This is a genomic window from Methylobacterium sp. SyP6R, from assembly GCF_019216885.1.
Taxonomy (GTDB): domain Bacteria; phylum Pseudomonadota; class Alphaproteobacteria; order Rhizobiales; family Beijerinckiaceae; genus Methylobacterium.
In genome coordinates, this window is sequence record NZ_JAAQRC020000001.1 from 3,470,001 (window position 1) to 3,520,000 (window position 50,000).

Consider the following 50,000-nt stretch of genomic DNA (forward strand, 5'->3'; position numbering starts at 1 on the left):
GTTCCACCAGCGTGTCCGGATGATGAGAAAGAGAAACGAAGACGGCGCGTCCCGCCAAATGAACCCTGACTGGGTTCTGATTCCAATGACGCCGTACGAGGAGAGGACCGGTTACCCGATCGTCCTGACAAACAGCATCCTTAGAAAGGAGGTGATCCAGCCGCAGGTTCCCCTACGGCTACCTTGTTACGACTTCACCCCAGTCGCTGACCCTACCGTGGTCGCCTGCCCCCTTGCGGTTGGCGCAGCGCCGTCGGGTAAGACCAACTCCCATGGTGTGACGGGCGGTGTGTACAAGGCCCGGGAACGTATTCACCGTGGCGTGCTGATCCACGATTACTAGCGATTCCGCCTTCATGCACCCGAGTTGCAGAGTGCAATCCGAACTGAGACGGCTTTTGGGGATTCGCTCCAGGTCGCCCCTTCGCTGCCCATTGTCACCGCCATTGTAGCACGTGTGTAGCCCATCCCGTAAGGGCCATGAGGACTTGACGTCATCCACACCTTCCTCGCGGCTTATCACCGGCAGTCTCCCCAGAGTGCCCAACTCAATGATGGCAACTAGGGACGTGGGTTGCGCTCGTTGCGGGACTTAACCCAACATCTCACGACACGAGCTGACGACAGCCATGCAGCACCTGTGTGCACGCCTCCGAAGAGGACTGTGGATCTCTCCACATCGCATGCCATGTCAAGGGATGGTAAGGTTCTGCGCGTTGCGTCGAATTAAACCACATGCTCCACCGCTTGTGCGGGCCCCCGTCAATTCCTTTGAGTTTTAATCTTGCGACCGTACTCCCCAGGCGGAATGCTTAATGCGTTAGCGGCGCCACTGACCTGCATGCAGACCAACGGCTAGCATTCATCGTTTACAGCGTGGACTACCAGGGTATCTAATCCTGTTTGCTCCCCACGCTTTCGCGCCTCAGCGTCAGAACCGGACCAGACAGCCGCCTTCGCCACTGGTGTTCTTGCGAATATCTACGAATTTCACCTCTACACTCGCAGTTCCGCTGTCCTCTTCCGGTCTCAAGCCAACCAGTATCGAAGGCCATTCCGTGGTTGAGCCACGGGCTTTCACCCTCGACTAAATCAGCCGCCTACGCGCCCTTTACGCCCAGTGATTCCGAGCAACGCTAGCCCCCTTCGTATTACCGCGGCTGCTGGCACGAAGTTAGCCGGGGCTTATTCCTCCGGTACCGTCATTATCGTCCCGGAGAAAAGAGCTTTACAACCCTAAGGCCGTCATCACTCACGCGGCATGGCTGGATCAGGGTTGCCCCCATTGTCCAATATTCCCCACTGCTGCCTCCCGTAGGAGTCTGGGCCGTGTCTCAGTCCCAGTGTGGCTGATCATCCTCTCAGACCAGCTACTGATCGTCGCCTTGGTGAGCCGTAACCTCACCAACAAGCTAATCAGACGCGGGCCGATCCTTCGGCAGTAAACCTTTCCCCAAAAGGGCGTATCCGGTATTAGCTCAAGTTTCCCTGAGTTATTCCGAACCGAAGGGCACGTTCCCACGCGTTACTCACCCGTCTGCCGCTGACCCCGAAGGGCCCGCTCGACTTGCATGTGTTAAGCCTGCCGCCAGCGTTCGCTCTGAGCCAGGATCAAACTCTCAAGTTGAAGAGCTGATCAAAGCTGATCACAATAGTAACGGAGGCTCACGACCGACCGGCGTTTCCACCGGATCGTGTGAGCACCGAAACGTTAAGACCAGCATCATCCTACTCACGACCGGTTCCGAAGGAACCGGCCCGCAGGGACGACGCCGTCCACGCTTCTCTTTCTCGTATGAACTTGTCAAAGAGCGGGTCGGGCCGGGAGCCAGACCTTGTACCCCGGAGAACAGAAAGCCGAGTCGGGTTTCCCTGGCCCTTGCTTCACCGTCTCTGGGGAAGTCCCTCGCGGCGGCCAGTTCGTCGGCGCCCCGCCGGTGAGCGGCTGTCTAAGGGTAGCCGGCTCGCCTGTCAACACAGCCCTATCCGAGGATCGCGGCCGCGGCCACGGGGCGGGCGGGAGGTTGCCCAAACTGGCGGTTACCTCGAAGAAACCTGGATGCCCGCTTTCGACAGGGGGGGCATCGGCCATCCCGCGAGCGACCGACGCCCCGGTCGTCCTCCGCGCGGCCCGTCCGGGACGCATGGCCCGTCGCGCCGCGTCCGCTTATGACGGGCGGTGCGATACCGGGGCGGCCGGGGAGGGAACACGCATGAGGACAATGGTGCTGGCGGCTCTGCTGCTCGGCCTCGGCCCGGCTCTCGCGGCAGAGGACGTGGCGCTGCCGACCGTCGATTACGCCAACACGCGCTATTCGACGCTCGACCAGATCACGCCGGAGACCGTCGGCCGGCTCAAGGTGGCTTGGACCTTCTCGACCGGTGTGCTGCGCGGGCACGAGGGAGCGCCGCTCGTGGTCGGCCACGTCATGTATGTGCACACGCCGTTCCCGAACACCGTCTATGCCCTCGACCTCGATCAGGACGGCAAGATCCTGTGGCGCTACGCGCCGCGGCAGGATTCCGCGGTAGTCGCGGTGATGTGCTGCGACACGGTCCATCGCGGGCTCGCCTACAAGGATGGCCGGGTCTTCCTGCAACTCGCCGATACGAGCGTCGTCGCGCTCGATGCCGAGACGGGGCGGGTGCTGTGGTCGGCGCGGAACGGCGATCCGGCGAGGGGCGAGACCAACACCGCGGCGGTGCTGCCGGTGCGAGATAAGCTGATCGTCGGCCTGTCGGGCGGCGAGTACGGGGCGCGCTGCCACGTCACCGCCTACGACCAGGCGACGGGGCGGCGCCTGTGGCGCGCCTTCGCCACCGGGCCGGATGCCGAGATGCTCGTCGATCCCGACAAGACCACGGAGCTCGGCCGGCCGATCGGACAGGATTCCTCGCTGAAGAGCTGGGACGGCGAGCAGTGGAAGACCGGCGGCGGGTGCGCCTGGGGCTGGTTCTCCTACGATCCGGAGCTGAATCTCGTCTATTACGGCACCGGCAATCCCTCGACCTGGAATCCGGTCCAGCGCCCGGGCGACAACCGCTGGGCCATGGCGATCGTCGCCCGCGACGCCGATACCGGCATGGCCCGCTGGGTCTACCAGATGACGCCCCACGACCAGTGGGATTATGACGGCGTCAACGAGATGATCCTGACCGAGCAGGAGATCGACGGCCGCAGGCGCCGTCTGCTCACCCATTTCGACCGCAACGGCTTCGGCTACACCCTCGACCGGGCGACGGGCGAGTTGCTGGTGGCGGAAAAATTCGATCCGAGCGTGAATTGGGCCAAGCGGATCGAGCTCGATCGCGCCTCCCCGGCCTATGGCCGCCCTGTGGTGGACGAGCGTTACGCGCCGGGCACGACCGGAGAGGACGAGACCGTGTCCGGCATCTGCCCCGGGGCCCTCGGCGCCAAGAACCAGCAGCCTGCCGCCTACTCGCCCGTGACCGGCCTGTTCTACGTGCCGACCAACCACATGTGCATGGATTACGAGCCGTTCCACGTGACCTATACGCCGGGTCAGCCCTATGTCGGCGCGACGCTGACGCTGCATCCGCCGCCGGGCACCGACCGGACCGGCGCCTTCATCGCGTGGGACAATCGTTCGGGCCGGATCACATGGTCGATCCCGGAGCCGTTCTCGGTCTGGTCGGGGGCACTCGCCACCGCGGGCGGGGTGGTGTTCTACGGCACCCTCGAAGGCTACCTGAAGGCGGTCGATGCCGTGACGGGGAAGGAACTCTATCGTTTCAAGACGCCGTCCGGGATCGTCGGCAACGTCACGACCTATATGCATGGTGGGCGCCAATACGTGGCGGTTCTGTCCGGCATCGGCGGCTGGGCCGGAATCGGACTCGCGGCCGGGCTGACCGATCCGGCCGAAGGCTCGGGTGCGGTCGGCGGCTATGCGGCTTTGTCGCATTACACCGCCGCGGGCGGGCAGCTCACGGTGTTCGCCCTGCCGGAGCGATGATACCATTTCCAGACGGAATCGTCCGGACTTCGCATGACAAGGTCCCGGCTTGGCCGCTTCCCTTCCCGAATCGCCATCACGGAGGCTCTTCGATGCGGGTGCCGATCGTGCTCCTGTGGTTGCTCGCGGCGCCGGTCGCATGGGCGCAGACCCCGCCGGCAGCGAATGATCCGGCGATGGCCGCCTGCCTCCTCGACCTCGTCGCCCGGGCGAAGGAGCAGGGGGTGACGCCGGCCCTGGCCGAAGCGCAATTGTCCGGGCTCACCCCCGATCCGGAGGTGCTGGCGGCGACGCACAAGCAGGCGGAGTTCGAGAAGCCGGTCTGGGCCTATCTCGATTCCGCGGTGAGCGACGAGGCGGTGGCCGACGGCCGGGTGAAGCTCGCCGCGGAGGGGAGCCTGCCGGCGATCGAGGCGGCCCATGGCGTCGACCGGCACGTGCTCGTGGCGATCTGGGGCATCGAATCGGGCTATGGCAGCGTCCTGACCGATCCCCGCAAGGTGCGGCCGGTCCTGCGCTCCCTCGCCACCCTGGCCTGCTCCAGGGACGAGCGGGTCGCGCTCTGGACCGAGGAACTGGTTGCGGCCCTGCGCATCCTCGATCTCGGTCGCACGACGCCGGAGCACCTGACCGGCTCCTGGGCCGGCGCGATGGGCCACACCCAGTTCATGCCGACGACCTATCTGCGCCACGCCGTGGATTTCGACGGCGACGGCCGCGCCGACATCTGGACCTCGGCGCCGGACGCCCTCGCCTCGACGGCGCATGACCTGCGCAGCTTAGGCTGGCGCCCCGGCGAGGGCTGGGGCGGCGAGGTCGTGCTGCCGGCGGGCTTCGATTATCGCCTCGCCGACGAGACGACCGTTCGGACGCTGGCGGAATGGCGCGGCTTCGGCCTCACGCCCGCCGGCCGGACGATCGGGGCCGACACCGACACGGCCCGCCTGGTGCTGCCCGCTGGCGCCCGCGGGCCGGCCTTCCTGCTGCGCCCGAACTTCCAGGCGCTTCTCGGCTACAACGCCGCTTTCTCCTACGCTCTGGCTGTGGCGCATCTCGCCGATCGGCTGCGCGGGGAGCCGGGCTCCGTGCAGGGATTCGTGCAGGCTTGGCCGCGGGGCGACCGGCCGCTCGGAGCCGACGAGCGGCGGGAAGTCCAGGCCGCCCTCGAGGCGCAGGGACATCCGGTCGGCGGCGTCGACGGGCGCATCGGTCCGCGAAGCCGCGCGGCGATCCGGGCGTATCAGGCGAGCGTCGGGCTGGTACCGGACGGTTACGCCGATTCCGCACTGCTCGACCGCTTGCGAGCCGGTGATTGATCCCCCGCGGGCGCCCGATCCGGGGTGCCGTCCACAGCCTGACGGGGAAGGACCCGGTGGCGTTCGGGATGGATGCCGATTTCTGCCTCTCGGCCTCTGACAAGTGCGTCATCCTCTCGGACGACATGGTCGACGACCGCACCGGCTTCACCCCCTATGCCGGCCGGATCGTGACCGGCCGCCCTGATTCGGTCCTGCGCCGCGGAAGGGTCGTCGCCGAGGGCGGCGCGTGACGGTGGAAGCCGGTAGCGCCGCACCGATCCGGCGGGGCCTCCGGACGCGCGAGGGGGACGGCGCTGGTCCGGGGCATGGAGGCCGCCGGGTCGTCGGGACGCCGTGGAGGTGCCCGCCGGCGCATCGGGCGGGGCCGGCGCCGGTGATCCCCGGCGCCCGAGGGTGCCGACGACCGCCTCGCGGCCGACCGGGTGCGGTCAGGCGAGCCGCAGCAGCAGCGCCAGCGCCGTCACGATCAGCACCGCGAAGGTCGCCAGGATGCCGCCGCCCCGGCAGGCGAATTGCCGAGGCGAATTCGCCGGCGCCGTCATGCCGAACGGATGCAGCACCCGGCCGACCAGGAGCGCGAGGAGCAGGCCGTGGACCAGGGCCCGGCTCGCCCCATGCGCCTCGAGCAGGCCGACGAGGATCAGGATGAACGGCACGTATTCGGCGAAATTTGCTTGCGAGCGGGCGCGGTGCAGCAGCACGGCGTCGCCGCCGTCGCCGTGCAGCACGTTGGCGGAGAGGCGCCGGGCCATCACCCAGCCGGAGAGCCCGGCGAAGAGCAGCGCCAGCACGGCTCCGTAGGCGGCGGTGAGGGAGGGGAAGATCATGAGAACGTCCTTCAAGCGCGGATCGGGCCGTGGATCGAGGGCTCTTGGATCGAGGGCTCTTGGATCGGGCAGCCGTTGTGCCTGGCCCGGAATCCGGCCGAGCGCGGATAGACGGCGCGGCGCGCCCGCATCACCGAGCCGAGGGGCCGGTGCGCCGCGATGCCGTGCCACGGGCTGAAGGCGAGGCCGTCGTCGAGGTCGCGGACCTTCGCGTCGCTCCAGCTCTCCTGCGGCGCAACGGTGATCCGGGCGACCGGACGGTAGGGGCTCCGATCTTCCGGCCAGGGCTGTGAAGCGTCCTCGACCGGCATCGTCGCGCGGTCGGTGAGAAGCTGGACGCGCAGCTCCCACACGCCCTCATGGCCCGAGAAGAAGTCTGCGACCGCCTCGCGCAGGCCGTTCGGCTTGCCATCGACGTCGAGCGACGCGCCGGTCAGCGCGGTGAGTGCCGGCGAGGCCGGGGCGAGGGCGACCTTCGCGACGTAGTCGCCCCAGCGCAGGGCGGCCTGGCTGTAGAAGGTCTCGCCGAGGATATGCGTCTCGGGATGGCCGCCGAGGCCGATCAGCGTTGCGCTCCTGGCGCCCACCGCCTCGAGGGCGGTCTCGACGCCGCGGAGCGCTGCGGAAAGCACCTTCTTGAAAACCTGCGGCGTGTCGGTGGTGGCGGCGAGCGGTTTCAGGCTCTTGAGGAACGCCTTGGCGTCCGGTGCCGTGAAGGCGGGGGCGTTCGCCATCACGAAGTCCTGCGTGTCGCCCTCCGCCCCGGGCAGGCGCTCGCCGGGGACGCCGATCACCTTCAGGGCGAGGCCGCGGGGCGTCGACACGCTGTCGTCCAGGATGTCGCCGGGATTGGTCGAAAGCCGCAGCACCGCGTCATACGTGCCGGGCGTTGCGAACATTCCCTGCGCCAGCGGCACGGGGAGGTCCGGCAGCACGGTGAGACGGCCGGTGAGCAGGCCGTGGCTCTTGGCGTGGACCCCGCGCACCGCGTGGCCGTAATCCTTCAGCGTCGTCCGCTGGATCGTTTCGAAGACCCGGATCATCTCCGCCTGCACCTCCTCTTCGTCGGGCTGCACGCTCTCGAGGGAAGGATCGAAGCGGATCGGCGCCTGCATTCGGGGAGTGACCTTGCTCGTCTTGAGGACGCGGGGGCGCGTCGCTGCGTCAGCGGCAACGGCGCCGCTCCGCCGGTGTTCCGGCGTGCGTCGCGCCACCTCACGGCGGTACGCCGGCTCGCAGGCGACGGGCGGGGATGATCGTTCCCCCGCCACGCGCCGTCGCAGCAATTTCTTCTCGGGTCGATCGGTACTTTGGGAGGCGCGTTCATTGACGGTCGAGCGCAGGCGGGCTTGAATGTGTTCGAGGCGCGACCGGATCGCACGGCCGCCCGCGCCTCCGCGACACCACGCAAGCGGGCGCCGCTCGCCCCTCACCGAGGAGCCCTGACCATGCCCGCCGCCGCCAAGACCCGCACTCTGGTCGCCCGCACCCTGGTCGACCGTAGCCTCTACCTGGCGTGGAATGCGCTCACGGTCCTCGTCTTCGTGATCCTGACGGCCTACGTGGCGCGGGCGGACGCGCCGGTACTCGCCGTCGTCGGGGGTTGAGGCGGCTCGGCCGATCCGAGCGCCTGTTCTATTGTTTTGGTTATTGTCATCCCTCACGCAGCCTCATCCTGAGGCATGAGAGTATTTTCCGGCGAAGTGGATGCCGGTTCGTCGTAGAAAATGCGGCAATATCGAAGACCTGGAGAGCTTCAGACGTCTCGGTGCCCTCTGGAGCCCTCCTTCGACGCTGATTCCGTTCGCACCTCAGGATGAGGTCGTGAATGGGGTGGACGTGCCGTGCTCTGCGGCAAGCTCCTCACTCCTCCAAGCTCCTCACTCCTCTTGGCATCCCACCATCCCGAGCGATGCTTCCAGCACCCCCAGCAGCCGCTCGAAATCCCGCCTCTGCACCTCGCTGAAGCCCGACAGGAGTTGGGCCTCCCGGGCGAGCAGGATCGGCACCAGTTCGGCATAGGTCGCCCGTCCCTGCACCGTGAGCTGCAGCATGATCTCGCGCCGGTCGTCGCCGCTCTCCTGGCGCTCGACGAGGCCGAGTTCGATCAGGTGGCTCACCGCCCGGCTGATCCGGGACTTGTGCGTGCGGGTGCAGCGCACGACATAGGCCGCGCTGCGCGGCCCGTCATGCTGCCCCAGCGTCGCGAGCACCCGCCATTCCGGAATATCGATGCCGAACCGCGCATAATCGGCGGCGAGCGCCTGGCTGAACTCGGTGGCGAGCCGGTTGAGCCGGAACGGCGAGAAGCTGAGCAGGTTCAGGCGGTCCATCGGTGCGAGGCGCGGCCCCTTGACGGTTGCGATCGCAACATCTTACATCAAGTTGCAAGTGCAACAAGCACCGCGCATTCCCGGGGATGCGCCGCACGATGCCGCGCTCGACCGGCACCGGCAAGATGACAGCCAAGATCATTGCCAAGGCAAGATCATTGCCAAGGGAGGCAACCGCATGAGCAAGGGCTTCGCCAGCCAAGGCGACCTCGCCGAGAAGCAGGAGACCTTTTCGGAGTTGGCGCCGGGCGTCTACGCGCTGACCGCCGAGGGCGATCCGAATTCCGGCATCGTGGTCGGCGACGATTCGGTGCTGGTGATCGATGCCCGCGCCACGCCGCGCATGGCCGGCGACTTGGTGGGCAAAGTCCGGGAGGTCACCGACAAGCCGATCCGGCACATCCTGCTCACCCATTACCACGCCGTCCGGGTGCTCGGCGTCGCCGGCTATCCGGACCGGGTCAACGTCATCGCCAGCGACGTCGCCCGGGCGATGATCGTCGAACGCGGGCAACAGGACATGGACTCGGAGATCCAGCGCTTCCCGCGGCTCTTCCGCGGGCGCGAGGAGATCCCGGGCCTGACCTGGCCGACGCTCACCTTCCACGGCGAGATGATCCTGTGGCTCGGCGCGCGCGAGGTGCGGATCGTCCATGCCGGGCGCGGCCACACCGCCGGCGACACCATCGCGTGGCTGCCGCGTGAGAAGGTTCTCTTCTCCGGCGACCTCGTCGAGTACGGCGCCACGCCGTATTGCGGCGACGCGCATTTCCAGGACTGGCCCGCCACCCTCGATCGGCTGGAGGCCCTCGGGCCCGTCGCCCTGGTGCCGGGCCGCGGCGAGGCGCTGACGACGCCCGACCGGATCCGCGAGGGCCTGGAGGGCACCCGCGCCTTCCTGCGCGACCTCTACGCCATCGCCCGTGAGGGCGTGGCAGCCGGCCACGACCTCAAGGCCGTCTACGATCGGGCGATGAGCGAGATGCGGCCCCGATACGGGCACTGGGTCATCTTCGAGCATTGCATGCCGTTCGACGTCAGCCGCGCCTATGACGAGGCCAAGGGCATCGACACGCCGCGGATCTGGACCGCCGCGCGCGACGTCGAGATGTGGCGGGCGCTGGAGGGCTGACCTTCCGCCGGACCCGAACGAGAGCGCGACGCCCGGACCAACCGGGCGCGTCCGAAACGAGGAAACCCCGAGAGGCCGCCGATGAGCCCACCCCGCTACGCCTCGGCACCGGCACCGGAACTCGCTGGTCGCGGCCTGCACCGGCCGGTCGTGGTGATCGGCGCCGGGCCGGTCGGCCTCACCTGCGCCATCGACCTCGCGAGCCGCGGCGTGCCGGTCGTCGTGCTCGACGACGACGACACCGTCGCGACCGGCAGCCGGGCGATCTGCTGGGCCAAGCGCACCCTGGAGGTCTGGGACCGGCTCGGCGTCGGGAGCCGCATGGTCGATACGGGCGTGACCTGGAACACCGGCCGCGTCTTCCACGGCGCGCGGGAGCTGTACCGCTTCGACCTCCTGCCGGAGGGTGGGCACCGGCGCCCGGCCTTCGTCAACCTGCAGCAATACTACGTCGAAGAGTTCCTGGTGGACCGGGCCGGCGACTTCCCGGAACTGATCGACTTGCACTGGAAGAGCACGGTCACCGACCTCGCGCAGGCCGACGACGGCGTATGCCTGACCGTCGAGTCTCCGCACGGTGCCTACGCCGTCGACGCCGCCTGGGTGATCGCCGCGGACGGCGCCCGGTCGCCCACCCGCACCCGGATGGGCCTGCCCTTCCCGGGCCAGCGCTTCGAGGAGCGCTTCCTGATCGCCGATGTGCGGATGCAGGCCGGCTTCCCGACCGAGCGCCTGTTCTGGTTCGAGCCGACCTTCCATGCCGGCCAGAGCGCGCTCATGCACCGCCAGCCCGACGACGTCTTCCGCCTCGACTTCCAGCTCGGACCCGACGCCGATCCCGAATTGGAGCGGCAACCCGACCGGGTGATGCCGCGGGTGCGGGCGGTGGTCGGCGCGGACACGCCCGTTACCCTCGAATGGTGCTCGGTCTACAGCTTTCGCTGCGCGCGGCTGGAGCGCTTCGTCCACGGAAGGGTGATCTTCGCCGGCGACAGCGCCCACGTGGTGAGCCCGTTCGGGGCGCGCGGCGGCAATGGCGGCGTGCAGGATGCCGACAACCTGGGCTGGAAGCTCGCCCTGGTGCTGTCCGGCCGGGCGCCGGAGTCGCTGATCGCCACCTACGACGAGGAGCGCGGTCGGGCCGCCGACGAGAACATCCTGCATTCGAGCCGCACCACCGCCTTCATGACCCCGCGCACGGGCGCGGAACGCACGCTCCGCGACGGCGTGCTGGCACTGGCCGCCGAGGTGCCCTTCGCCCGCGCCCTCCTCAATGCCGGACGCCTCTCGCGGCCCTGCAGCCTCGCCGGCCTGTCGTTGCAGACGCCCGATGCCGGGCCGTTTCCCGGCGGTCCCGAGCCCGGCACCGCCTGTCCCGATGCGCCGATCATCGATGTGGAGGGCCGGCCCGCCTGGCTGCTCGACCGGCTCGGCGGCCCGTTCACGCTCCTGCTCTTCGCCGGAGAGGATGTGCCGGATCTGGCGCCTCTGGCCGGGCTCGACCTGCGCCTCGTCGTGGTGAGTCGCACGCCCCTTGCCGTGTCGAGCGCCGAGACCGTCCACGACCCGGACGGCCTGGCCGCCGCCCGCTACGCCGCCGCGCCCGGCACCGCCTACCTGATCCGACCCGATGCCCACGTGGCGGCGCGTTTCGCAACTCCCGATCCGGTGGCCGTCGCGCAGGCCCTCGCCCGGGCTGCCGGCCGCTCCGCTGCGACGATCCGGGAGGCCGCGTGATGGCGCTCCGGCCGGATGACGGCTTCCGCGGCCGGGCCGACGACGTCTACGAGATCCTGGTCCGCGCCCATCGCGACCTCGACGAGGCCGAGAGCGCGGCGCTCACCACACGCCTCGTCCTGATCCTGGCGAACGAGGTCGGTGACCTCGACGTGATCCGGGAGGCGGTCGCGCTTGCGCGGCGGACGTTGCAGAAGGAGGCGATCGCGGGTTCGGGTTCGGCGAGCGGTCGAGAGCCCGTTTGACCCGATCGACAGTCTTCGTGCCCCCGTGTCATACCAACGGTCGTTGGAAACGACCTTTGGTTCCGTTCTCGAATTTTTGCCAAGCCTCTGGCTTGAAATCGAAAATTCGAGATGGATCAATGGCCCGATGCGTCAGCATCTTGGGCCGTTGGTATCAGTCCAGGGCCGCGCAGCGGAACCTGGCGTGACGCGGCTGGTCCGAAATCCATAGGATTCGATCAAACCGGTTCCGACATCACGCGGGTGGCACCGCGCCGGTCTGGGCGGTGATGCGGCCGTAATGCTCGATGCGGCGGTGGCGGGCGAAGTCGAAGATCGTCTCCTTGCCGAACCGGGTCTCGTCGAGGTCGCAAGGCACGACGATGACCCCGTCGGCCTCGCCGGGCAGTTCGGCCACGATCTTCCCGTTGGGATCGCAGATCAGCGTGCCGCCGGTGAGGTGATGGCCGTCTTCCGCTCCGGCCTTGGCCACCGCCACCACCCAGGTCGCGTTCTGGTAGGCACCGGCCTGAACGGAGAGACGGTGGTGAAAGAGCCGCTCCTCCACGCCCTCGGTGCCGCGCTGCGCGTTGACCGACGGGGTGTTGAAGCCGAGGACGATCATCTCGACGCCCTGCAGCCCCATCACCCGGTAGGTCTCGGGCCAGCGCCGGTCGTTGCAGATGCACATGCCGAGGATGCCGCCGAGCATCCGCCAGACCGGGAAGCCGAGATCGCCGGGCTCGAAGTAGCGCTTCTCGAGGTGCTGGTGGCTGCGCTCGGGGTCGAACTCGTCGTGGCCGGGCAGGTGGACCTTGCGGTACCTGCCGACGATGGTGCCGTCGCGGTCGACCAGGATCGAGGTGTTGAAGTGCCGGCCCTCGGGGGTCAGCTCGGCATAGCCGAACGACATCGCCATGCCGTGCTCGCGGGCCCGGTCGAAGAGCGGGGCGGTGGCCGGTCCCGGCATCTCGCGCTCGAACCAGTGATCCGCTTCCGAACGGTCCTCGTGGTACCATCGCGGGAAGAAGGTGGTGAGCGCCAGTTCCGGATAGACGATCAGGTCGGCATCCTGGCGCTTCGCCTCGTCCATCAGCGCGATCATCCGGGCGATGACGCTGTCCCGATCGTCGGCTTTCTGGACCGGCCCGAGCTGGGCGGCGGCGGTGCGGATCACGCGCATGGAGAAAATCCTACTGAGCCAAGTGATTGAATTTTTCGAACCGTGGATTGCGACGGACGTGTATCCGAAACTCCACCTCATCCTGAGGTGTCATACGGTTTCCGGATTGATCGCTTCGCGATGCGGAAACCGGCTTCGCTCAGGCGCCGCGCGGGCTGGTGATACGGCTTCCGGAAGGAATCTTCCGGAAGCCGTATCAGTCCATCTGATGATGGACTGATCTTCAATCGACTGACACCTCAGGATGCGGTGGAGGGTGGGATGGCTGCGTCTCCGCTGCGTCGACCTCACGCCGCCGGCTCCGCCGTGAGCCCCCGTGTCGGCCCCGGCCGGAAATGCGGGATCGCCGCCAGCAACTCCCGCGTATAGGCGGTGCGCGGCGCCCGAAAGAGGTCGCGGCTGGCGCCCTCCTCGATCACCCGCCCGCCCTGGAGCACCAGGGTGCGCTCGCACATCATCCGCACCACGTTGAGGTCGTGGCTCACGAACAGGAAGGCGAGGCCGTCCTGCCGGCGCAGGTCGTCGAGGAGGCGCAAGACCCCCGCCTGGACCGAGACGTCGAGGGCCGCCGTCGGCTCGTCGAGGACGAGGAGCCGCGGCTTCACGGCGATCGCCCGGGCGATGCCGATGCGGGCCTTCTGGCCGCCGGAGAGCTGGTGGGGCAAGCGGTCGAGGAGGGCGGCGGGCAGGCCCGCCCGCTCGGCGCTCTCGATCACCCGAAGGCGCAACGCCTCGCCGCGGAGCGGGGTCAGGCGCCTCACCGGATGGGCGATGCAGTCGAAGGCGGAGAAGCGCGGGTTGAGGCTGTCGGTCGGGTCCTGGAACACGATCTGGATCGCGCGCCGATGGGCCGAGCGGTGGAAGTCGCGGGCGGGAATCGTGCCGATCGATTCGCCGTCGAACAGGATGCGTCCGGCACTGGCATCGAGCAGCCGGCAGATCATCCGCGACGTGGTGCTCTTGCCCGATCCCGATTCGCCGACGAGGCCGAGGCTCTCGCCCTCACGGAGCGAGAACGACACGTCCTCCACCGCCATGGCACCGCCGAAGACCTTTCCGAGCCCCTGCACCTCGAGGAGCGGCGGGGTGCCGGGGGCGGGCGCCTGGCGCGGCAGGGCCGGCGGGCGAGGGCCCTCCGGCACGAGGTCGGAGAGCGTCGAGGTCGGGGTCGGCGAGGCGGCGACGAGGCGCTTGGAGTAGGGGTGGCGGGGCGCGGAGAACAGGGCGCCCGGCTCGCCCTCCTCGACGAGACGCCCCTGCTCCATCACGGCGATGCGGCTGCAATACTGCGCGGCGAGGCCGAGATCGTGGGTGATCAGGATCATCGCCATGCCGCGCTCGGCGGTCAGCCGGGCGACGAGGTCCATCACGGTCTTCTGGGTCGTCACGTCGAGGCCGGTGGTCGGCTCGTCGGCGATCAGGAGCGCCGGGCGGCAGGCGAGCGCGAGCGCGATCATCACCCGCTGGCACATGCCGCCGGAAAGCTCGTGCGGGTAGGCGTCGAGGCGCTTAGCCGCGTCGCGGATGCGCACCGCCTCCAGGCTCTCCAGTGCTCGCTCCCGCGCCTGACTTTTCGAGAGCCCGCCCACCACCAGCACGTCGGCGAGCTGGCGGCCGATCGGGCGGATCGGGTTCAGCGCCGCCCGCGGGTTCTGGAAGATCATGCCGATGGCCTGGCCGTGCGCCGCCCGCAGGTCCGCGGCCGAGAGCCGGGTCACGTCCTGGCCGCGGAAGCGCACTTGGCCCCCGACGATCCGGCCGGCGCGGTCGAGCAGGCGCGCCGCCGCGAAGGCGGTGACGGACTTGCCCGAGCCGGATTCGCCGACGAGGCCGAGGCTTTCGCCGGCTGCGACCGCGAGCGAGACGCCGCGCAACGCCTCGACCGGGCCGCGTCGGGTCGCGAAGGTGACCTTCAGGTCCTCGATCGAGAGAAGGGGGGGCTGCATCAGGTCCGCATCCGGGGATCGAGGATGTCCCGCAGGCCGTCGCCGAGCAGGTTGAAGCAGAGCACCGCCAGCATCAGGGCGAGGCCCGGGAAGGCGACGAGCCACCACTTGCCGGTGGTGATGAAGCGCGCGCCTTCCGCGACCAGGATCCCCCATTCCGGCGTCGGCGGGCGCACCCCGAGGCCGATGAAGGAGAGGCCCGCCGCGTTGAGGATCGCCCAGCCGAGATTGAGCGAGATCTGCACCGCCATGGCGGGCAGCACGTTCGGCAGCAGGAAGCGCAGGACGACCGCGAGATGGCCCTCGCCGCCGGCCCGCGCCGCCTCGACGTAGCCGGCATCGCGCCGCACGTTCACCTCGGCCCGGGCGAAGCGGATATAGAACGGCAGGTTGATGATCGCGGTGGCGATGACGATGTTCTCGACCCGGTTGCCGAGGGCCGCGACCAAAGCCATCGCCAGGACGAAGAGCGGAAAGGCCATCAGCACGTCGACGAGGCGCCCGACCACCCGGTCGAGCCGCCCGCCGGCATAGCCGCTCATCCCGCCGATCACCGCGCCGAGCGCGAAGGACAGCCCGACCGCCGAGAGCGCGATGGCGAGATCGAGCCGCGTCGCCGCCACGATGCGGCTGAGCACATCGCGGCCGAGCTGGTCGGTGCCGGCCCAATGCGCCGCGCTCGGCGGCTGGAGCGCGACCGAGACGTCGGAGGCGACCGGATCGTAGGGAGTGAGCCAGGGGGCGAAGAGCGCGACGAGGCAGAGCAGCGACGCACCTGCCGCCGCGACCGCGGTCAGGGGATTCTCGCGCAGCACGTAGGCGGCATGCCGCAGGGTGCTGGGCGGAGGCGCGAGGGTGGGGGACACGGCATTCATCGGGTGACTCGCATCGGCCTACTCGATCGAGACGCGCGGGTCGGCGAGGCCGTAGAGCACGTCGACCGTGAGGTTCACGACGACGAACAGGCTCGCCATCAAGAGCACGAAGCCCTGGACCGGCGCGTAATCCGAGGCGAGCAGCGCGTCGAGCGCGTAGGAGGCGACCCCCGGCCAGGAAAACACTTTTTCGACCAGCACGTTGGCCCCGAGCATGGTGGAGAACACGATGCCCGCGATGGTCAGCACCGGCAGGATCGCGTTGCGCAAGGCGTAGGTGACGATCACCCGCCGCCGCGGCAGGCCGAGCGACCGGGCGGTGCGGATGAAGTCGCTGCCGAGCACGCTCAGCATCGCCGCCCGGGTGATGCGGGCGAGCGGCGCCAGCACGAACAGCGCCATGGTCAGTGCCGGCAGCACCAGCTGCCCGGCCGCGGCGCGCCAGCCCTCCCAGTCGCCGACGAGCAGAAAATCGATCAGCAGGAAGCCGGTGATGTCCGGCGGGCTCGCGGCGAACACGTCGATGCGGCCGGTCGGGTCGGGGGCGACGCCGAGGAGGTAGTAGAACACGTAGATCAGGAGCAGCCCCGACACGAAGGTCGGCACGCAGACCCCGAGCGCGCACAGGAAGCGCACGGCATGGTCCACCGCCGAGCCAGGCCGGAGCGCCGCCGCGATCCCGAGCGGGATCGCCAGGAGGAGCGCGATGGCGAGCGCCGAGACGGTGAGTTCGAGGGAGGCCGGCAGGCGCTGGCAGAGATCCGTCAGCACCGGCTGGCCGGTGGTCATCGAGCGGCCGAGCTGGCCCTGCGCCACGTCGCCGAGATAGCGCACGAGCTGCTCGGGCACCGGCTTGTCGAGACCCATCTGGCGGCGGATCTCCTCGATCTCCGCCTTGCCGGCATTGGGCCCGGAGGCGAAGAACACCGCCGGGTCGCCGGGCAGCACCCGCATCAGCAGGAAGGTGAAGACCAGGACGCCGAGAAGCGCCGGCAGCGAGGACAGGAAGCGCCGCCCGGTGCGCCGGGCGATGCCGCTGGCGGAGGCCATCCTACTTCCTCGACAGGTCGCGGTAATCGACCTGGCGGTGGAACTGGTAGGTGTAGCCATCGACTGATTGCGCCATCACGGCATCCTGGTTCGGCTGCCAGATCGGGATCTGCGGCATCAGGGCGAGGTGGCGCCGGTTCAGGGCGCGGGCGTCGTCGTCGTATTTCGCCGGATCACGCTCGAACCGGGCCTTGGCGGCGAGTTCGTTGATCTCGGGATCGTCGATCGAGCTGTAGTTCCAGCGCTGGTTGCCGGTGTAGAAGTTGCGGTAGAAGTAATCCGGCGAGGGCAGCCAGGCGACGATGCCCTCGGTGAAGAACGGCAGCTTCTTCTCGCTCACCTGCGTCGACATCTGCGCGTCGGGCAGCTTCTGGATTTCGACCTTGACGCCGATTTTTTCGAGCGATTCGCGGATCAAGGCGGCCATCGGCTCGGCGGTGGCGGCCTGGCCGACATTGAAGCTGAAGGTGGTCGAGAACCCCTCCGGCAGCCCGGCCTTGGCGAGCAGCGCCTTGGCCCTCGGCAGATCGAGGGTGACCGGCTGCGCCACAGGGAAGACGGGGGCAGGGTCGCCCTCGCCCCAGGTCGCGCCGAAGAGCGGCTTGCCGCGGCCGAACAGGGCGGCCTTGAACATCGAATCGTAGGGCAGGGCGTAGGCGAGCGCCTGGCGCACCTCGACCTTGTCGAAGGGCGGCATCTTGGTGTTGAAGGAGATCAGCGTCACCGCGTTGAATTGCGGCGTGGCGATCACCTTCAGTTTGCCGCGCTCCTTGAGCGCCAGGGCGTCGTTGGCCTGGAGGTCGATGACGATGTCGGCGTCGCCCTTCTCGACGAGGTTGGCGCGGGTCGCCGGGTCGGGGATGGTCTGGGCGATGATGCGCTTGAAGCCGGCGGGCTTGTCCGGCGCGGCGCCCGTCCAGTCGGCATTGCGCTTGAGCACCACCTGCTCGCCGGGCTTGAACACGTCGACGCTGTAGGCGCCGCTGCCGACGGCGTGGTCCTTGAGCCAGGCTTGCGCCCAGGGGTCTTCCGGCGTCGCGTGCGACTTGGCGACCTTGGAATTGATGACGATGGCGTAGACGGTCGCGAGGTTCGGCAGCGCCAGCCGGTCGGGCTTCGGCAGCGTGACCTTGAAGGTGTGGGGATCGACCACCGTGAACTGGTCGGGGCTGGTGAGCGAGCCGGTGAGGAGCTGCGGTGCGGCGAGCGACTTCGCCGAGACGGCGCGGTCGAGCGACCACTTCACGTCGTCGGCCGTGACCGGTGTGCCGTCCTGGAACTTGGCGTCCTTGCGCAAGTAAAAGGTGAGGGTCAGGCCGTCGGGGCTGACCTCGTAGCGCTCAGCCAGCTCGCCGCGCACCGAATCAAGGTCGAACACCCAGTTGTCGCCGAGCTTCTTGCGGCCGAAGGTGACGAGGCGGTCATACGTGCTGAGGCTGATCGCGAAGGCCTCGCGGGTGGTGCCCGGCATGGTCGGGTCGAGGGTATTGACCGCGGCTCCCGTGACGTAGCGCAGGGTCTCGGCCCGGCTCTGGGCCCGGGCAGGCTCCGCCACGACGAGGGCCGTGAGCAAAGCCGCCGCGAGGCCGGCCGTCCGCATGCTGGTCTTCGTCACGCCGCTTCCTTCCCTGCATCCCTGATCGGTCGGCCTTCTAGCAAGGGCCGTTCCAGCGGGTGCCATTCGAGACCAGGGACGAGCCGGGGGCAAGAGCTAACGTGAAGGCTCAACGCAGCACCGCCTGGGGCACGTCGTAGGCCCGGAAGTCGGCCCAGTGCCGGTCGAGGTCGGCGGTGAACAGCCCGCGGGTGAGGCCGGAGACGAGGCGGGGCACGGCGGTCGTCATGGCGTTGATCGACGAGCCGGAGGGGCCGTGGCTCACCGTCGAGGCGATGCCGAACAGGTGGATGTCGCGGATCCACGGCGTCAGGCCGGGCTCGCGCTCGGTGAAGGCGTAATCGTCGCCGAGATACGGATAGGCGGCCAGCCGATCGTCGCGCTCCTCGGGCGGCGGGGCGTAGCGGTCGCCCCAGGTGGCGATGTTGTGGGCAAACGCTAACAATTCGGGCCGCGCGGTGTAATCGACGGCGATGCCGGTGGCGGCGATCACGAGGTCGGCGCTCACCACCCCCCGCGGCGTGTCGAGGACGACCGCGCCGCCCTCCATCCGCGCGGCGCGGAGGGGGGCTCCGGGGAGGAAGCGGAAATTCGGGTGCCGGGCGCAGCGGTCCCAGGTCGCCTGCGGAAAGCCCTCGCGCAGGCCCATCACGGCGCTCATGAAGCGCCAGCGCCAGGCATCGTCGAGATCGCCGAGATGGCGCAGGAAGCCCGCGAAGGTCAGCCAGCGATAGGGTTGCACCACCTGCGCTTCCGCGCGCCGGCACAGCAGGGTGACCGCGGCGGCGCCGGTTTCGAGCGCCGTGGCGGCGTTGTCGAAAGCCGAGGCCCCGGCGCCGATCACCGCGACGCGCTTCCCCGCGAGGCTCGCGAAGTCGATCGCATCGTCGGTGCGGGCGACGCGCCCGGACGGCAAGTCGCAGAGTGCGTCGGGCAAGGCCCAGCGCCCGGCGCCCTCCTGGCCGGTGGCGAGCACGACCTTGCGGGCACGGCGCACGGTGCCGTGCGAATCCGTCACCGCCAGGAGGCCGTCGGCCGGCGCGATGCGCGTGACGGTCACGCCGTTCTCGACCGGCACGCCGGTCGCGATCCGCACGAAGGCGAGATACGCGGCCCAATCCTCCCGGGGGATCAGGTCCAGCGCCTCCCAGGCGGCCTGCCCGTAGCGGGCCTCGTGCCAGGATTGATAGGTGAGCGCCGGCAGGCCGAGATCGGGTCCCGTAAAATCCTTCGGGCTGCGCAGGGTCCGCATCCGCGCATAGGTGAGCCAGGGGCCTTCGAGGCCCTTACAAGCCCGGTCGAGCACCAGGATGTTGGTCACCTGCGCCCGCATCAGCCCGAAGGCGATGGCGAGGCCGGATTGGCCGGCCCCGACCACGATCACGTCGTGGGCGGGTCGGCCGTCCGGGCCGGTGCGGGGCGTGAGCCAGGGCGCGCGGGGATGGGCCGTGCGGGCGATTTCGTCGCGGACGCGGAGCAGAAGAGCGTCGAGGGACATGCGGGTCCTTCAGGCGGAGAGCCAGCCGCCCTCCACCGGCAGGGCGGCGCCGGTGGTGAAGGAGGAAGCGGGACTGGCGAGGTAGAGGATGGCCCGGGCGACCTCCTCGGGCTGTCCGAGGCGTCTCATCGCGTGCCGGGCTTCGGAGGCCGCGCGGGCGGCGGCCGGATCGGGGGCGCGCCGGAAGCTGCGGGCGAGGAGCGGCGTCTCGATCGCGCCCGGCACCACGGCGTTGACCCGGATGCCGTCCCCGGCAAAGTCGAGCGCCATGGTGCGGGTGAGGCTGAGCACCGCGCCCTTGGCGGCGATGTAGGCGCTGTTGCCGCGCCCGCCGGCGAGCGCCAGCTGCGAGGCGACCGTGACGATGGAGCCGCCGCCGCGTGCCCGCATCAGGGGGATTGCTGCCTTGGCCCAGAGCCAGGTCCCGCCGACATGGGCGCGGAACACCGCGTCCCAATCTTCGGGCGCGGTGGTCTCGACGGTGCCGCCGACCGAGAACCCCGCCGCCGTTACCAGCACGTCGATGCCGCCGAGGGACGCGACGATGGCCGCCGCATCCTCCGCCACGGTCGCAGGATCGCCGACATCCGAGGCGCGGGCGAGGCCGCCGATCTCGGCCGCGACGGCTTCTGCCGCCGGGCCGTCCCTGTCGATCACCGCCACCCGGGCGCCGGATTCCGACAGAATCCGCGCCGTCGCGGCACCGATGCCGGAGCCGCCCCCTGTCACCACCGCCACCTTGCCGTCGAGCCTCATCGCGGATCCTCCCGGACTTGTGTCTGCCAGGCCAGGAACGCGTCGGCAGATGAATCGAGGCCGTGCGCCGCCTCCCAGCCGAGTTCGTCGCGCAACCGGCCGGTGGCGAGCGGCGGCCGGTCGCGGTCGCCGTGGAGCGACACCGTCGGGGTTTCGCCGGCTTCCGCGAGGCGGCAGACGAAGCCCGGCCGCACCAGATCGCGATTCGCCGCCAGCCGCTCGCCCCAGGCCAGGACCGGCCAGATCGTGGGGCTCGACACGTTGTAGAGAGGATGGGCCGGCCGCTCCGCCGCGATCAGCCGCGCGACCGCTTGCGCCGCGTCCGGCGCGTAGAGCCAGTCGCGCCAGCCCGGCCGCGGCAGCAGGGCCGGGGTGCCTCCTTGCGCGGCCGCCCAGATCTGCGCCTGCGGGCTCAGGGTGTCGCGCAAAGCGGTGTCGCGCTCGAACGGCCCGAACACGGCGCTCAGGCGCACGCTCACCCCGTCGAGGCCCCAATGGCCGCAGAGTCGCGACAGGACTTTCTCGGAAGCGAACTTGGTGGCGGCGTAGAGGCTCTCCGGCTGCACGGGCAGATCCTCCGACAGCACCTCCGCCGGCACCGCGCCGTACGCTGCCGCCGAGGACAGGTTCACCACCCGGCGCACCCCTGCCCGCCGGCAGGCCTCGAGGATCGGCACCATCGCGCCGAGATTGACGGCGAGGATCGAGCCCGGATCGGCAGCCTCGCGGGCGGCATCCGCCGTCACCGCGGCGGCGATCACCACCGCGTCGGTGCCCGGCCGGATCGCCGCGGCGAGGGCGCCCGGGTCGGTCACGTCGCCGATGTCGAGGGAGAGGGGGCCGGGCCGTGCGGCGAGTGCCCGCAGGAGCGGCACCGGGGGCGGGGCCCGGTCGAGGACCCGCACGGCGAGGCCGCGCCCGAGCAGGGCATCGGCGAGGTTCAACCCGACGAAGCCGGCACCTCCCAGGATGACGGTGCTCACGCCGGCATCTTTGCGAATGCGTCGTCGTGGTGGGGAGATGCCGGCACGCGCTGTCCTCGTGGTCGATCCGTCACGGCATCATGCACGAAGTGGGCCGGCGAGCAGCCTGCAACCTGTGGGTTCGTCTCTCGATCAGGCGCGGGGTGGGAATTGCGGAAAATCCCGGAAACACCGAGCTGCGTCGTTCTGATATCGAGATGGGACCTCGCCCGACGCTTCTGAGCCTGCGCGACGTTTCGTCCGCGGCCGGCCGCCGCGTTCGTCGCGTCCGCGGCTTGCCCACAGGCCGGCGGATCGCCGCACTTGCGGGAGAGGCAAGTTGCCGGCGCGGCCCGCCGCCGGATTGTCATGAAACCATCACCCGCCCCGGCCAAGAGATTTCCCGACGCAGCCGGCGTGAAACAATCGCGGCCCGCGAACCGTGCGGAACTGTGCCGCCTCGGGCGACTCCAAGCTGGTCACGAACGGTCGGATTCTCGTATACGTTGCGGTCCGGGATGGAGCGCGGCATGAAGCTGGCGTCGGCACGGCCGCGCCGCGGAGCTTGAGGGGACGGGACATGGTGCAAGACGCGGCCGCACAGGCCGGCCCCGGCCAATCGGGTCCCGGACCCGGGGAGCTACCGGCGGCCCGGCCCGATTCCGGTCTCGGCGCCCTCGCCCTCGTCGCCTCGTTCCATCAGATCCCGTGCGAGCCGGCGCAGGTCCGCCACGATCTCGGCCTCGGCCAGAACCCGATGGGCGGCGTCGACATCGTACGTGGGGCGCAGCGGCTCGGCCTCAAGGGCCGCCTGCTGCAGAAACAGAAGCCCGCCCGTCTGGAGAGCATCCCGCTCCCGGCGATCCTCGAGGTCGATGACGGCCATTTCGTCGTCCTCGGCCGCCGCTTCGAGGACGGCAAGCTCCGGATCATCGATCCGGTCGCCCGCACGGCCGAGCATGTCGAGGCCGAGGCCTTCCTGCCCCGCTGGACCGGCACCGTCGTGCTCGTCGCACGCCGTGCCAACATCCAGACGGCCCTGCACAATTTCGGCCTGACCTGGTTCGTCCCCTCGGTCTGGCGCTACCGCAAGCCGCTCGTCACGGTGCTGGTCGCCTCGCTGTTCATCCAGCTCTGCGCCCTCATCACCCCGATCTTCTTCCAGATCACCATCGACAAGGTGCTGGTCCACCGCGGCTACTCGACCCTGACGCTGGTCGCGGTCGGCCTCGTGGTGCTCGGCCTGTTCCACGTCGTGCTGCAATACTTGCGCGGCTATATCCTCACCCATACGGCGAGCCGGATCGACGTCGAGCTCGGCGCGCGGCTGTTCGACCACCTGATGCGCCTGCCGCTCGGCTATTTCGAGACCAGGCCCGCCGGCCAGACCGTCGCCCGCGTGCGCGAACTGGAGACGGTGCGCAACTTCCTCACCGGCCAGGCGCTCACCTCGGCGATCGACGTCCCCTTCACCCTGCTCTTCCTCGCCATCCTGTACTTCTATTCGCCGCTGCTCGCGCTGATCGTCACCCTGTCGATCCCCTGCTACATCCTGGTGGCGGTGCTGCTGCGGCCGATCCTGCGCGACAAGACGCTCGAGCGCTTCAACCGCTCGGCCCTGTCGAGCCAGTTCCTGATCGAGTCGGTGGTCGGCATCCACACCATCAAGGCGCTCGCCGTCGAACCCACGCTCAAGAGCCAGTGGGACGAGCGGCTCGCCGCCTACGTCAAGACCTCGTTCGTCGCCGGCCTCATCGCCAGCATCGGCCAGAACGCGATCCAGTACATCTCCAAGGTCACGACCGCGCTCGTGCTGTTCTTCGGCGCCTACGCGGTGATGAACGGCGAGTTGACCGTCGGCAGCCTGATCGCCTTCAACATGATCATGGGGCAGGTGACCGCCCCGATCCTGCGCCTGTCCCAGCTCTGGCAGGACTTCCAGCAGGTCAAGGTGTCGCTGGAGCGCCTCGCCGACGTGCTCAACTGCCCGCCGGAGACCCGGGCGCTCGCCCAGGCCCACCTGCCGCCGGCCAAGGGCCAGGTCACGGTGCGGGGCGTGTCGTTCCGCTACCAGCCCGGCACCCCGGAGGTCCTGAAGGACGTCAGCCTCGACATCCCGGCCGGCCAGGTCATCGGCATCGTCGGGCCCTCGGGATCGGGCAAGTCGACCTTCACCAAGCTGCTCCAGCGCCTCTACGTGCCGGAGAAGGGCCAGGTGCTGGTCGACGGCGTCGATATCGCCCAGGTCGATCCGGCCTGGCTGCGGCGCCAGATCGGCGTCGTGCTCCAGGAGAACCTCCTGTTCAACAAGACGGTGTTCGAGAACATCGCGCTCGCCAATCCCGGCCTGTCGCGGGCGCAGGTGATGCAGGTGGCGCGTCTCGCCGGCGCCGACGAGTTCATCAACCGGCTGCCGCTCGGCTACGACACGCCGATCGAGGAGCGCGGCGCCAATCTCTCGGGCGGCCAGCGCCAGCGGCTCGCCATCGCGCGGGCGCTCGCCACCAACCCGCGCATCCTGATCCTGGACGAGGCGACCTCGGCCCTCGACTACGAGAGCGAGCGGATCATCCAGGAGAACATGAAGCACATCGTGCGCGGGCGCACCGTCATCATCATCGCCCACCGCCTCGCGGCGGTGCGGATCTGCGACCGCATCATCGCGGTGCAGGAGGGGCGCATCGTCGAGGACGGCACCCACCGCGAGCTGGTCGAGCGGCCGGCCTCGCTCTACGGCCGCCTCTGGCGCCTGCAATCCGACCACGGCAACGCCCAGGGAGAGGCCGCGTGAGCGCCAACCCGCAACCCGCCGCCAACCTGCCGACGCCGCGGCGCCAGCCCCCGCCGCCGGCCCGCTTCAGCCCGCGCGGCCTGACCGAGCGGGTGCGCCGTCTCGCCGACGACCGCTCCGACCAGGAATTCCTGCCGGCGCATCTCGAGATCCTCGACACCCCGCCCTCGCCCTACGCGGTGGTGTTCACCTGGGTGATGTGCCTGATGTTCGGGGCGGCGCTCGTCTGGAGCATCTTCGCCCAGATCGACATCCATGCGGTGGCGACCGCCCGCATCCAGCCCTCCGGGCGCTCGAAGGTCGTGCAGCCCTTCGACACCGGCAAGGTCCAGACCATCGCGGTCGAGAACGGCAGCCGGGTCCAGGCCGGCGACGTGCTCCTGACCCTGGAGCCGACCGAGGCCGAGGCCGACCTGTCCTCGCGCCAGGGCGACCTCGCGGCGTTGGAGGCCCAGATCGCCCGGCGCCGCGCCACGATCGAGGCGGTGGAGAAGAACCTGCCCACCATCAAGGTCGGCTTCCCGGCCGACATACCGCCGGCGGTGCGGGCCCGCGAGGAGGGCGCGATGCTGGCCGAGATCGGACAGTACATCACCACCCGCGAGGCGTTCGAGGCGCAGCTCGCCGAGAAGGTCGCGACGCAGGAGCGCTTCACCGCCAGCATCGCGGCCCGGATGCGCCTCCAGGCGGTGTTGAGGGAGCGCGCCGACATGCGCGAGACCCTGGTCGCCAAATCCGCCGGCACCCGGGCGGCGGTGATCGACGCGGTGCAGCAGGTCGAGCAGGTGGCGGCCGACCTCGCGTATGACCGCGGACAGCTGACCGAGGCCAAGGCCGGCGCCGTCTCGCTCCAGCGCCGCATCACCCAGCTCACCAGCGAGACCGTGGCGCGCCAGTACCAGGCCCTGACGGAAGCGGCGCAGAAGCGCGACGCCCTGGTGCAGGACGTGGTGAAGGCCACGCTCAAGCGCGAGCGCACCACGCTCAAGGCACCGATCTCCGGCACGGTGCAGCAGCTCGCCGTGACGACGCTCGGCCAGGTGGTCACCGCCGGCCAGCCCCTGATGGTGGTGGTGCCGACGGACGGGCCGATCGAGGTCGAGGCCCAGGTCCAGAACAAGGATATCGGCTTCATCCTGCCCGGCCAGGAGGCGGTGGTGAAGATCGACGCCTTCCCGTTCACCCGCTACGGCTCGATCGAGGGCAAGGTGGTGAGGGTCTCGCGCGACGCGGTCGACGACCGCGAGGCGGGCGGCGGCAGCGACGCCTTGTCGGTGGCGCGCGGTCAGGGCGTGAACCCGGTGACGGGCACGCAGAAGACCCAGAACCTGATCTTCCCGGTGACGGTGGCGCTCTCCCAGACCTTCATCAAGGCCGACGGCAAGGAGGTGGCCCTGACGCCGGGCATGACCGCGACGGTGGAGATCCGGACCGGGCGGCGACGGGTGATCGATTATCTGCTGTCGCCGGTAAGGGAGACGACCTCGACCGCGGGGCATGAGCGATAAAGGGAGATAATAAAAATTCATCGCGAAGTCCTTATCATCACAACGATTTGTCTAATTTTCTATTGACTTTACTCATTGTAATTTACTAAATCATATTGCTAATTACTAAATTAAGTATAATGAATTTTGATTTAACGGCAAATAAATAAAATGTATTGTATAATAAATTTGAGGTATTGTGTTATTATCGATTTTTATCAATATCCAGCACGTAAAAGATGTTCTTGCAAGAATTTTTACTTTATGCATGATGCTATTATATCTGCCTTAAACGAGATTTGATTTAATTTGTTCTCATCGTCGGTGTCCGTTAGAAAGCCCCTTTTCATATGCATTTGATGTGATAACGTAGGGATGTGGGCCTGTAGCTCAGTTGGTAGAGCGCCGGAATCTCTAATCCGGAGGGCAGTGGTTCGAATCCATTCAGGCCCACCAGCATAGGAGATTTTGTGATTACTCCTGGCAAGTTCGAGTGGGCAGATTTTTTAGAAGATGTCGACACGGCTCGACGAGAGCTTCGTTGCTCGATATCTAGTGCTTGGTATAGAGGACATCAAGATATTAATTGGCTTCTCTATCCGACTTTGATTAGGCATTTCGTATCATACCCTGAAAGTGTTGAAATAAAAAACAAAGATCGTGAAATCATTATTTATAAATTAACAAAATTAATAAATCCACATTCTCCCGCTTATTTAAATCTTACACTTAGGCAGATCAATCAGGCGGCAGATATCATTGCAGATTACGAGCGGCTAAAAATTGAAGCGAAGGCTTTGAAGCGTGATTGTGATAATATTAGTCGCATCCGTAGCGAAGCAGGCCAGGCCAGTCGCGACCAATCATATATTTCTTACCTTAAATACGACGAATTTTCAGCAATGTGTCAAAAGAATAACTTGTTATGTCGCCCCTTCAGCAACGACAAAATTTCTATTACGGAGGCTATCAAATCTATTAAGAAAGATGACATGGATAAGGCAGAAGATATAAATAGGAAAAAAATATTTCAACTCGATCTTTCTTTAAGTAAAAACATCAATAAAATAAAATCGATCGTATCAATTATTCCCGGAGAGAAAGAAGCTTTTATTGATTTTAATTTTCGTTGGAAGAGTGATTTAGGAAATTCATGGCAAGTTCTCGCTCGGATGCAGCACTATGGCGTTCTTACGCGGTTGCTTGATTGGTCGGAAAATCTTTCTGTTGGAATTTGGTTTGCGTTAGAAAAATATATTGATTTGTATAATAAATTAAAGGATAAATCAAAATCTTTGTCTGACCTAATGGAATAAATGAATTTTAAGGCCGAATCTCTAGAAATCCCCTGCCTCTGGGTTATGAACCCGTATCGATTGGCGGAGGAATTAACTGGCCGGGATAGCATTATGGACCTTTCTCTAGAGAAAGATTTTGACTATTTTAAAATTTTTCATCAATCAAAATGGCCTTTCAAGAAGCCGGTTCCGATTTATTCTCCTTGGAGGGATGATCGTATAGCTTCACAAAGTGGGATGTTTACTGTTCATGGTGCAAATTTGACAGATTTATACTATCAAGTTGCGGAACGAAGAGAAACTAAATCAAGAGCTGTTATAAGAAAAGTCGAACTAAGCAAGTTCGCAGCGTGCTATGGAGCATTTTTCATATCGACAATGATTCCGTTCGATAAATTCAGCTTGTTTAGAGATATGGATAGTTTGGGGAAATCAATCAATAAAAGGTTTTTGTTGCCAAAAAATTATTAAAATATTGTTATTTAGACAATTTTTGTAACGATATGCACTTATAATTTATCATATTGCAAGCAATTCACTAGTGGTAGATGGTATATATTTCCATATTTTTGAAATATTATTTGATAAGTCGGCGCACACATTATAAATATTGCGTTATTTAAAAATTTTGCAGCATAGTGTGGGATCTACAAACGCAAGTGAAAGATAATGAAGCGGAGCGAGAGGCGCTCTGTTCTGAACCATTCGCGGTTCTGAGTTCCTAGCTCCGCTGTGCTATAATGACGAAGAGGGTGTAAATACTGTTGACCAGCTCAAACAGGCTCTCAAGTGATCGGCGCCGGGTTGAACAACGTCAGGTCGTTGTATAGCCCCCAATGATCCGACCACGGCTTCTTGGCGCCGCTCGCCACGTCGAGGATCAGGCGAAACAGCTCCCAGCCGGTCTCCTCGATCGTCGCCTCGCCGGTGGCGATCTTGCCGGCGTCGAGGTCGATCAGGTCGGACCAGCGCTGCGAGAGTTCGGTGCGGGTCGCGACCTTGATCACCGGCGCCTCAGCCAGCCCATAGGGCGTGCCGCGGCCGGTCGAGAAGACCTGGAGGGTGATGCCGGAGGCAAGCTGCAGCGTGCCGCAGACGAAGTCGCTCGCCGGGGTCGCGGCGAAGATCAGGCCCTTCTGGCGCACCCGCTCGCCCGGGGCGAGCACGCCGCGGATCGCGCTGGTGCCGGATTTCGCCACCGAGCCCAGCGCCTTCTCGACGATGTTGTTGAGCCCGCCCTTCTTGTTGCCGGGGGAGGGATTGGCGCTGCGGTCGGCCCCGCCTTGGGCCAGGTAGTCGTCGTACCAGGCCATCTCGCGGATGAGCGCGCGGGCCACCGCCTCGGTCTCGGCCCGGGGGGTGAGGAGGTGGATCGCGTCGCGCACCTCGGTGACTTCCGAGAATAGTACCGTGGCGCCGGCCCGCACCAGGAGATCGGCGGCGAAGCCTAAAGCCGGGTTGGCGGTGACGCCCGAGAAGGCGTCGCTGCCGCCGCATTGCAGCCCGACCACGAGGTCGGCGGCGGGGCAGGTCTCGCGGGTGCGCCTGTTCAGGATCGCGAGGCGGGCTTCCGCCATCGCCATGATGCTGTCGAGAATCATCCCGAAGCCCTGATGGGCCTCGTCCTGGAGCCGCACCACGCCGTCTCCTTGCCCGTCCGGCAGCAGCCGCTCGGAGACCAGCTTCTCGCAGCCGAGTCCGACCACCATCACCTCGCCGCCGAAATTCGGGTTCCGGGCCAGGCTCTGGAGGGTGCGGATCGGGATCACCGCCTGCGGGGCGTTGATGGCGACGCCGCAGCCATAGGCGTGGGTCAGCCCGATCACGTCGTCGACGTTGGGAAAGCGCGGCAGCAGCTCCTGCTTGATCCGCCGGATCGCCACTTCGAGGGTGCCGGCGACGCATTGCACGCTGGTCGAGATCGCCAGGATGTTGCGGGTGCCGACCGAGCCGTCCGGATTGCGAAACCCCTCGAAGGTGTAGCCGTCGAGCGGCGGCAGTGGGGCCGGCACGCGGGTGGCGAGCGGCAGCTGGTCGAGGGCGGGCGCGAGCGGCGTCTGCACCCGCGATTCCTCGACCCAGGACCCGCGGGGCAGGGACTGGAGGGCGGTGCCGATCACCTCGCCGTAGCGGCGGATCTCCCCGCCCTCCGGAATGTCCCGGAGCGCCACCTTGTGGCCCTGCGGCACGAATTCCCGCAAGGTGAGGCCGTCGGGAAAGGCCGTGCCGGCCGGCAGCCCGAAGGCATTGACCACGATGGCGACGTTGTCGGCCTCGTGGAGGCGGATCGTGCGCGGCGCATCGCCCCGCGGCGCAAGGGCGGCCTCCGGGGTGGCATGCCCCTCAGGCGTCCGCGGCTCGTCCGGCATCGGCTCCCTCCCGGTCTTGCCGGCGTCGGGCGCCGGTTCTTCGCGACGAAGGACGGTGCCGCTCGTCGAGGACGGCACCGCCCGGTTTCTGTCTTTAAGTCCTACTCGGCCGCGAGCGCCTGCGCCCGATCGATGCGGGCGACGAGGGCGGCGAGGTCCGCCTGCTCGGCGGCGGTCAGGTCGGTGAGGGGGTGGCGCACCGGGCCGGAATCGCGCCCGACCACCTGCATGCCGGCCTTGATGATCGAGACGGCGTAGCCCTTGCGGCGGTTGCGGATCTCGATCAGCGGCAGGATGAAGTCGCGCAGGCCTTTCGCCACCGCCGCCCGGTCGCGCCGGCGCACCGCGGCGTAGAAGTCGAGCGCGAAGCCCGGCACGAAGTTGAACACCGCCGAGGAATAGGTGGTCACGCCCATCTCGAGATAGGGCAGGGCGAAGGTCTCGGCGGTGGGCAACCCGCCGATATAGGTCAGCCGGTCGCCGAGCCGCGAATAGATCCGGGTCATCAGCTCGATGTCGCCGATGCCGTCCTTGTAGCCGACGAGGTTCGGCAGCCGCTCGCAGAGCCGCGCCAGGGCGTCGGGGCCGATCACCGCGTTGTCGCGGTTGTAGACGATGACGCCGAGGCCGGTCGCGCGGCACACCGCCTCGATATGGGCCGAGAGGCCGTCCTGCTCGGAGCCGACGAGATAGGGCGGCAGTAGCAGGAGGCCGTCGGCACCGGCCCTCTCGGCCGCCTGCGCCATCTCGCAGGCGATGGCGGTGCCGTAGCCGGCCCCGGCCAGCACCGGCACCCGGCCGGCGGTCTCGGCCACCGCGACGCCGACGACGCGGGCGACCTCGGCCGGGGTGAGGGAGAAGAACTCGCCGGTGCCGCCGGCCGCGAACAGGCCGGCCACGTCGTAGCCGCACAGCCAGTCGAGGTTGCTGCGGTACTGCGCCTCGTCGAAGGCGAAATCGGCGGTGAAGGGGGTGACGGGGAAGGAGAGCAGGCCGGCGCCGAGGCGCTGGGCGACGTCGACGGGCGAGAGCGCGGTGGCCATCGGGGCGTGTTCCTCATGTCTAGGTCGGGGCTGCCCCCGCTCATCGCGAGGTCTATGCCCGCGCACCATGCCGCTCCAGCACCATGTCGGCATGGTTCAATCCAATTCCGGCATCGATCCGTCGAGCGTACCGGCGAGCTCGGCCAGGATCGGGATCAGCGGGTTGTCGTTGCCGCGGCGCCAGACGAGGTAGAGTTCGACCGGCCGGCGCGGAGCGGGCACCAGGGGCCGCAGCGTCACGCCGGCGACCCGCAGCGAGGCCGCCGATTCCGGCACCAGGGCGGGGCCGAGGCCCGAGCGCACCAGCGACAGGATGGTGTGGATCTGCGCCAGGTGCTGCACCGTCCGGGGGCTCAGATCGGCCTCCGCGAAATAGTCGCCGACGAGGTCGTGGAAGTAGCGCGCCTCGTCCGGCGCGTAGGCGATCAGCGGCTCGGCGGCGATGTCCTGCGCCGTCACGCTCTCGCCCGCCGCCAGGGGGTGGTCGTCGGGGAGCGCCGCCACCAGGGTCTCGCGGGCGATGCGTAGCCTCCCGTCGGCCGCCGGTGGCAGGGGTGGGCGCATCAGGCCGAGATCGATGCCGTGCGCGCCCAGCGCCTCGGCCTGGGCGGCGCTGACCATCTCCTTCAACAGGATGTCGGCCTCCGGCAGGCGGGTGCGCGCCGCCCGCACCAGATCGGGCAGGGTGCGGTAGGCGGCGGCCGCCGTGAAGCCCAGGGTGACGCTGCCGGCCTGGCCCGCCGCCACCCGCCGGGCGGTCGCCGCCGCCTCGTCCGACAGGCGCAGGATCCTTCGCGCCTCGGTGAGGAAGCGGCGCCCGGCCGGGGTCAGGCGCACGGCGCGGCTGGTGCGGTTGAGGAGCGCGACGTCGAGGACGCGCTCCAGCACCTGGATCTGCCGGCTCACCGGCGGCTGGGTCAGGTGCAGCCGCTCGGCGGCGCGGCCGAAATGCAACTCCTCGGCCACCGCCACGAAGCAGCGCAACTGGCTCAGTTCGAACATCGAAGCCTCCGCGCCTCGGCTCCTGGCGCCTGACCCTGGGGGATGAAGGCCGGGTGCTCGCGCGTTCCACTCCTGTGGTCCCGGTTTTCCGCCGACGGCCCTCCGACACGAAGGCCGCCGATGACCTCGCCGCTCCACCTCGTCCGCCACGCCTTACCCTTTACCCGCTACCCGTACCGGGGCGAGGGGATGGCGTGCAATCTCTGCGGCGGCACCGAGACGCTCGTCGTGGCCGAGACCGACCGGCGGCTGAAGCGCCTGCGTTCGGTCGCCTGCACCGGATGCGGGCTGATCCGCACCGACCCGATGCCGAACGCCGCCGAGCTCGACGCCTATTACGCCTCGGCCTACCGCGCCGCCTACCAGTTCGCCCTCGGCCGGCGCCCGCCGCGCCATCACTTGAACCGCTCCCGGCGCGAGGCGGCGTTCCGGGCGGACCTGCTGAGCCCCGCCCTGCGGCCGGGCGCCCGGGTACTGGATTTCGGCTCCGGCTCCGGCGAGTTCCTGGCCGCCGCGCGGGGGCGGGGCTGCGAGGCGACCGGGATCGAGCCCGGCCGCGCCTATGGGGCTTACGCCCGCGCCGAGCACGGCGCGCGGGTGCTCGACCGGCTCGACGACCTCGCGCCCGGCGAGGCCTTCGACGTCGTCACGGTCCATCACGTGCTGGAGCACCTGCGCGACCCCGTCGACACCCTGGTCCGTCTGGCTGGCCAGCTCGCGCCGGGGGGTGTGCTCTACGCCGCGGTGCCCAACATGGCGGCGACGGGCAAGCCGCCGCACGAGCGCTTCCACTTCGCCCACGTCCACGGCTTCGTCCGCGAGACCCTCGACCGCGCCGCCCGCCGCGCCGGCCTGGTGCCGCACCCGGCCTATCGGCGCGAGGACACGACGGTGGTGTACCGGCAGGCCGACGCGTCGGACGGGCCGGACCTGCCGACGACCGGTCTTGCCCAGGATCTCGCCGCCGCCCTCGGGACGGTCCGGCCCGGCGCCTATGTCGCCTCGGGTGCCTGGCTCCGCCCGATGGTCCGCCGCAACGCGAAGGCGATCCGGGATACGTTTGCCGCGCGGTAGGGCCGATCCGGCGCGATGGAGCGCCGACAGGCGGCAGATTTCTGCTCCCTGATTGGTTCGCTCGAAGAGAGGCCCGGTTCGGATTCTCCCGTCTCCCCGCGGGTGCAGGGCTATCCGGGGAAAGAGAGAAAGCGCGGGTTTCCCCTCTCCCCGCCCGCGGGGAGAGGGCCGATGACACCTTGTCGTGTCGTCGGCAAGCGGAGGCGGAGCCGGAGCGAGGGTGAGGGGGTGTTTCCGGGTGTGGCTCCTCTGGAAACACCCCCTCACCCTCGCGGCGAACCTGCGGTTCGCCGCTCCCTGAGCCCCTTCGGAGCTCAGGCCTCTCCCCGCCCGCGGGGAGAGGGGATGTCCTGCGCCGCGTCTTCCCCGATGCCGGCCCCGCACCCGCCCCCCGTCGTTGCGGATATGACACGGGCACTAACATCCACCGCGCAATCCGGGCTTCCACCTTCGCACGCCGATCGGACGTGATAGAAAAAATCGAACGATCTCAACAGGTTAGTTTCATTCTAAAGAACGGCGTCAGCCTGGGTGGCCCTGAGCCCCCGGGGCAGGCGAGCCGTTGCCCGAAGGTCACGCCATGCGTCCCCATCCCCGCGTCTCCACCTCCTCCCGCCGCCTTGTCGCCGCGCTCGTCGGCGGTGTCTCCCTGCTCGGCCTGGCCGCCGCGGCCCAGAATGCGGCGGCGCAGGAGGCGACGCCGCCCCGCCAGGGCGCCGCGGCCGGCGGCACGATCCAGCTCGAGCAGATCGACGTCGCGGGCAACGGCGCGCCGGCCGGGGCTGCCGTCGCCGCGGCCCGCCCGAAGGAGGACCCGCGCGGCCCGATCGAGGGCTACGTCGCCAAGCGCACCCTGACCTCGACCAAGACCGACACCCCGCTGATCGAGACCCCCCAATCGATCACCGTGATCGGCCGCGAGCAACTCGACGCCCTCAAGCCGCAGCAGCTCGGCGACGCGATCAGCTACTCGGCCGGCGTCTTCGGCAACGTCTTCGGGCCCGATCCGCGGGTCGACTTCTTCCTGATCCGCGGCTTCACGGCGAACGATACCGGCCTGTACCGGGACGGCCTGCAGCTCTTCAACTACGGCTTTGCCGCCTACAAGGTCGACACGTTCGGCCTCGAGCGGATCGACGTGCTGCGCGGGCCGGCCGCGGTCTTGTTCGGTCAGGGCGGCCCCGGCGGCCTCGTCAACATGATCAGCAAGAAGCCGCCGCTCGAGCCCCTGAACTATATCGAAACAGGCGGCGGCTCGTTCGGCCAGAAGTACCTCGCCTTCGATCTCGGCGGGCCGGCCGACAAGGACGGGAAGTGGTTCTATCGCCTGACCGGCATCGGCCGGCAGGGCGGCACGCAGATCGACGGGCTCGACGAGAACCGCGGCACCATCGCCCCGGCCTTCACCTACAAGCCGGACGGCGCCACCACCTTCACGCTGCTGTCAAGCGTCCAGTACGACGATACCGGCCGGCTCAACGCGTTCCTGCCCTATTACGGCACGGTGCGGCCGACCGTGCTCGGGCTGCGCATTCCGCGGCACGACAACGTCTCGGATCCGTTCAACAACACCTACCGGCGGACCCAGGCCAGCGTCGGCTACGAGTTCGAGCACGTCTTCGACGACACCTGGACCTTCCGGCAGAACCTGCGCTACGCCTTCAGCGAATCCCTCGACGATGCGTTCCTGGGCGGCCTGTTCGGCCTGAACGGGCTCGGCTACGCCGATGTGAACCAGACGGAGATCGCCCGCTATCGCTTCCGCGCCTCGTCGCGGGCGCGCCTGTTCAACGTCGACAACCAGGCGGTGGCCCGGTTCGACGACGGCCTGTTCAAGCATACCTTCCTGATGGGCCTCGACTACAAGAACTTCCAGCTCAACGACAACCAGGCCACCGGCGGCTTCGTCGGCCCGACGGTCGCGAACTTCAATATCATCACGCCGAATTACGGCAGCCCGAGCGTCCCGGTCGCGCCGTACCTCGTCAATTACGACGTGTTCCAGCAACTCGGCCTCTACTTCCAGGACCAAATCAAGCTCACGCCCGAGCTGACCCTGGTCGTGTCCGGCCGCGGCGACTTCACCTCGAACGAGGTCAACAACCGGCTCGCCAGCACGCAGACGCGGCAATCGGCCAATGCCTATACGCAGCGCTACGGGCTGATCTACAATTTCGATTTCGGCCTGGCGCCGTACATCAGCTACTCGACCTTCTTCAACCCGCAGGTCGGCACCAATTTCTACAGCCAGCCGTTCAAGCCGACCACCGGCGACCAGTACGAGGCCGGCGTCAAGTACGAGATCCCGGGCGCGAACGCCTTCCTGACGCTCGCCGCCTTCGACCTGGCGCTGGCCAACACCCTGACGGCGGACCCGACCAACGCCCTCAACCAGCTCCAGCTCGGCGAGACCCGCTCGCGCGGCTTCGAGGCGCAGCTGGTGGCCAACATCACCAAGTACTTCAACGTCGTCGCGTCGTTCACGAGCTACAACCTCGAAGTCACCAAGGGTGATGTCGGCGTGATCGGCCGGACGCCGACCAACACCCCCGAGACCCTGGCCTCGGTCTTCGCCGACTACACCATCCCGACCGGCGACTGGGCCGGCTTCGGCTTCGGTGCGGGCGTGCGCTATGTCGGCCGCTCGTTTGCCGACGTGAACAACACCCTGACGGTGCCGGAACGCGCCCTGTTCGACGCGGTGATCCATTACAGCCGCGACAACTGGCGCTTCGCCATCAACGCCGCCAACCTCGCCGACAAGCGCTTCGTCTCGTCCTGCCAGTCGGTCACCGCCTGCTTCTACGGCGAGCAGCGCCGCATCACCGCGAGCCTGAGCTACAAGTGGTGAGAGGAGGGGCGGGGCTTGGCTCCCCGCCCTTTCACGCCGGGATCATCCCGAGGACGTGGCGCGGAAAATCCGGCAGGGCGACCGCGCCGCGCTCGTAGACCTGGAACACCCGCAGGCTCCCGTCCCGCAAGGCGGCGAGGGGGACCTGGATCTCGAAGCCGGCGGTCAGCGCGTCGGCATCCTTCAGATGCGCTGCCACGTCCTGGCGGGCGAAGCTCTCGGCGATCATGAAGCGGCGCTGGCCCCGCTCGCCCCAGCGGGCGATCCAGGCGAGCGGCCGGCCACGCCCGGGCGTGAAGCCCCAGCCCGAGACCGTGACGGGAGTGCCGAGGAGCGCCGAGGCCTCGCCGAGCGTGACGGCGTCGAGGCTCGGGCGGCTGCGCACCCGCGTGATCCAGGCCCGGCGCAAGGCGGGCGGCGGCTCCGCCGTGACCAGGCAGGGGCGGGCGGTGGGCGCGACGAAGAGCGTGGCGCCGGTTTCGTACAGGTCCGCCCCGGCCTTGGGTAAGTCCGCCCCGGCCTTGGGTGAGTCCGCCCCGGCCTCGTCGCCGATCAGGGCGCTGATGCGATAAGGTCCGGGCGGGATGTTGCGGATCTGCGCTTCGGTGCCGATCCGCTCCGTTCCGTTCTCGTCGTGCCACACGGCGCGGGTCCAGGCCGTGCCCGCCTCGCCCTCCAGGACCAGAAAGGCCGACCCGCGCCGCGTCCCGGGCGGCAGCGCCACCGCGAGGCGGGTGAGGCCACCCTGGCGCGCCACCGGCACGCCCTCGATCACCTGCAACCCGTGGCCGGCGAATCGGGCGGGCGCCGCGCCCCTGCGGACCGCGCCCTCCGGCACCGGCAGGCCGGCCCGCCACGGCGTGACCGGCCCCGGCGCCGCCAGCTCGGGCGCGACGACGTGCGCGATCTCCTGGGCCACCGCGACATGGTCGGGAAAGACCTGGAGCAGGTCGATCGCGTAGCACCCCCCCGGCAGGTCCGCCATGCGCAGTTGCGCCGCGAAGCCGGCCTGCTCGGCCCGTCCGCTGCCGAACCGGCCGGCGAGCTCGGGGCGGCGCTCGGGGAGGGCTGTGACGAAGCGGGTAACGCTGCTCGAGCGCAGGCGCAGCCAGGTCCGGGCCGGCCGCCCGGCCTCCGGTCGCCAGATCCAGCCGCGCAGCGAAAGGCTGTCGCAGGCCGCGCAGGCGCCGATCCGGCCGGGCAGCCGCTGGCCGTCGACGACGAGATCGGCGATCTCCCAGGACAGGCCCGGCTCGTTCGGCGCCAGCACCCGCTCGGGACGTTCGGCGACCGCGGGCGGCAGGCCGTCGGTGATCGCGCTCGTCTCCTCCGTCCCGTCCCAGACGATCGCCGGATCGGTCCAGTCGGGATGGTTGAGGCGGTAGCCGAGTTCGAGGGCCGAGAGGGTGAACGGGGCCGCCGGCTCGTCCGGCGTGGCATGCGGCGCGGGGCGGGCCGCGATCAGGTCGCCGTAGAGCGCCGCCATCTGTGCGGCATGCCCGGCCACGCTCGGCAAGGTCTTCCGGGCGATTCCCGCGCGCAAGGTGGCGATGAGGCCTGGATCGTGGCTCAGCCGCCGCAGGGCCTGGCGCACGGCGCCCGATTCGCCGGGTTGGACCTTGAGTCCGTCGACGCCCTCCGTGACCCGCTCACCGGGCGCGCCGAGATCGGTGACGATCGGGATCAGGCCGGCCCGCCACGCCTCGGTCAGCGAGATCATGTAGGTCTCGGGCCAGAGCGAGAGATGGAGCGACACGTCGCAGTTGCTGAGCAGGGCGGGCACCTCCTCGCGGGTGTAGCCGCCGCGCAAGCGCAGCCGCTCGCCGGCCTGCGCCTCGAAGGCCGCGACGAGGTAGGTCTCGATGTAGCCGAACACCTCGAAGACGAAGCCCTCGCCCTCGGTGGTGCGCACGAGTTCGAGCAGGGTCCGGGCGCCCTTGTGATCGACGACGTTGCCGAGCACCGCGACACGCAACGGGCGGCGCGGCTCGGGCGCGCCCGTCTCGGCGGCGTCCGGGGACGGGAGGGCCGCCGGCTCCGCATCGACCATTTCGATCACCGCCACCCGGGCCCTCGCCTCGGGGTAGAAGGCCCGGACGTAGTCGGCGGTGGCGGGCGTGCTGGTCACGAAGGCGTCGACGCTGCCGAGCATCCGCGCCACGAACCCGTCACGCCGCGCCTTGGCGCCGGCGGGCCGCCCCTCGGTGGTGGCAAGGCAGCCGTCGCACTGCGCCTCGCCCCGGTTCACCACGTCGCAGAACCGGCCGTGCTGGTTCATCAGGGTGTAGCGGTGGCAGATCAGGAAGAAGTCGTGCAACTGGGCCACCACCGGCACGCCGTGGGCCCGGGCGATCGCCGGCAGGCTCAGGGGCAGGCCGAGCAGGTGGTGGACGTGGACGAGGTCGACCCGGCGCCCGACCAGGATGCGTTCGAACAGGGCCTCGATCTCCGGGCTGGCGAGCAGTGTCTCGGCCGGAGGGATCGGCAACGATTCCGATGTCCCGCCCTCGTCGAGGCGCAACACCCAGGAATCCTCCTCGAAGGAGGGATAGAGGAACAGGGGTTCGAACCCGTCGAGCGCCTCGGCCAGCTGTTCCTGGTAGAACTCCACCCCGCCGCCCTGGCGCCGCCCGGCCCGATTATGGGCGACGAAGAGGATTCGGGGTTTGGTGGCGGCGGGCACTGGCGCCGCCGGAACGGTCTCGTGCTCCATGACCGCCCGCACGATCACGTCGACCCGGTGATCGTAGAGGTGTTCCGCGAGGGTCCGCACCCGCGCCCGTTCGGCCATGGCGATGCGCTCCTGCGGATCGGCGAGCATCGCGGCGACCGCGGCGACGGCGTCGTCCTCCGAGCAGGCGCGGATTTCCCGGTCCGCCTCGTAATAGTCGAAGGTTTCGGGATCGGTGCCGACCACGAGCTGCGCCCCGCCGGCCAGCGCGACCTCGAACAGCCGCGGCGGCGGCGTCGTGCCCGACGGCGTCTCGCCGGCGCCCGCGGTGAAGACCCGCGGCAGGGTCAGCACCACCCGGCTGGCATTGGCGAACCGGGCGAAATCCTCGTTGCCGCAGCGCCAGTCGACGATCAGGTCGTCGCGCACCGGCACCGCTTGCGGCAGATAGGCATTGGCCGGCAGCGCGATCTTCACCCTCAGGTCGCGGGGAAAGGCCGACACGATCCGATTGAGCGTCGCGACCCGGTTCGGCCAGGCCGTCCCGACGAACAGGAGATCGTAGCGGTACTCGGCATCGTCCGGCCGGACGGGGCGATCCTGGAACAGGGTCGTGGCCGCCAGCGGCAGGTGCCAGGCACCGGCGCGATAGCGTGGGAGCGAGCCGCGATCGTTGGTGAAGACGAGGTCGAAGCAGCCCGAGAGCCGGGCATTCGCGGCACCGAGGTAGGGGTCCTCGGTGGTCCAGAGCGCGCTGGTGCCGGCGAGCGCGCAGAGGCGGCGCAGCAGCGCGTGGTGGCGGCTCGCCCCCCCGAACGCGAGGACGAGATCGAACCGCTCAGCCTGCGCCAGCGGCACCGCGTCGGCATGGGTCGCCCGCACCACCCGGGCGACGGCAGGATGGCGCCGCAGGGCGTCGGCGACCGCGAGCGTGATATAGGCGTTGCTGGTCCGCGGCTCGGTGTCGAGCAGGAGCACCGAGAGAGGCTTGCGGGGCATGGGGTGTCCGGTCACGCGGCCATCACCGCCAGGATGGTCTCGGCCCGGTGGCGATAGGTATGGGCGCCGAGCGCCCGGACGCGGGCGCGCTCGGCCATCGCCGCGAAGGCGGCGGGCTCGCGGTGGGAGCGGGCGATGGCGTCGGCGATCTCCCGGACATCGTCGAAGAGCAGGATCTCCCGGCCCTCCTCGAAATAATCCAGGATTTCGAGGCCGGCAGCGAAGCAGAGCTGCGGCGCCCCCGCCAGCGCCGCCTCGAAGACCCGCGGGCCCGGCGTCGAGGCCGGCAGCCGGAAGCGCCGGTTGGCGATGTCGAGGTCGCGGCCCACCGCCAGGGTGAGGCGCGAAGCGCTCGCCCGGTCGGCCATCGCGGCGGGCGCCAAACGGATGTTCTCGGCGAAGGGCAGGGCGGCCGGCCACCCTGCGCCGCGCACCTCGACCCGGTACCCCGACAGGCTGCCTTGCGCCCGCTCCAAGAGCGCGATCCGGTTGGGAAAGGCGGCGCCGCAGAAGAACAGGTCGAGGGAGCGCTCCGGGATCGGCCGCACCGGGCGGTCATGGGTCCGGCGGCAGGCGGCCAGCGGCAGATGCGAGACGGAAGGATGCCGGTAATGGGGCAGGGCCCAGCGGTCGTTGGTGAAGATATGGTCGGCCAGAGCCTCGGCCTTGGGCGCGTAATCGAACTCGTAGGGGTCGTCGTGGAGCCAGAAGGCGAGGCGCCCCCCCACCTGACGGACGCCGCGCGACAGGGCGCGCAAGGGTGCCGCATCCACCGCGACGCTGCCCAGCGCCACGACGAGGCTCGGGTGAAACGCCGCGATGGCCTCGCCGGCGAGTTCCAGCGGGCTTGCCCGCACGGCGACCGCGCCGAGCACCTCTTCGAAGCCGTCCCGGAGGGCGTCGCGGATCGGCACGTTGTGGTTCACCGCGTCAGGGCTCGTGCTCACCACCAGGACCTTCGCGGAGGACGAGCCTTTCAGGAGCATGCGGACCGGTGCGGCGAGGGGGCGAATGGGGAAAGGATGGATCGGGAGATGCCGAACACGCAAAAGCCGCCGAGATCAAGGCCTCGCTCGGAACGGCCGCATGATACGGAATTCGGACGATCACGTCCGGATTCCGTGTCATCAGTCCGCGCGGCGCCTGAGCGAAGCCGCGTTCCGCATCGCGAAGCGATCAATCGGAAAGCGTATGAGAGGAGGAAAGGCCGCGGTTGCCCGAACGGTGCCGCCGCGCCATCTCTGCCGTATCCGAGGCCGATCCGGGCCGATCCCCTCCATTGACCGATGGCCCGTTGACCGCATGATGGCCCCTCCGCCGGCCCTGGATTACCGGAGCCTCTTCGACGCCTCGCCGCATCCCTGCCTGGTCCTCGACCCGCAGGGCCGCGTCATGGCGGTCAACCGGGCCTATCTCGCCGCGCGCATCGGGCGCAGCCCGGACGACCTCGTCGGGCGGCATTTGCAGGAGGTCTTGCAGGACGTCTCGCGGGACGCGACCCTCGGCGCGCCGGACCGGATCGCGTCGATCCGGTCGTCGATCGCGCGGGCCGTCGCGACCGGCCGGCCCGACACGGTCGCCGGTCCCACGGAGGAGCCCGGCTGGAGCGTCACTCATGTCCCGGTACACGACGCCTCCGGCGCGGTCACCGCCGTGCTCCATCACCCGGTCGTCATCCGGCCCCTCCCCATGGCGGCCCCGCCGCCCGGTCCGGACGCGGCGGCCGGCACGTCGACGAGGGGCGGAACAGGGAGCGGGATCGCGGGACAGGTCCCGTCCCAAGGGCCGCCCTTGTCCGAGGCCGCCCTGTCCCTGCACGAGGCGCACCGGCGCCGGGAGCAGATCTTCCAGCAGATGCCCGGTTTCGTCGCGGTCCTGCACGGGCCCGCCCACGTCTTCGAATACGTCAACGACGCCTATGTGACGATCGCCGGCGCGCGCGACTTCCTCGGCCGCACCGTACGGGAGGTCTTTCCGGAACTCGCTGGGCAGGGCTTCTACGAACTCCTCGACACGGTCTACCGCACCGCGCAGCCCTTCGCGGCCCGCGCCATGCCGATCCGCCTTTCCGGCGACACGGCGGAGCGCGCCATCGACCTACTGTACCAACCGCTGCGGGACGAATCCGGCGCGGTCACCGGCATCTTCGTGGGCGGCTACGACGTCACCGAGCAGGTCCGCTCGCAGGCGGCGCTCCGCGACAGCGAGGAGCGCTACCGCACCCTGCTCGACAGTATCGATGTGGGGTTCTGCATTCTTGAGATGAAGTTCGACGGCGAGGGAAGGGCGATCGATTACCGGATCGCCGAGGCCAACCCCGCCTTCGCCCGCCAGACCGGGGCCGACGTGGCGGGCCTGTGGGTGAGCGAGTTCGCCCCCGACCTCGAGCGGCACTGGTTCGACACCTACGGCCGCGTGGCCCTGACCGGCGAGCCGGTGCATTTCGAGAACCAGGCCGACGTGTTCGGGCGGTGGTTCGACGTGCGGGCGCTGCGGGTCGGCAACCCGGCGCTGGCGAAGGTCGCGGTCTTCTTCAGCGACATCTCCGAGCGCAAGCGCATGGAGGAGGCGCTCCGGGTCCTCAACGCCTCGCTGGAGGCACAGGTCGCCCAGCGCACTGCCGAGCGCGACCAGATCTGGCAGGCCTCCACCGATCTGTTCTGCATCGCCACCCCCGAGGGCCGTCTCCTCAGCCTCAACCCGGCCTGGACGGCGCTCCTCGGCTGGAGCGAGAGCGAACTCGTCGGCCGCTCGTTCCTCGATCTCGTCCATCCGGACGACCGGCCGCTCGCGGTCGCGACGGCCGAGGGCCTCGCCCGCGGCGAGGCGCAGGCCCATTTCGAGATCCGCACCCGGCACCGCGACGGCTCGCATCGCTGGCTGTCCTGGAACGCCGTGCCGCGGGACGGGCGCGTCTATGCCACGGTGCGCGACGTGACGGCGATCAAGGCGCAGGCCGCGGCCCTGGCCCAGGCCGAGGAGGCGCTGCGCCAGTCGCAGAAGATGGAGGCGGTGGGCCAGCTCACCGGGGGCGTCGCCCACGACTTCAACAACCTGCTCACCATCATCCGCTCCTCGGTCGACTTCCTGCGCCGGCCGGAACTGCCGGAGGCGCGCAAACGCCGCTACCTCGACGCGGTCTCCGACACGGTCGACCGCGCCGCCAAGCTCACCGGCCAGCTCCTCGCCTTCGCCCGCCGCCAGGCGCTCTCGCCGGCGGTGTTCGACGTCGGCGAGAAGGTGCGCGGCGTGGCGGACATGATCGACACGGTCACGGGCGCCCGGGTGCGGGTGGCGGTGTCGTTGCCGGACGAACCGTGCTTCGTGCGGGCCGATCTCAGCCAGTTCGAGACCGCGCTCATTAACATGGCGGTCAATGCCCGCGACGCGATGGAGGGCGAGGGCACGCTTACCTTGAGCCTGACCGGCGGCGTTCCGATGCCGCCGATCCGGGGCCATGCCGGCTCGCAGAACGCCTTCGCGGCGATCACGCTGACTGATACCGGGCCGGGCGTGCCGCCGGAGCTCCTCGGCCGCATCTTCGAGCCGTTCTTCACCACCAAGGAGGTGGGACGCGGCACGGGCCTGGGCCTCTCCCAGGTCTTCGGCTTCGCCAAGCAGTCGGGCGGCGACGTCGACGTGGCGAGCCGTCCCGGCGACGGCGCCACCTTCACCCTCTACCTGCCGGAGGCGCCGGAGGCGGCCTGCGACGACGATGGAACCGCCACCGATCCCTCGGCCTCGCCGATCGGCGCCGGCGAGAGCGTGCTGGTGGTCGAGGACAACATCGAGGTCGGCCGCTTCTGCACCCAGATCCTCCAGGATCTCGGCTACCGCACCACCTGGGCGACCAACGCCGAGGAGGCTCTCGACCGGATCGGCGCCGACGGGGCCGGGTTCGACGTGGTCTTCTCCGACGTGGTCATGCCCGGCATGGGCGGCCTCGCACTCGCTCACGAGTTGCGCCGACGCCTGCCGCGCCTACCGGTGGTGCTCGCCTCCGGCTACAGCCACGTCCTGGCCAAGGACGACGCCCACGGCTTCGAACTCGTGCACAAGCCGTACTCGGCCGAGCAGCTCGGTCACATCCTGCGGCGGGTCACTCGTCAGGGTGCGCGGCAGCGGGTGGGATAGAGGACCCTCCGGCGAAGCGGATTGTGGCTCGTCGGAGAAAATGATGTAGCGAGATCAAAGGTCCGGAGCAGCACCGTCGTTGCGGGGGCGAGGCAGGTCCAGCCTCACGCTTCCATTCCATAATCATCCTTATGCGAACTGCATTCGCGGCTGAACTGGGCCGACTGAAGGTGGTCATGTCCCCCGGTTGCAGATCGCAGGAGCGCTTTCCTCGCATGGTAAAGAGGACCGGAAGCATCGCTCCCGATCCCCGCCGGCAGGAGATGTCGGCAGGGCGAGCGCCACCCCGCCGCTCCCCGTTTATCCCAGAGCCTGGTTGGCCAGGGTGAAAGGCCGGGCCGGGCCGATCCGGGGCGGCAGGCCGCGTGTCATCGTCACGGACACATCGACGTTGGCGAGGCCGCAAGCCTCCGCGAAAGCGACGAGCGGCCCGTTCCGCTCCGGCGTATCGATGCGCAGGAACGCGTCGGCATGAGCCCGCACGTGCGGGCTCAGCAGGGCGATGGCGGCCTCGGCGTCCGGTGCCACGGTTGGGCCCGCGATGTGGCCACGGCCAAAAGGCCGGCAGATCGAGAAGCCGGTGATGCGGCCCTCTTCCTCGATAACGAAGGTCCGGGCCACCCCGCGCAACACGTCCAGCAGCCGGGCCCGGTCGCCGCCGACCGCTTCGCGATCGAGCATGGCGATGGCGGGCCAGTCGGCCTCGACCGCCGGGCGCACCCGCGGGTCGTCGACAGCGGCGGACGCGTTCACGATGCCTTGGTACTGCGTGTTGCCGCCGGTCACGCGAAAACCCTCGGATTCGTAGAGGGGCCGGCCCGCGACCGTGGAGGTAAGCCGGATCGTGCGGTCGCCCGCCGCGGCGAAGAGTTCCCGCATCAGCCGCCGACCGATCCCCTTGCCCTGCATCTGCGGCGAGACGATCACCATGCCGATGGTGGCGAGCCGCGCTCCGAAGGGCCACCACATCGCCGAGCCCATCACCCGGCTGGCCTCGTCATAGGCAACCAGGCCGTGACCGACCTCCAGCATCATGCGCCAATCCTCCGCCCGGTGCGGCCAGCGCGCCTCGATCGAGAGGCCGTGCGCCGCCTCGATGTCGGCTTCGGTCATCGGACGGATCGTCGGGGCGGCGTCCGCCGACGCGATCTGGGCTGAATGGGTCATCGCGTCGGGTCTCCTAAGCGCAAGAGATCGAAAGCGGCAGCCCGCTCCGTGTCGAGAGCCGGGGTGCCGGAGGGTTGGAGACGGTCAGAGACCGCCCATATGGAGCGACTTCAGCTCCAGGTACTCGTCGATGCCGTAGGCCGAGCCCTCGCGTCCGAGGCCCGACTGCTTGACGCCGCCGAAGGGCGCCGCCTCCATCGAGACCGTGCCGGTGTTGAGCCCGACCATGCCGAATTCCAGCGCCTCGCCGACCCGCCACGCCCGACGGATGTCGGAGGTGTAGAAGTACGAGGCGAGGCCGAACGGCGTCGCATTGGCGATGGCGATCGCATCCTCCTCGCGGGAGAAGCGCATTAGCGGCGCGAGTGGCCCGAAGGTCTCCTCCACGGCGAGCCGCATCCCCGTATCGGCGCCGGTCAGGACCAGCGGCGGCACGAAGCGACCGCGCACGGCATCCGGATCGCCCGCGACCAGCCGGGCACCTTGCTTGAGCGCGTCGTCGAGATGCGCCGTCACCTTGGCGGCGGCGGCATCGTTGATCAGGGGGCCGACGGTGACGCCGGCCTCGAAGCCGTTGCCGACCTGGAGCTTGGCCGCGGCCTCGGCGAGGCGGGCGGCGAAGCGGTCGTGGATGCCGTCCTGCACCAGGATCCGGTTGGCACAGACGCAGGTCTGGCCGGCATTGCGGAACTTCGAGGCCATGACGCCGGCAATCGCCTGGTCGAGATCGGCATCGTCGAACACGATGAACGGCGCGTTGCCGCCGAGTTCCAGGCTCAGGCGCTTGATGGTCGGCGCCGACTGGGCCATCAGCAGCCGCCCGACCGCGGTCGAACCGGTGAAGGACAGCTTGCGCACCGTCTCGCTGCCGGTCATCTCGGCGCCGATCGGCCCAGGCGAGCCGGTGACGACGCTGAACACACCCTTCGGCACCCCGGCCCGCTCGGCGAGCACCGCGAGCGCGAGCGCCGAGAACGGTGTCAGGTCGGCGGGCTTGACCACGATCGGGCAGCCGGCGGCGAAGGCCGGTGCCACCTTGCGGGTGATCATCGCGATCGGGAAGTTCCACGGCGTGACCGCCGCGCAGACGCCGACCGGCTCCTTGAGCACCAGCACCCGGCGGTCGCCGACCGGTGCGGTGAACACGTCGCCGGTGATGCGGCGGGCTTCTTCCGCGAACCACTTCACGAAGCTCGCGCCGTAGGCGACCTCGCCGCGGGCTTCCGCCAGCGGCTTGCCCTGCTCGGCGGTCATGATCGCCGCCAGGTCCTCGGCATTCTCGAGGATCAGGGCGTTCCAGCGCTCCAGGATCGCGGCGCGCTCGGCCGGCGAGGTGCGGCGCCAGACCGGAAAGGCGGCCTCGGCGGCCGCGATCGCCGCACGGGTCTCGGCGCCACCGCAATCCGGCACCGGACCGATGGTCTCGCCCGTCGCCGGATCGGTCACGGCGAGGCTGCCGCCTGCATCGGCGTCGCGCCACTCGCCGGCGATGAAGGCCTGGAAGCGCAGGAGCGCGGGATCGCGCAGGCGGTCCTTGGTGAACATGGGTCGTCCTCGGGGCGTAAAGTCGGGGGGTGGATCGGGCCGTGGCGCGCGTCGAGCCTCGCTCGTCCGGCGGCCGCGCTCCGGGGCTGGATCGCGGCGACCGTTCGGGATCGCGAGATCGGCCGGGCTTGCCTCCTTACAGGCCGAGCAGGCCCGGCAGGCCGCCGATGTCCTTGATCTCGTGGTAGCCGTAATAGGGGTTGGCCGGCTCGTGGCCGCGGTTGACCCACACCTTGTTGGTGATGCGCAAGTCATGCGCGGTCATCAGGTCGTAACGGAAGCTCGAGGAGCAGTGCAGCACGTCCTCGGGGCCGCAGCCGAGTTGGTCGAACATGTACTCGAAGGCTTGCATGCGCGGCTTGTAGGCCTGAGCCTCTTCCGCCGTGTAAGCGCCGTGGAACGGCGCGCCGAGCTTGGCGACCGAGTGCGGGATCAGCTCCTTCATCGAGTTCGACAGGATCACCAGGGGGAATTCCTTGGCGACCTTGGCCAGCCCCTCGACGACGTCCGGATGCGGGCCCCAGGTCGGCACCGCGGCGTAGACCGCGTCGGCGTCGCTGTCGCGGTACGCGACGCCGTTGGCCTTGCAGGTGCGGATGAGAGAATTGGCGACCACGTCCTTGTAGGGCTTCCAAGGGCCGAGGACCTCGTCGAGGCGGTAGGCCGAGAAGTCGGCCACGAAGGCGTCCATCCGCTCCGCCGGCACCCGGTCGGCGTAGAGGCGGCGAGCGACCGGCGCCATCTCGAAGTAGATCAGAGTGCCGTAGCAATCGAAGGTGATGAACTTGGGGGCCAGGCGGGTCATCGGGATCTCCCTGCGGTGTTCGACCGTAGTGGAACCCTAAGGGCCACCGGCTGCGCTCGGACGCCGATGTGCTGCCCTTGGAAGTGGTGTTCCTGCGCTTTCGCCGTTGCCGGACGGCATGTCGTGCCGGGCACCCCGGTGCGGCAGCCTCTGCCGCCACGGGGCGCCCGCCACGTCGTTCCGTCTGACGGCGCCCGGTGATTCAGCGTCTCCCGCGGGTCGAGCCTTCCTATGATCGGTCCATCGGCGGCTCCGCCCGGAGGGCTGCCGCCTCTTCGAGCCAGCGAGGCCCCCGATGACCGCCCCTCTTACCGCTCGGCCCCTCGTCGCCTACAAGTCGGACCCGGTGCGCGGCGCCATCTGGCACGACATCTTTACCCGCGAGGCGCCGGATCTGCGCCTCCTCGATTGGGCGCCGGAGGGCGAGGCGGCCGATGCACCCTATCTCGTCGCCTGGACGCCGCCGGGGGATCTCCCCCGCGCGATGCCGAACCTAGACGTGCTGTTCTGCATCGGGGCCGGCATCGACCACCTCCCCGTCCATGATCTGCCGCAAGCCGTGCAGGTGGTGCGGATGGTCGATCCCAACCTCACCGCCTCGATGGTCGAGTACGTCGTCATGGCGGTGCTGGCGCTCCACCGCGACCTCCCGTTCTACCGGACCGAGCAGGCTGCCGGGCGCTGGACCCCGCGGCCGGTGCGGCCGGCAGCGGAGCGCCGGGTCGGCATCATGGGTCTCGGCGTTCTCGGCCAGGCGGCGGCACAGGCCTTGCGCAGCTTCGGCTTCCCGATCCGCGGCTGGAGCGCGTCGTCGAAGTCCATCGACGGGGTCGAGACCTTCGCAGGCGACGCGACCTTGAGCGACTTCCTGTCCGGCACCGACATCCTGGTCTGCCTGCTGCCGCTCACGGGTGCGACCCGCGGGATCCTGAATCGCGACCTGTTCGCCCGCCTGCCCGCCGGTGCCGCCCTGGTGAATACCGGTCGCGGCGGCCACGTGGTCGAGGCCGACCTGCTCGCCGCCCTCGAGAACGGCCGGCTCTCGGGCGCCGTCCTCGACGTGCTCGCGGCCGAGCCGCCGCCGGCCGATCATTCGCTCCTTGCACATCCCCTGGTGCTCGCGACGCCGCACATCGCGAGTGCCACCCAGCCGGCCGGTGCCGCCCGGCAGGTGATTCAGGGCGTGCGCGCGCATCTGCGCGGCGAGCCGATCGCGCACGCTGTCGACCGCTTGCAGGGATACTGAATCCGGCTCTTGAACGCAGGACGTGCATCCCCATTTTGGGACGCGGTGTCGGCAGGGCGTGGGCAATCCCCTCCCCTGTCGCCCTGGCTGGATCTCTTCGGATCGCAGCCGTGTTGACAGGCGAGCCGGCTACCCTTAGACAGCCGCTCACCGACGGGGCGCCGACGAACTGGCCGCCGCGAAGGACTTCCCCAGAAACGGTGAAGCAAGGGCCAGGGAAACCCGGCTCGGCTTTCTGTTCTCCAGGGTACAAGGTCTGGCTCCCGGCCCGACCCGCTCTTTGACAAGTTCATACGAGAAAGAGAAGCGTGGACGGCGTCGTCCCTGCGGGCCGGTTCCTTCGGAACCGGTCGTGAGTAGGATGATGCTGATCTGACGTTTCGGTGCTCACACGATTGGTGGAAACGCCGGTCGGTCGTGAGCCTCCGTTACTATTGTGATCAGCTTTGATCAGCTCTTCAACTTGAGAGTTTGATCCTGGCTCAGAGCGAACGCTGGCGGCAGGCTTAACACATGCAAGTCGAGCGGGCCCTTCGGGGTCAGCGGCAGACGGGTGAGTAACGCGTGGGAACGTGCCCTTCGGTTCGGAATAACTCAGGGAAACTTGAGCTAATACCGGATACGCCCTTTTGGGGAAAGGCTTGACTGCCGAAGGATCGGCCCGCGTCTGATTAGCTTGTTGGTGAGGTTACGGCTCACCAAGGCGACGATCAGTAGCTGGTCTGAGAGGATGATCAGCCACACTGGGACTGAGACACGGCCCAGACTCCTACGGGAGGCAGCAGTGGGGAATATTGGACAATGGGGGCAACCCTGATCCAGCCATGCCGCGTGAGTGATGACGGCCTTAGGGTTGTAAAGCTCTTTTCTCCGGGACGATAATGACGGTACCGGAGGAATAAGCCCCGGCTAACTTCGTGCCAGCAGCCGCGGTAATACGAAGGGGGCTAGCGTTGCTCGGAATCACTGGGCGTAAAGGGCGCGTAGGCGGCTGATTTAGTCGAGGGTGAAAGCCCGTGGCTCAACCACGGAATGGCCTTCGATACTGGTTGGCTTGAGACCGGAAGAGGACAGCGGAACTGCGAGTGTAGAGGTGAAATTCGTAGATATTCGCAAGAACACCAGTGGCGAAGGCGGCTGTCTGGTCCGGTTCTGACGCTGAGGCGCGAAAGCGTGGGGAGCAAACAGGATTAGATACCCTGGTAGTCCACGCTGTAAACGATGAATGCTAGCCGTTGGTCTGCATGCAGGTCAGTGGCGCCGCTAACGCATTAAGCATTCCGCCTGGGGAGTACGGTCGCAAGATTAAAACTCAAAGGAATTGACGGGGGCCCGCACAAGCGGTGGAGCATGTGGTTTAATTCGACGCAACGCGCAGAACCTTACCATCCCTTGACATGGCATGTTAGGCGGAGAGATCCGTTGTCCTCTTCGGAGGCGTGCACACAGGTGCTGCATGGCTGTCGTCAGCTCGTGTCGTGAGATGTTGGGTTAAGTCCCGCAACGAGCGCAACCCACGTCCCTAGTTGCCATCATTCAGTTGGGCACTCTGGGGAGACTGCCGGTGATAAGCCGCGAGGAAGGTGTGGATGACGTCAAGTCCTCATGGCCCTTACGGGATGGGCTACACACGTGCTACAATGGCGGTGACAATGGGCAGCGAAGGGGCGACCTGGAGCGAATCCCCAAAAGCCGTCTCAGTTCGGATTGCACTCTGCAACTCGGGTGCATGAAGGCGGAATCGCTAGTAATCGTGGATCAGCACGCCACGGTGAATACGTTCCCGGGCCTTGTACACACCGCCCGTCACACCATGGGAGTTGGTCTTACCCGACGGCGCTGCGCCAACCGCAAGGGGGCAGGCGACCACGGTAGGGTCAGCGACTGGGGTGAAGTCGTAACAAGGTAGCCGTAGGGGAACCTGCGGCTGGATCACCTCCTTTCTAAGGATGCTGTCTGATGTGAGTTCGCTCACTCTCACGGCGTCGTTGGATCAAGGGTCCAGTCAGGACCTAATTGGCGGGACGCGCCGTCTTCGTTTCTCTTTCTCATCATCCGGACACGCTGGTGGAACCAGCGACGGG

Annotated in this window: 33 protein-coding genes, 2 tRNA genes and 2 rRNA genes (1 of these 37 only partly in view); 17 read left to right on the forward strand and 20 right to left on the reverse strand. The window is 68.3% G+C overall.

Translation table 11 applies throughout. The features are described 5' to 3' along the window. Nucleotides 1-144: 144 nt before the first annotated feature. A 16S ribosomal RNA gene (locus tag HBB12_RS16085) occupies nt 145-1,627 on the reverse strand. 586 nt (nt 1,628-2,213) lie between these two features. On the opposite strand from HBB12_RS16085, the gene HBB12_RS16090 reads away from it, so the two are divergent. From HBB12_RS16090 to HBB12_RS16100, 3 genes are all read left to right on the forward strand, one after another. Continuing rightward, nucleotides 2,214-3,977: a methanol/ethanol family PQQ-dependent dehydrogenase gene (locus HBB12_RS16090; RefSeq protein ID WP_236990270.1), complete on the forward strand. Its 1,764-nt coding sequence runs from the start codon at nt 2,214-2,216 to the stop codon at nt 3,975-3,977. Between the two features lie 92 nt (nt 3,978-4,069). Next, nucleotides 4,070-5,293 carry a lytic murein transglycosylase gene (locus tag HBB12_RS16095; RefSeq protein WP_236990271.1) on the forward strand — a complete coding sequence of 408 codons (1,224 nt, stop codon included), beginning with the start codon at nt 4,070-4,072 and terminating at the stop codon, nt 5,291-5,293. Beyond that, a complete protein-coding gene (locus HBB12_RS16100; protein WP_236990272.1) occupies nt 5,290-5,526 on the forward strand; it encodes a hypothetical protein in 237 nt (78 codons plus the stop codon). Before HBB12_RS16095 ends, HBB12_RS16100 begins: the two co-directional genes overlap by 4 nt. A gap of 198 nt (nt 5,527-5,724) precedes the next feature. Here the strand turns inward: HBB12_RS16100 and HBB12_RS16105 are convergent, their stop codons facing one another. Both HBB12_RS16105 and HBB12_RS16110 read right to left on the reverse strand, forming a co-directional pair. Next, nucleotides 5,725-6,123 carry an MAPEG family protein gene (locus tag HBB12_RS16105; RefSeq protein ID WP_236990273.1) on the reverse strand — a complete coding sequence of 133 codons (399 nt, stop codon included), beginning with the start codon at nt 6,121-6,123 and terminating at the stop codon, nt 5,725-5,727. A gap of 11 nt (nt 6,124-6,134) precedes the next feature. Beyond that, nucleotides 6,135-7,238, reverse strand: a complete 1,104-nt coding sequence (locus tag HBB12_RS16110) for a catalase family protein (protein WP_236990274.1) — start codon at nt 7,236-7,238, stop codon at nt 6,135-6,137. A gap of 333 nt (nt 7,239-7,571) precedes the next feature. Here HBB12_RS16110 and HBB12_RS16115 point away from each other — a divergent pair, with 333 nt between their 5' ends. Next, on the forward strand, nt 7,572-7,730 hold the full coding sequence (locus tag HBB12_RS16115) for a hypothetical protein (RefSeq protein ID WP_236990275.1): 159 nt from the start codon (nt 7,572-7,574) through the stop codon (nt 7,728-7,730). A gap of 273 nt (nt 7,731-8,003) precedes the next feature. Here HBB12_RS16115 and HBB12_RS16120 read toward each other — a convergent pair whose 3' ends face one another. After that, on the reverse strand, nt 8,004-8,456 hold the full coding sequence (locus HBB12_RS16120) for a MarR family winged helix-turn-helix transcriptional regulator (RefSeq protein ID WP_236990276.1): 453 nt from the start codon (nt 8,454-8,456) through the stop codon (nt 8,004-8,006). Nucleotides 8,457-8,634: 178 nt separating this feature from the next. On the opposite strand from HBB12_RS16120, the gene HBB12_RS16125 reads away from it, so the two are divergent. From HBB12_RS16125 to HBB12_RS16135, 3 genes are all read left to right on the forward strand, one after another. Further along, nucleotides 8,635-9,588, forward strand: a complete 954-nt coding sequence (locus HBB12_RS16125; protein ID WP_236990277.1) for an MBL fold metallo-hydrolase — start codon at nt 8,635-8,637, stop codon at nt 9,586-9,588. 81 nt (nt 9,589-9,669) lie between these two features. Then, nucleotides 9,670-11,325 (forward strand): FAD-dependent oxidoreductase, encoded by a 1,656-nt coding sequence (locus HBB12_RS16130; RefSeq protein ID WP_236990278.1) that lies wholly within the window; start codon nt 9,670-9,672, stop codon nt 11,323-11,325. Beyond that, nucleotides 11,325-11,570, forward strand: a complete 246-nt coding sequence (locus HBB12_RS16135) for a DUF2783 domain-containing protein (RefSeq protein ID WP_236990279.1) — start codon at nt 11,325-11,327, stop codon at nt 11,568-11,570. Before HBB12_RS16130 ends, HBB12_RS16135 begins: the two co-directional genes overlap by 1 nt. Nucleotides 11,571-11,805: 235 nt before the next feature. Here HBB12_RS16135 and HBB12_RS16140 read toward each other — a convergent pair whose 3' ends face one another. The 8 genes from HBB12_RS16140 to HBB12_RS16175 all read right to left on the reverse strand — a co-directional run bounded on the left by HBB12_RS16140 (nt 11,806) and on the right by HBB12_RS16175 (nt 21,455). After that, entirely contained in the window at nt 11,806-12,732 is a 927-nt protein-coding gene (locus tag HBB12_RS16140; RefSeq protein ID WP_236990280.1) for an N-carbamoyl-D-amino-acid hydrolase, read from the reverse strand. 287 nt (nt 12,733-13,019) lie between these two features. After that, on the reverse strand, nt 13,020-14,678 hold the full coding sequence (nikE, locus tag HBB12_RS16145; protein WP_236990281.1) for a nickel ABC transporter ATP-binding protein NikE: 1,659 nt from the start codon (nt 14,676-14,678) through the stop codon (nt 13,020-13,022). Continuing rightward, a complete protein-coding gene (locus HBB12_RS16150) occupies nt 14,678-15,553 on the reverse strand; it encodes an ABC transporter permease (RefSeq protein ID WP_236990282.1) in 876 nt (291 codons plus the stop codon). The genes nikE and HBB12_RS16150 overlap by 1 nt, the downstream gene beginning before the upstream one ends. 18 nt (nt 15,554-15,571) lie before the next feature. Next, entirely contained in the window at nt 15,572-16,603 is a 1,032-nt protein-coding gene (locus HBB12_RS16155) for an ABC transporter permease (RefSeq protein ID WP_236990283.1), read from the reverse strand. Between the two features lies 1 nt (nt 16,604). Then, a complete protein-coding gene (locus tag HBB12_RS16160; RefSeq protein WP_236992800.1) occupies nt 16,605-18,203 on the reverse strand; it encodes an ABC transporter substrate-binding protein in 1,599 nt (532 codons plus the stop codon). Between the two features lie 124 nt (nt 18,204-18,327). Then, nucleotides 18,328-19,716: an NAD(P)-binding domain-containing protein gene (locus tag HBB12_RS16165; RefSeq protein ID WP_236990284.1), complete on the reverse strand. Its 1,389-nt coding sequence runs from the start codon at nt 19,714-19,716 to the stop codon at nt 18,328-18,330. Between the two features lie 9 nt (nt 19,717-19,725). Continuing rightward, nucleotides 19,726-20,472, reverse strand: coding sequence for an SDR family oxidoreductase (locus HBB12_RS16170; protein ID WP_236990285.1), 747 nt, complete (start codon nt 20,470-20,472; stop codon nt 19,726-19,728). Further along, nucleotides 20,469-21,455, reverse strand: a complete 987-nt coding sequence (locus tag HBB12_RS16175) for an NAD-dependent epimerase/dehydratase family protein (protein WP_236990286.1) — start codon at nt 21,453-21,455, stop codon at nt 20,469-20,471. Before HBB12_RS16175 ends, HBB12_RS16170 begins: the two co-directional genes overlap by 4 nt. A 559-nt stretch (nt 21,456-22,014) precedes the next feature. On the opposite strand from HBB12_RS16175, the gene HBB12_RS16180 reads away from it, so the two are divergent. The 4 genes from HBB12_RS16180 (at nt 22,015) to HBB12_RS16195 (ending at nt 27,028) form a co-directional block, all read left to right on the forward strand. After that, a complete protein-coding gene (locus HBB12_RS16180; RefSeq protein ID WP_236990287.1) occupies nt 22,015-24,225 on the forward strand; it encodes a type I secretion system permease/ATPase in 2,211 nt (736 codons plus the stop codon). Continuing rightward, nucleotides 24,222-25,733, forward strand: a complete 1,512-nt coding sequence (locus HBB12_RS16185; RefSeq protein ID WP_236990288.1) for an HlyD family type I secretion periplasmic adaptor subunit — start codon at nt 24,222-24,224, stop codon at nt 25,731-25,733. The genes HBB12_RS16180 and HBB12_RS16185 overlap by 4 nt, the downstream gene beginning before the upstream one ends. A gap of 358 nt (nt 25,734-26,091) precedes the next feature. Continuing rightward, nucleotides 26,092-26,168: transfer RNA gene (locus tag HBB12_RS16190), tRNA-Glu, on the forward strand. A gap of 14 nt (nt 26,169-26,182) precedes the next feature. Then, complete coding sequence (locus HBB12_RS16195) at nt 26,183-27,028, forward strand: FRG domain-containing protein (protein WP_236990289.1); 846 nt, start codon at nt 26,183-26,185, stop codon at nt 27,026-27,028. A gap of 767 nt (nt 27,029-27,795) precedes the next feature. Here HBB12_RS16195 and garD read toward each other — a convergent pair. From garD to HBB12_RS16210, 3 genes are all read right to left on the reverse strand, one after another. Further along, nucleotides 27,796-29,379: a galactarate dehydratase gene (garD, locus tag HBB12_RS16200; RefSeq protein ID WP_236990290.1), complete on the reverse strand. Its 1,584-nt coding sequence runs from the start codon at nt 29,377-29,379 to the stop codon at nt 27,796-27,798. A gap of 101 nt (nt 29,380-29,480) precedes the next feature. Beyond that, nucleotides 29,481-30,422, reverse strand: a complete 942-nt coding sequence (kdgD, locus tag HBB12_RS16205; protein ID WP_236990291.1) for a 5-dehydro-4-deoxyglucarate dehydratase — start codon at nt 30,420-30,422, stop codon at nt 29,481-29,483. A gap of 96 nt (nt 30,423-30,518) precedes the next feature. Then, complete coding sequence (locus HBB12_RS16210) at nt 30,519-31,424, reverse strand: LysR family transcriptional regulator (protein ID WP_236990292.1); 906 nt, start codon at nt 31,422-31,424, stop codon at nt 30,519-30,521. A gap of 120 nt (nt 31,425-31,544) precedes the next feature. Here HBB12_RS16210 and HBB12_RS16215 point away from each other — a divergent pair, with 120 nt between their 5' ends. Together HBB12_RS16215 and HBB12_RS16220 are read left to right on the forward strand one after the other, a co-directional pair. After that, complete coding sequence (locus HBB12_RS16215) at nt 31,545-32,498, forward strand: class I SAM-dependent methyltransferase (RefSeq protein ID WP_236990293.1); 954 nt, start codon at nt 31,545-31,547, stop codon at nt 32,496-32,498. Between the two features lie 580 nt (nt 32,499-33,078). Continuing rightward, on the forward strand, nt 33,079-35,349 hold the full coding sequence (locus tag HBB12_RS16220) for a TonB-dependent siderophore receptor (protein WP_236990294.1): 2,271 nt from the start codon (nt 33,079-33,081) through the stop codon (nt 35,347-35,349). 31 nt (nt 35,350-35,380) lie between these two features. Here HBB12_RS16220 and HBB12_RS16225 read toward each other — a convergent pair whose 3' ends face one another. Beyond that, a complete protein-coding gene (locus HBB12_RS16225; RefSeq protein WP_236990295.1) occupies nt 35,381-39,019 on the reverse strand; it encodes a glycosyltransferase family protein in 3,639 nt (1,212 codons plus the stop codon). Between the two features lie 11 nt (nt 39,020-39,030). Next, nucleotides 39,031-39,966: a CgeB family protein gene (locus HBB12_RS16230; protein ID WP_236990296.1), complete on the reverse strand. Its 936-nt coding sequence runs from the start codon at nt 39,964-39,966 to the stop codon at nt 39,031-39,033. A 355-nt stretch (nt 39,967-40,321) separates the two neighbouring features. On the opposite strand from HBB12_RS16230, the gene HBB12_RS16235 reads away from it, so the two are divergent. Continuing rightward, nucleotides 40,322-43,153 (forward strand): PAS domain-containing protein, encoded by a 2,832-nt coding sequence (locus HBB12_RS16235; RefSeq protein ID WP_236990297.1) that lies wholly within the window; start codon nt 40,322-40,324, stop codon nt 43,151-43,153. Nucleotides 43,154-43,453: 300 nt separating this feature from the next. Here the strand turns inward: HBB12_RS16235 and HBB12_RS16240 are convergent, their stop codons facing one another. The 3 genes from HBB12_RS16240 to HBB12_RS16250 all read right to left on the reverse strand — a co-directional run bounded on the left by HBB12_RS16240 (nt 43,454) and on the right by HBB12_RS16250 (nt 46,670). Then, nucleotides 43,454-44,320: a GNAT family N-acetyltransferase gene (locus HBB12_RS16240; RefSeq protein ID WP_236990298.1), complete on the reverse strand. Its 867-nt coding sequence runs from the start codon at nt 44,318-44,320 to the stop codon at nt 43,454-43,456. 84 nt (nt 44,321-44,404) lie between these two features. Next, the gene (locus HBB12_RS16245; RefSeq protein WP_236990299.1) at nt 44,405-45,865 is read right to left on the reverse strand and encodes an NAD-dependent succinate-semialdehyde dehydrogenase; all 1,461 of its coding nucleotides are present in this window, start codon (nt 45,863-45,865) and stop codon (nt 44,405-44,407) included. A 136-nt stretch (nt 45,866-46,001) separates the two neighbouring features. After that, a complete protein-coding gene (locus HBB12_RS16250) occupies nt 46,002-46,670 on the reverse strand; it encodes a haloacid dehalogenase type II (RefSeq protein ID WP_236990300.1) in 669 nt (222 codons plus the stop codon). Nucleotides 46,671-46,965: 295 nt separating this feature from the next. Here HBB12_RS16250 and HBB12_RS16255 point away from each other — a divergent pair, with 295 nt between their 5' ends. The 3 genes from HBB12_RS16255 to HBB12_RS16265 form a co-directional block, all read left to right on the forward strand. Continuing rightward, complete coding sequence (locus tag HBB12_RS16255; protein ID WP_236990301.1) at nt 46,966-47,916, forward strand: 2-hydroxyacid dehydrogenase; 951 nt, start codon at nt 46,966-46,968, stop codon at nt 47,914-47,916. Nucleotides 47,917-48,375: 459 nt separating this feature from the next. Continuing rightward, a 16S ribosomal RNA gene (locus HBB12_RS16260) occupies nt 48,376-49,859 on the forward strand. A gap of 138 nt (nt 49,860-49,997) precedes the next feature. After that, a tRNA-Ile gene (locus HBB12_RS16265) sits at nt 49,998-50,000 on the forward strand (it continues 74 nt past the right edge of the window).

What these genes read in the sequence shown, in the direction of transcription:
- HBB12_RS16090 (WP_236990270.1), top strand. Translation starts at nt 2,214, where the DNA reads ATGAGGACAATGGTGCTGGCGGCTCTGCTGCTCGGCCTCGGCCCGGCT.
- HBB12_RS16095 (WP_236990271.1), top strand. Translation starts at nt 4,070, where the DNA reads ATGCGGGTGCCGATCGTGCTCCTGTGGTTGCTCGCGGCGCCGGTCGCA.
- HBB12_RS16105 (WP_236990273.1), bottom strand. Translation starts at nt 6,123, where the DNA reads ATGATCTTCCCCTCCCTCACCGCCGCCTACGGAGCCGTGCTGGCGCTG.
- HBB12_RS16110 (WP_236990274.1), bottom strand. Translation starts at nt 7,238, where the DNA reads ATGCAGGCGCCGATCCGCTTCGATCCTTCCCTCGAGAGCGTGCAGCCC.
- HBB12_RS16115 (WP_236990275.1), top strand. Translation starts at nt 7,572, where the DNA reads ATGCCCGCCGCCGCCAAGACCCGCACTCTGGTCGCCCGCACCCTGGTC.
- HBB12_RS16120 (WP_236990276.1), bottom strand. Translation starts at nt 8,456, where the DNA reads ATGGACCGCCTGAACCTGCTCAGCTTCTCGCCGTTCCGGCTCAACCGG.
- HBB12_RS16125 (WP_236990277.1), top strand. Translation starts at nt 8,635, where the DNA reads ATGAGCAAGGGCTTCGCCAGCCAAGGCGACCTCGCCGAGAAGCAGGAG.
- HBB12_RS16130 (WP_236990278.1), top strand. Translation starts at nt 9,670, where the DNA reads ATGAGCCCACCCCGCTACGCCTCGGCACCGGCACCGGAACTCGCTGGT.
- HBB12_RS16135 (WP_236990279.1), top strand. Translation starts at nt 11,325, where the DNA reads ATGGCGCTCCGGCCGGATGACGGCTTCCGCGGCCGGGCCGACGACGTC.
- HBB12_RS16140 (WP_236990280.1), bottom strand. Translation starts at nt 12,732, where the DNA reads ATGCGCGTGATCCGCACCGCCGCCGCCCAGCTCGGGCCGGTCCAGAAA.
- nikE (WP_236990281.1), bottom strand. Translation starts at nt 14,678, where the DNA reads ATGCAGCCCCCCCTTCTCTCGATCGAGGACCTGAAGGTCACCTTCGCG.
- HBB12_RS16150 (WP_236990282.1), bottom strand. Translation starts at nt 15,553, where the DNA reads ATGAATGCCGTGTCCCCCACCCTCGCGCCTCCGCCCAGCACCCTGCGG.
- HBB12_RS16155 (WP_236990283.1), bottom strand. Translation starts at nt 16,603, where the DNA reads ATGGCCTCCGCCAGCGGCATCGCCCGGCGCACCGGGCGGCGCTTCCTG.
- HBB12_RS16160 (WP_236992800.1), bottom strand. Translation starts at nt 18,203, where the DNA reads ATGCGGACGGCCGGCCTCGCGGCGGCTTTGCTCACGGCCCTCGTCGTG.
- HBB12_RS16165 (WP_236990284.1), bottom strand. Translation starts at nt 19,716, where the DNA reads ATGTCCCTCGACGCTCTTCTGCTCCGCGTCCGCGACGAAATCGCCCGC.
- HBB12_RS16170 (WP_236990285.1), bottom strand. Translation starts at nt 20,472, where the DNA reads ATGAGGCTCGACGGCAAGGTGGCGGTGGTGACAGGGGGCGGCTCCGGC.
- HBB12_RS16180 (WP_236990287.1), top strand. Translation starts at nt 22,015, where the DNA reads ATGGTGCAAGACGCGGCCGCACAGGCCGGCCCCGGCCAATCGGGTCCC.
- garD (WP_236990290.1), bottom strand. Translation starts at nt 29,379, where the DNA reads ATGCCGGACGAGCCGCGGACGCCTGAGGGGCATGCCACCCCGGAGGCC.
- kdgD (WP_236990291.1), bottom strand. Translation starts at nt 30,422, where the DNA reads ATGGCCACCGCGCTCTCGCCCGTCGACGTCGCCCAGCGCCTCGGCGCC.
- HBB12_RS16210 (WP_236990292.1), bottom strand. Translation starts at nt 31,424, where the DNA reads ATGTTCGAACTGAGCCAGTTGCGCTGCTTCGTGGCGGTGGCCGAGGAG.
- HBB12_RS16215 (WP_236990293.1), top strand. Translation starts at nt 31,545, where the DNA reads ATGACCTCGCCGCTCCACCTCGTCCGCCACGCCTTACCCTTTACCCGC.
- HBB12_RS16220 (WP_236990294.1), top strand. Translation starts at nt 33,079, where the DNA reads ATGCGTCCCCATCCCCGCGTCTCCACCTCCTCCCGCCGCCTTGTCGCC.
- HBB12_RS16225 (WP_236990295.1), bottom strand. Translation starts at nt 39,019, where the DNA reads ATGCCCCGCAAGCCTCTCTCGGTGCTCCTGCTCGACACCGAGCCGCGG.
- HBB12_RS16235 (WP_236990297.1), top strand. Translation starts at nt 40,322, where the DNA reads ATGATGGCCCCTCCGCCGGCCCTGGATTACCGGAGCCTCTTCGACGCC.
- HBB12_RS16240 (WP_236990298.1), bottom strand. Translation starts at nt 44,320, where the DNA reads ATGACCCATTCAGCCCAGATCGCGTCGGCGGACGCCGCCCCGACGATC.
- HBB12_RS16245 (WP_236990299.1), bottom strand. Translation starts at nt 45,865, where the DNA reads ATGTTCACCAAGGACCGCCTGCGCGATCCCGCGCTCCTGCGCTTCCAG.
- HBB12_RS16250 (WP_236990300.1), bottom strand. Translation starts at nt 46,670, where the DNA reads ATGACCCGCCTGGCCCCCAAGTTCATCACCTTCGATTGCTACGGCACT.
- HBB12_RS16255 (WP_236990301.1), top strand. Translation starts at nt 46,966, where the DNA reads ATGACCGCCCCTCTTACCGCTCGGCCCCTCGTCGCCTACAAGTCGGAC.